The organism is Pseudomonas oryzihabitans, assembly GCF_014522265.1.
Classification (GTDB): Bacteria; Pseudomonadota; Gammaproteobacteria; order Pseudomonadales; family Pseudomonadaceae; genus Chryseomonas; species Chryseomonas aestiva.
Genome location: NZ_CP017024.1, coordinates 3,792,501 through 3,850,171 on the forward strand (window position 1 = coordinate 3,792,501; position 57,671 = coordinate 3,850,171).

The window sequence follows — 57,671 nt, forward strand, 5'->3', positions numbered from 1 at the left end:
TTTCAGTGGCGAGCTTAACCGAATAGGGGAGGCGTAGCGAAAGCGAGTCTTAATAGGGCGTTTAGTCGCTGGGAATAGACCCGAAACCGGGCGATCTATCCATGAGCAGGTTGAAGGTTAGGTAACACTGACTGGAGGACCGAACCCACTTCCGTTGAAAAGGCAGGGGATGACTTGTGGATCGGAGTGAAAGGCTAATCAAGCTCGGAGATAGCTGGTTCTCCTCGAAAGCTATTTAGGTAGCGCCTCATGTATCACTCTGGGGGTAGAGCACTGTTTCGGCTAGGGGGTCATCCCGACTTACCAAACCGATGCAAACTCCGAATACCCAGAAGTGCCGAGCATGGGAGACACACGGCGGGTGCTAACGTCCGTCGTGAAAAGGGAAACAACCCAGACCGTCAGCTAAGGTCCCAAAGTCCTGGTTAAGTGGTAAACGATGTGGGAAGGCTTAGACAGCTAGGAGGTTGGCTTAGAAGCAGCCACCCTTTAAAGAAAGCGTAATAGCTCACTAGTCGAGTCGGCCTGCGCGGAAGATGTAACGGGGCTCAAACCAGGCACCGAAGCTACGGGTATCACCTTTGGTGATGCGGTAGAGGAGCGTTCTGTAAGCCTGTGAAGGTGAGTTGAGAAGCTTGCTGGAGGTATCAGAAGTGCGAATGCTGACATGAGTAACGACAATGCGAGTGAAAAACTCGCACGCCGAAAGACCAAGGGTTCCTGCGCAACGTTAATCGACGCAGGGTGAGTCGGTCCCTAAGGCGAGGCTGAAAGGCGTAGTCGATGGGAAACGGGTTAATATTCCCGTACTTCTAGTTACTGCGATGGGGGGACGGAGAAGGCTAGGCCAGCTTGGCGTTGGTTGTCCAAGTTTAAGGTGGTAGGCTGACTGTTTAGGTAAATCCGGACAGTTAAGGCCGAGAGCTGATGACGATCCTTCTTTTAGAAGGAGAAGTGGTTGATGCCATGCTTCCAGGAAAAGCCTCTAAGCTTCAGGTAACTAGGAACCGTACCCCAAACCGACACAGGTGGTCGGGTAGAGAATACCAAGGCGCTTGAGAGAACTCGGGTGAAGGAACTAGGCAAAATGGCACCGTAACTTCGGGAGAAGGTGCGCCGGTGAGGGTGAAGGGTTTACCCCGTAAGCTCATGCCGGTCGAAGATACCAGGCCGCTGCGACTGTTTATTAAAAACACAGCACTCTGCAAACACGAAAGTGGACGTATAGGGTGTGACGCCTGCCCGGTGCCGGAAGGTTAATTGATGGGGTTAGCGCAAGCGAAGCTCTTGATCGAAGCCCCGGTAAACGGCGGCCGTAACTATAACGGTCCTAAGGTAGCGAAATTCCTTGTCGGGTAAGTTCCGACCTGCACGAATGGCGTAACGATGGCGGCGCTGTCTCCACCCGAGACTCAGTGAAATTGAAATCGCTGTGAAGATGCAGTGTATCCGCGGCTAGACGGAAAGACCCCGTGAACCTTTACTGTAGCTTTGCACTGGACTTTGAGCTTGCTTGTGTAGGATAGGTGGGAGGCTTTGAAGCGTGGACGCCAGTCTGCGTGGAGCCATCCTTGAAATACCACCCTGGCAATCTTGAGGTTCTAACTCTGGTCCGTTATCCGGATCGAGGACAGTGTATGGTGGGCAGTTTGACTGGGGCGGTCTCCTCCTAAAGAGTAACGGAGGAGTACGAAGGTGCGCTCAGACCGGTCGGAAATCGGTCGTAGAGTATAAAGGCAAAAGCGCGCTTGACTGCGAGACAGACACGTCGAGCAGGTACGAAAGTAGGTCTTAGTGATCCGGTGGTTCTGTATGGAAGGGCCATCGCTCAACGGATAAAAGGTACTCCGGGGATAACAGGCTGATACCGCCCAAGAGTTCATATCGACGGCGGTGTTTGGCACCTCGATGTCGGCTCATCACATCCTGGGGCTGAAGCCGGTCCCAAGGGTATGGCTGTTCGCCATTTAAAGTGGTACGCGAGCTGGGTTTAGAACGTCGTGAGACAGTTCGGTCCCTATCTGCCGTGGACGTTTGAGATTTGAGAGGGGCTGCTCCTAGTACGAGAGGACCGGAGTGGACGAACCTCTGGTGTTCCGGTTGTCACGCCAGTGGCATTGCCGGGTAGCTATGTTCGGAAGAGATAACCGCTGAAAGCATCTAAGCGGGAAACTTGCCTCAAGATGAGATCTCACTGGAGCCTTGAGCTTCCTGAAGGGCCGTCGAAGACTACGACGTTGATAGGTCGGGTGTGTAAGCGCTGTGAGGCGTTGAGCTAACCGATACTAATTGCCCGTGAGGCTTGACCATATAACACCCAAACAATCTGACCGCGTGTCAGAGCGTGAGGAAGACGACGCCGAAAACGGCGCGTGGGTTCGCAAGACCCAAGACGAGTTGTCTACTTCGATCACAGACCCAATTGGGCCAGCCAGGCAGCCTCATCGCCTGGTCAGCCAACCGAATTGCTTGACGAACATAGAGCATTGGAACCACCTGATCCCTTCCCGAACTCAGAAGTGAAACGATGCATCGCCGATGGTAGTGTGGGGTTTCCCCATGTGAGAGTAGGTCATCGTCAAGCGCCTAACACCCAGCACCCCCGCTCAGTTCACTCTGGCGGGGGTGTTGTCTTTGGGGCGAGGAAAGTTTGACCGGGCGTCAGGGGCTTGAGGACTGGGAGCAGCTAATTGGCTAGCGGACGCCTGAAAGTTGCGTCGCTGAGGGTGCCCTCACCCTAGCCCTCTCCCCGGGGGAGAGGGGACCAAAGGGCGCGGCGGCGGCGCTGGAGCAGTGCCCTGCTAGGCGAGTGCTGCTTCAAGTCCGCAAGAGCACAACAGCCTGGCTGCGCCGGGCTGTTGTGTTGGAAGCGCGGCACAGAATTATCGTAGGTTGGGTTGAGCTTGCGAAGCCCAGCGCCTTGAGGTCGCCGCAGGCATGACAGGCCTGGAAAAATGGCCATCAGGGCAGGCTCCGGTTATCCGGTTACTTGTGCAGCTGTCGAGCGTGCGCTGCCGATATAGCGAGTTGGCAAAACTACGTTGGCCGAGATCGACTGCAGCAGCCTGCCAGAGAATCCTCATAACCACCGGTAACCTGACCGGGAATGATTCTGATCTAGTACATTTTCCTTAACCTTTTCGGTATACAATGCCCAATGGCCTAAGGCCGGTAGGCAAGGGGTGCGAAGCGTCGTACCCCTTTTTTCTTTGCATGACCAACCAAATTTCTAGCGTGGCCCAGGATCCTATTCCTTGAACGTTAGGATCCGCGGACAGGTGCTCAGGTGACGCAAGCGATGAAAGCGCAAGCGAAGGGGATTCGATTTTGATCAAGGTGCTAGTTGTCGACGACCATGATCTTGTTCGTACCGGCATCGTACGGATGCTCGCGGATGTAGCAGGAATCCAGGTCGTCGGCCAGGCAGACAGTGGCGAAAATGCATTGATGCTGGCCCGTGAACTTGAGCCGGATGTCGTCTTGATGGACGTCCGTATGCCCGGTATTGGTGGGCTGGAAGCTACGCGCAAGCTCTTGCGCACTCGGCCTGACCTGAAGGTGGTTGTCGTCACGGCCTGTGAGGAAGATCCCTTTCCGACACGTCTGCTCCAGGCGGGCGCTGCGGGGTATCTGACTAAGGGGGCTGACATCGAAGAGATGATCACCGCCATCAAGCAGGCTTTTGCCGGTCGGCGGTATATCAGTGCGCAGATTGCTCAGCAGCTCGCCTTGAAGCCCTTCCAGTCCAAGGCCGAAGCATCGCCGTTCGATCAGCTGTCCGAGCGTGAGATTCAGATCGCGCTGATGATCGCGGGCTGCCAGAAAGTCCAGGTCATTTCCGACAAGCTTTGTTTGTCGCCCAAGACCGTCAACACCTATCGCTATCGGATCTTCGAGAAATTATCGATTACCAGCGATGTCGAACTGGCCATGTTGGCCGTTCGCCACGGCATGGTAGATGCAACGAGTTGATATGAGTCAATCTTTCGATGCTGCGGCCTTTTTATCCGGTTGCAGTGGACGTCCGGGTGTCTACCGGATGTTCGATGAGGGCGGCAAGCTCCTCTATGTAGGTAAAGCAAAGAACCTCAAGAACCGCCTTTCGAGTTACTTCAGAAAGACCGGCTTGGCGCCCAAGACGGCTTCCATGGTGTCCAAGATCGCCCAGATCGAGACCACCATCACGGGCAACGAGACCGAAGCGCTCTTGCTGGAACAAAACCTCATCAAGCAGTGGCGTCCGCCCTACAACATCCTGTTGCGGGATGATAAGTCCTACCCCTACGTCTATCTTTCCACCGAGGATAAGTATCCTCGGCTGACCATTCACCGCGGCGAGAAGAGAGGAAAGGGACGCTATTTCGGGCCCTATCCCAGTGCCGGTGCCATCCGCGAAAGTCTCAATCTGCTGCAGAAAGCCTTCCAGGTGCGCCAGTGTGATGACAACTATTTCCGCAATCGCACGCGGCCCTGTCTGCAATACCAGATCAAGAGATGCAAAGGACCCTGCGTTGCGTTGGTGAGTGAGCAGGAATATGGCGAGGACGTTCGCCATTCCGCCATGTTTCTCGAGGGGCGCAGCAATGCCCTGGCCGAAGAGCTGCAAGTCAAGATGGAGAGTGCCTCGGTCAATCTGCAATTCGAGCGTGCTGCCGAGTTGCGCGATCAGGTGGCCTTGGTCAGGCGTGTCCAGGACCAGCAGAGTATCGAGGGAGGCACCGGCGACGTCGATGTCATCGCTGCGCTCGTCAACCCGGGTGGTGCCTGTGTCCACCTGGTCAGTGTCCGCGGTGGTCGGGTGCTGGGCAGCAAGAATTTCTTTCCGGAGGTGGGAATCGAGGAGGATTCCAGTGAGGTGCTGGTCGCCTTCCTGGAGCAGTACTATCTCGCTTACCTGGAACGGGATCTGCCGGATGAGATCATCGTCAATTCCGTCCATGAGGACTTCGCTACGCTGATCGACGCCTTTGCCGAAGTCCATAAGCGGCAATTGGTCATCGCGCATCGCGTCCGCGGGACTCGGGCACGCTGGCAGCAGCTGGCGGTAACCAATGCGGAGCAGGCGTTGAATACACGTCTGGCCAATCGGCAGCACATGGGTGTGCGTTTCGACGCCCTGGTCCAGGCGCTGGATCTGCCCGAACCACCGCAACGGCTGGAATGCTTCGATATCAGTCATTCAAGTGGCGAGGCGACCGTGGCGTCCTGTGTGGTCTTCGGGCCGGAGGGACCGCTCAAATCGGATTATCGTCGTTACAATATCGAAGGCGTAACGGCCGGCGATGACTATGCGGCGATGCATCAGGCGCTGACGCGTCGCTTCAGTCGGTTGAAAGCGGGCGAGGGCAAGTTGCCAGATATCTTGCTGGTGGATGGCGGCAAGGGCCAGCTGGCCATGGCCCGTGAGGTGCTGAGGGAGCTCGCCGTACCGGATCTGGTTTTGCTGGGGGTGGCCAAAGGCGTCACCCGCAAGCCCGGCCTCGAGGTCCTCTATCTGGACGATCCCTCCAACGAATTCACCCTGCCGGCTCATTCGCCCGCGCTGCACCTCATTCAGCAGATCCGCGATGAGGCGCACCGTTTCGCGATTACCGGGCATCGCGCACGTCGCGGCAAGGCGCGCAGGACCTCCTCTCTGGAAGAGGTCGCTGGCATCGGACCCAAGCGCCGGCAGGAGCTCTTGAAGCACTTTGGTGGGCTCCGCGAATTGCAGCGCGCCAGCATCGAGGAAATTGCCAAAGCGCCCAGCATTAGCAAAAAGCTGGCCGAGCAGATTTATGCCGCCTTGCACAGCGAGTAGAATCGCCTCACGTTCACCAATAGCCGCGCCAATGAATATTCCAAATCTGCTTACCGTACTGCGCGTCTTCCTCATTCCCCTGTTCGTCATCCTGTTCTACCTGCCGGTCCACTGGAGCTACTGGACCGCCAGCACCGTCTTCGCGATCGCCTGTGCGACCGACTGGCTGGATGGTTATCTGGCGCGGCGGCTGGGGCAGAGCACGCCCTTTGGTGCCTTTCTGGATCCGGTAGCGGACAAGCTCATCGTCGCCGTGGCCTTGGTGTTGCTGGTACAGGAGCACGCCAACGCCTGGCTGACGCTGCCCGCCGTCATCATCGTCGGGCGCGAGATCGTCGTATCGGCGTTGCGGGAGTGGATGGCCGAGCTGGGTGCCCGTGCCCAGGTCGCGGTCTCCAATCTGGGCAAATGGAAGACTGCGGCGCAGATGTTGGCCCTGGTCATCCTGCTGGCCAATCCGCCGCAGATGACCTTCTGGGTCATCAGCGGCTACGCCTTGCTTATCGTCGCGGCGGCGCTGACGCTGTGGTCCATGTGCACCTATCTGATGGCGGCCTGGCCGCATCTGATGAGCGCCGAGAAAAAGAAATAAGTTTTTGAATCAATGGCTTGACATGAAGGGTGGCTCAGATAGAATGGCGCCCGTCACCAAGCGGGAATAGCTCAGTTGGTAGAGCACGACCTTGCCAAGGTCGGGGTCGCGAGTTCGAGTCTCGTTTCCCGCTCCATGTTTTACATGAGTGTCGCAAGACATTCAGGTTTGAGGCCGGGTGGCAGAGTGGTCATGCAGCGGATTGCAAATCCGTGTACGCCGGTTCGATTCCGACCTCGGCCTCCACTATTGAGAGCCCCGTAGATCCCTGGTCTACGGGGCTTTTCATCATCCAGGGATGTGTGAATACTGGATCAGGTTCTACGAATCCGGTCGTCTGAGGATTCGGTTCTGCCCGAGTGGTGAAACTGGTAGACACAAGGGACTTAAAATCCCTCGACTTAACGGTCGTGCCGGTTCGATTCCGGCCTCGGGCACCATTCAAATGAAAAGGCCACTCCTGTTCGAGTGGCCTTTTTCGTTTAGGAGGGAATCGTCCAGTAGGGTGTTTCATCCGCGTCGCGCTCGATGCGTGAGCGGCTGTCGAGGATGAAGGCTTCGAGCATGGCCGCGTCGAGCAATTCGGTGCGGGCGATGGGGCGATTGAGTACCGACTGACCGCTACGAGAGAAGACCTCGACATCGTAGGCACGTTGATCTCGCGTGGAGATAACGCAGCGCAGGGGTTCGAATCCGCCTTTCAGGGTGTTGAAGGCGCTGGCGAGTTCGACATAGAGGGTCATCCGGAAGAGCTTCCTGTTCAAAGGTGGCACTGTGACAGCATTGGCTGCTACAGGGTTTCACCTTTGCAGAAACGTGCCGTCATATCGCGATGCTAGTCGCAAAATTCCGGCCCTGCTTTCGGAGTTTTATTGCCAGCCTTGCAGCCAGCATTCTGCATCCTGCAACTCGTGCCAGTCCAGCGTCCAGGTACGACGAGTGAGAACGGCTTGTATATCTATCTGCGATATGGGGTCGGTCTCGACTTCCGGGGTATGCACCCGTGTCACGATGAAATGCTTTTGCCGTTCGCGTGGCTGGACGGCCGTCCATTTGCTGAGCAGCAGCTTGCTGGGATTGATCTGGCGTTGCTTCATCCCTGCATGGCCTCCAGCAGCGGTGCGCTGCGATAGCGCTGCAGCAGGGCTTCCAGGTTGCGATCGGGCATGGCGTGAGCCCTGAGCGCCGTGATGGTGCGTTCGACGTACTCCAGGGTGGTGCCGAAATGGCCGCAGGCTTCGGTCAGGACGCGATTGAGGATGTCGTCGGACAGGCTGCCGGCATAGCAGGGGAGATTGCGTTTCAGCACGAAGCCGAGCGCCTGGATCTTGCTGCCGTCTTCCAGGTGGCATTGCAGCCAGCGAGGACGGTAGGAGCCATCCGGCATTTCGCGTTTCCAGAGGGCCAGCAGATGGTCGTCCAGTTGATCATCGGGCAACTGGTAGGCGAAGCCCGAGCAGGAGCCGCCGCGATCCAGGCCCAGTACCAGGCCGGGTTGTTCGGGGTGCCGCGATGCAGCTGGGACCAGAGATAGAGACCGCGGTGATAGCCGTGCACCCGCGCCCGGCGAACGTCGACCGCGGGGCACTCGGGGCGCCAGATCAGCGAGCCATAGGCGAACAGCCACACCGGGCCGGGTTGGCGTTGGGCCAGGGTGGCCTCCAGAGAGGCTACGAGTTCCGGATGGGTGAGCGGGGTGGCGGGCGCCAGCTTGGGGGGATAGGAGTCGTGGATGCTGGAAGAAATCTGTCTGTGCATATATTGCCTGGTCCTCTACCGCTGGAGCTGCCAGGTCTAGGGACCCGGCACTAAGATCCTAACGAAAGTCCGGGAAGAACTCCTAGACCGTTCGTGCCCATCTTTATGACGCCTGGTTAGGTTGCAGCGAGAACCATGCCAACGCCTTGGCAAAAATCACCAGCCGAAAAAAAGCCCGACAGATGTCGGGCTTGGAGTGGAGCGTCAGATCGATCAGGCGCTGGTGCGGATCAGGTGATCGAAGGCGGCCAGGGAGGCCTTGGCGCCTTCGCCCAGGGCGATGATGATCTGCTTGTAGGGTACGGTGGTGACGTCGCCCGCCGCGAACACGCCAGGCAGGGAGGTCTGGCAGCGCGCGTCCACTTCGATCTCGCCACGTGGCGACAGCTCCACGGTGCCCTTGAGCCAGTCGGTGTTGGGTACCAGACCGATCTGCACGAAGACGCCTTCTAGGTCGATATGGTGGAACTCGCTGGAATTGCGGTCCTTGTAGACCAGGCCGTTGACCTTCTGGCCGTCACCCTTGACTTCACTGGTGAGCGCACTGGTGATGACGGTCACGTTGGGCAGGCTGAACAGCTTGCGCTGCAGCACGGCGTCGGCACGCAGCTGGCCGTCGTACTCGATCAGGGTCACCTGGGCGACGATGCCGGCGAGGTCGATGGCTGCCTCGACTCCCGAGTTGCCGCCGCCGACCACGGCGACGCGCTTGCCCTTGAACAGGGGACCGTCGCAGTGCGGGCAGTAGGCTACGCCGCGGTTACGGTATTCCTGCTCACCCGGCACATTCATCTCACGCCAGCGGGCACCGGTGGCAAGGATCAGCGTCTTGGCCTTGAGCGAGCCACCATCGGCGAAGCGTACTTCGTGCAGACCGCTAGCGTCGTGGGCCGGAATCAGCTGCTCGGCGCGCTGCAGGTTCATGATGTCGACTTCGTACTGCTTGACGTGCTCTTCGAGCGCCATGGCCAGCTTCGGGCCTTCGGTCTCCTTGATGGAGATGAAGTTCTCGATGGCGAGGGTGTCCAGCACCTGGCCGCCAAAGCGCTCGGCGGCGACGCCGGTGCGGATGCCCTTGCGCGCGGCATAGACGGCTGCTGCAGCACCAGCGGGGCCGCCACCAATGACCAGGACGTCGAAGGCGTCCTTGGCCTTGAGCTTGTCGGCGGAGCGGGCGGCGGCGCCGGTGTCGAGTTTGGCGACGATCTCTTCCAGGCCCATGCGGCCCTGGCCGAAGGGTTCGCCGTTCAGGTAGACGCTGGGCACGGCCATGATCCGGCGGCGCTCGACTTCGTCCTGGAACAGGGCGCCGTCGACGGCGACGTGCTTGACCCGGGGATTGAGCACGGCCATGAGATTCAGGGCTTGCACCACGTCCGGGCAGTTCTGGCAGGACAGGGAAAAATAGGTTTCGAACTGGTAGTCGCCGTCGAGGGCCTTGACCTGCTCGATGACGTCCTGGCTGGCCTTGGACGGATGACCGCCAACCTGGAGCAGGGCCAGGACCAGGGACGTAAATTCGTGGCCCATGGGCAGACCGGCGAAGCGCAGGTCGATGTTCTGACCGGGGGTCAGCAGGGCGAAGGAGGGACGACGCTCATCGCTGCCGTCGGTGCTGAGGCTGACCTGATCGGACAGGCTGGCGATATCCTGCAGCAGGCTGTGCATTTCACGGGACTTCGCGCCATCGTCGAGGGACGCGACGATCTCGATGGGGCGCGTGACGCGTTCGAGGTAGGTCTTGAGCTGGGCTTTCAGATTTGCGTCCAACATGGCGACGTGGCTTCCGTAAAAAATGGGCAAAAAAAGAGCGCGCGGGCAAGGCGCCCGGGCGCTCGGGCTAGATCAGGCGGGCGTTAGATCTTGCCGACCAGGTCCAGCGAGGGGGTCAGGGTCGCTTCGCCTTCTTTCCACTTGGCCGGGCAGACTTCGCCCGGGTGGTTGGCGACGTACTGGGCGGCGCGGACCTTGCGCAGCAGTTCGCTGGCATCACGGCCGATACCGTTGTCGTGGATTTCGCACAGCTTGATCTGACCTTCCGGGTTGATCAGGAAGGTGCCGCGCAGGGCCAGGCCTTCTTCTTCGATCAGCACTTCGAAGTTGCGTGCCAGGCGAGCGGTGGGATCGCCTACCAGCGGGTACTTGACCTTCTTGATGGCTTCCGAGGTGTCGTGCCAGGCCTTGTGGGCGAAGTGGGTGTCGCAGGACACGCCATAGATCTCTACGCCCAGCTTCTGGAACTCGGGGTACAGGTCAGCAAGGTCTTCCAGCTCGGTGGGGCACACGAAGGTGAAGTCAGCCGGGTAGAACACGATGGCGGACCACTTGCCCTTCAGATCGGCCTCGGTCACCTGGACGAATTTGCCATTGTGGTAGGCAGTCGCGGTGAAAGGCTTCACTTCGGTGTTGATCAGGGACATTGATGACTCCTTGATGGGTTTAAGTCAGGGTTGAAATCGATAGGACGCATACTAATCGCAGTTTGACGATTCACCTCATTGTTAAAGGCGATGCTGGCGATTAGGCGCCTCTATCGGATACTACAGGTTATGAAGGAAATCAGTACCTTAGCCAAACCTCAGGCAGCGCCCAGGGCCTTGATCGTGGCGGGATGCTGACCCCATTCGCTCCAGGAACCGTCATAGAGTCGGCCATCCGGAAAGCCGGCGACACTGAGGGCGAGCAGCAGCACCGTGGCGGTGACCCCACTGCCGCAGCTGGTGATCACCGGATGCAGGCCATCGATACCCAGGGCCTGGAAGCGCTGCCGCAACTCCTGGGGTGGCAACAGGGTGCCGTTGTCGGTCAACAGGCTGTCGTAGGGCAGATTCTGGCTGCCGGGCATATGACCGGAGGCAACGCCCGGGCGCGGCTCGGCGATCTCGCCGGTGAAGCGCTTGGCGCCGCGCGCGTCGAGCACCTGGGTTTGGCCCACGCTGAGCGCGGTCTGCACATCGCCCAGGCCGCAGAGCAGGCGGTTGTTGAAGATGACGGGGTAGGGTGGCTGCGGGCTGGGCAGGTTTTCACCGGCCTCCAGCGGCAGGCCCTGTTCACGCCAGAGCGGCAGGCCGCCATCGAGCACCAGCACCTGGTCATGGCCGAACAGGCGGAACAGCCACCAGGCCCGGGCGGCGGAGAAGAGACCCTTCTGGTCGTAGACGACCAGGGTGGTCTCCGGGGTGACGCCCAGTTCGCCGGCCAGGCGGGCGAAGCGTCCGGCGCTGGGGACCATGTGCGGCAGCGCGGTGTCCGGGTCGGAGAAGTGTTCGATATCGAAGCGCAGGGCGCCGGGGATGTGCTGCTGCCGATAGGTTTCGTCGGCGATCTGGGGTTCATTGGGCAGATAGAGACTGGCATCGAGGATCAGCAGGTCCGGGCGACCAAGTTGCTCGTGCAGCCAGGCGACGGTGACCAGCGGGGAAGCGATCATGGGTGGCGCTCCTTGATGGGCAAAGGGCGACAGCTTAGCGCGCCTGGCGCGACGTGGGCTGTCAGGGACCAGCGGATACTTTATCCTCGGCGACCTGGCAACTGGATAGATGACTTATGAGCGAACTTAACGGGCAATCCACGGGCGGCAACGACTGGCAACTAGGGCGCATCGTCGGTGAACTGCATGAGGCGCGCAGTCAATGGCGCGAGACCCATGGACGTTTTCGCGAATTCAGTGGCCGCGAGCTGCCGTCGCGCAGCGTCATGGCCAGCGTGATCGAATCCCTCAGCGGGGCGCTCTTTCCGCTGCGCCTCGGGCCGGATCAGTTGCGCCAGGAAAGCGAGGACTTCTATGTCGGCTTCGAGCTGGAGCGAGCGCTCAATGCCCTGGTGATCCAGGCGAAGCTGGAGCTGGACTATTTCGCCAAGCAGCGTGGCGAGAACGGCGTCAATCGTGCCGATGAGGCGCGCCGGCTGGTACAGGCCTTTGCCCTGGCGCTGCCGGATCTGCGCCGCCTGCTGGATACCGACGTGATCGCCGCCTACCAGGGCGATCCCGCTGCGCGCAGCGTGGACGAGGTACTGCTGTGCTATCCGGGCATCTACGCCATGATCCATCACCGCATCGCCCATCACTTCTATCGCAGCGGCCTGCCGCTGCTGGCGCGGATGGTCAGCGAGCGGGCGCATTCGGCGACCGGGATCGACATCCACCCGGGCGCCCAGATCGGCGAAGGCTTCTTCATCGATCATGGCACGGGCGTGGTGATCGGCGAGACCTGCATCATCGGCGACCGGGTGCGCATCTATCAGGCTGTGACCCTCGGTGCCAAGCGCTTCCCGGCCGATGCCGAGGGCAATCTCAAGAAGGGCCACCCGCGCCATCCCATCGTCGAGGACGACGTGGTGATCTATGCCGGGGCGACCATCCTCGGGCGCATCACCATCGGCCAGGGTTCGACCATTGGCGGCAACGTCTGGCTGACCCATGGCGTGCCGGCCAACAGCAACGTCAGCCAGGCCAGCCTGCAGGGCTGTGCCGGCCTGGCTCAGGAGTAGTCGGCGGCGCTGTCGCGAACGAACTTGGCCAGGAAGCGCCGGGTTCGTTCTTCACGCTGCTGATTGAACAGCTCGGCTGCCGGGCCCTGTTCGACGATGCGGCCAGCGTCCATGAACAGCACCCGGTGGGCGACGTCACGGGCGAAGGCCATCTCGTGGGTGACGATCACCAGGGTACGACCCTCCTGGGCCAGCCCGCGGATCGTCTCGAGCACCTCGCCGACCCGCTCGGGATCCAGCGCCGAAGTGGGTTCGTCGAAGAGGATGGCCTGGGGACGCATGGCCAGCGCCCGGGCGATGGCGACCCGCTGTTGCTGGCCACCCGACAGCTGCCCGGGATAGGTATCCGCCTTGTCGGCCAGCCCGACCTTGGCCAACAGCTCGCGACCGCGGGCGCTGGCGGTCTCGCGCGCTTCGCCCTGGACGATGATAGGCCCTTCGATCACGTTCTCCAGCGCGGTGCGATGGGGAAACAGATTGAAGTTCTGGAAGACGAAACCCATGCTCTGGCGCAACTGGCGAATGGTGCCCTGCTGGGCCTTGAGCGGCCGGCTGGCATCGATACGCAGCTCACCCAGGCGGATACTGCCGGCGTCCGGCGTCTCCAGCAGATTGAGGCAGCGCAGCAGGGTGGTCTTGCCCGAGCCGCTGGGGCCGATGATGGCGACCACCTCGCCCTGGGCCACCTGGAGGTCGATGGCCTGGAGCACGGTCTGCTGTTGAAAGGACTTGGAGAGTCCCTGCACCTCGATCATGACGGGCCTCGCTCGTTGATGTGACGCCCGTAGTGTCGCTCCAGGCGATTCTGCAGGGTGGACAGCAGGCTGGCCAGCACCCAGTAGAGCAGCGCTGCGGCCAGGTACATACTGAAGATCTCGAAGGTGCGGGCAGTGATCAGCTGGGCCTGGCGGAACAGCTCAGGCACCTGGATGGTGGCCGCCAGCGAGGTGTCCTTGACCAGCGAGATGAAGCTGTTGCCGAGCGGTGGCAGGGCGATCCGCAGCGCCTGGGGCAGGATGGCGCGCCTCACGGTCTGCAGGGGCGTCATGCCGATGCTAGCGGCGGCTTCCCACTGGCCGCGGTCGATGGCGCCGATGGCCGAGCGGATGATCTCCGCCGTGTAGGCCGCCATGTTCAGCGAGAAGCCGATCAGCGCCGCCGGCAGCGGATCGAGCTGGAGACCGAGCTCGGGCAGGCCGTAGTAGATGACGAACAGCTGCACCAGCAGTGGCGTACCCCGGAAAAACGAGATGTACAGCCGCGCCAGGCTACGCAGCGGCAGACTCCGGGAGCGGCGCAGCAGGGCCAGGCCGAAGCCCAGCAGCAGTCCGAAGAACATGCCGCCGAGGCTCAGGACCACTGTCCAGATCGCGCCCTTCAGCAGGAAGGGCAGCGAATCGAGCAGGAGCTGTAGCGTGTCGCTCATTGGGTGACGTCAGCCTTGAACCACTTCTCGGAGATCTTGGCCAGGGTGCCGTCGGCGCGCAGCTTGGCGATGGCCTGGTCGACCGCGGCATGGAATTCCGGATCGCCCTTGCGCTCGGCGATGCCCGATTCCTGGCGGCTGAAAGGCTCACCGGCCAGGGCCAGCTTGTCCTTGGTCTTGGCCAGCAATTCCAGGGCGGCCAGGCGGTCGACGAGGATGGCGTCGATACGGCCGACGCGCAGATCCTGGTACTTGGTCGGATCGTCTTCGTAGGTGCGCACGTCCGCCTTGGGTACATTCTGGCGCAGCCACTGCTCGTAGTTGGTACCCAGGCCGACGCCGACCTTCTTGCCGGCGAGGTCGGCGGCAGTCTTGATGCTGTCCACATCGTCCTTGCGCACCAGGGCCTGGATGCCGGAGACGGTGTAGGGGGTGGAGAAATCGTATTTCTTCTTGCGCTCCTCGCTGATGGTGACCTGGTTGATCACTACGTCCAGGCGACGGGATTCCAGGGCTGCCAGCAGGCCATCCCACTTGCCGGGCTGGATCTTGGCGTCGACGCCCAGTTCCTTGGCCAGCGCCTTGGCGAAGTCCACTTCGAAGCCGGTCAGCTGGCCCTGTTCGTTCTGGAAGCTGAAGGGCGGATAGGTGCCTTCCAGGCCGACGACCAGTTCGCCACGCTGCTTGACGGTCTGCAGGAGATCTTCGGCCTGGGCGGTGGCCTGGTGGGCCAGGCCCAGGGCGAGCAGCAGGGCGGCGCTACGGAACAGACGCTGGGGGAGAGCTTTGCGCATGGAGGAAATCCTTGAGGTTATGAGGGTGCGCCACTATGGGGGTGTCTGTTCTGACATCCCAAGTCCGAAAACTGCTGACGTTATGCCATCGCCCAGGGACTTGGCTAGCCGATCACGCCAACCAGTCGCCATAGGCGAAGGTACCCGGGGCTCCGCCGGTGTGCAGGAATACCAGGGGGCCGGGCGGCAGCGCGCCGGTGGCTACCATGTCCAGCAGGCCGGCCATGGCCTTGCCGGTGTAGACCGGGTCGAGCACAAGACCTTCCAGCCGGCCCAGCCGGCGGATGGCCGCCAGGGTGCCGGGATTGGGTTCGCCATAGCGGGGACCGAAATAGCCATCACGCAGCTGCGGCGGATCCTGAGGCGGGGCGACGCCCAACAGCTCGGCCAGCTGTTGCCGCAGCAGGGCGACCTTGGGCAGCTGTTCGGCCTCGGTGCGGGAGACGGTGACCCCGATCACCGGCAACTCCGGTCGCAGCTGGTGGAGGGCCAGGTCCAGACCGGCCTGGGTGCCGGCACTGCCGGAGGCGAGGATAACGGCAGCGGGTTGCAGCTGCAGTTCGTGCAGCTGAGCGTCGAGTTCCAGGCCGGCACGGACGTAGCCGAGGGCGCCCAGGGCGCTGGAGCCGCCAATGGGAATCACCCAGGGCTTGCGCCCTTGCTGGCGCAGGCGCTCGGTTGCGGCTTCCAGCTGGCTGACCGGATCATCGAGGGCGGCGACGGCCCTGACCTCGGCGCCGAAGAGTTCGAGCAGGAGACGATTGCCGCCGTGCAGATAACCGGGAGCCGTGGTGGCGATGGGATTTTCCAGCAGGGCGACGCAGGCCAGCCCCTGCTGCGCGGCGACGGCTGCAGTCTGACGGACATGATTGGACTGGATGGCGCCGGCGGTCACCAGGGTGTCGGCGCCGGCGGCCAGCGCCGCGGCGACCAGGTACTCCAGCTTGCGCACCTTGTTGCCGCCCAGGGCCAGGCTGGTGGCGTCGTCGCGCTTGCAGTAGACCGGTCGGCCCAGCTCTGCCGACAGTCGCGGCAGGAGCTCCAGCGGGGTCGCCGAGGATTGCAGCGTCAGGCGCGGAAAGCGGGCGAGGGCGGTGGCGAGCATGGCGGAACTCGGGGCAGTGAAGGGGGCTTCACTCTAGGGGCAAGCCGCGCCTGGCAGCAATCCTGCACTCAGGCGAGGTCCGGGCGCCGTGCCCAGGCCTGGGGTACCAGGGAGCGCAGCAGCACGCCGTAGAGCGGCACGAAGAGCAGCAGGCTGACCGTCAGCTTGACCCCGTAGTCGACCAGGGCGATCTCCGGCCAATGACTGGCCATGAAGGGATTGTCGCTGCGCCAGAAGGCGATGGAAAAGAACGCCAGGGTGTCGAGGGCGTTGCCGAACAGGGTCGAGACCGTCGGCGCCAGCCACCAGTGGCGCGAGCGCCGCAGGCGGTCGAACACCTGGATGTCGAGCAACTGGCCAAGCACATAGGCGCAGAAGCTCGCCAGGGAGATGCGCAGGACGAAGACATTGAGGGCGGCCAGCGCCGTCCAGCCCTGGAAGCTGCCGTCCTGGAACAGCACGGAAACCCCATAGGAGACCAACAGCGCCGGCAGCATCACCCGGGCGATAACCTGACGCGCCGCCGCCTTGCCCATCACCCGCACGGTGAGGTCGGTGGCCAGGAAGATGAAGGGGAAGCTGAAGGCACCCCAGGTGGTGTGCCAGCCGAACAGCTGCAGCGGCAACTGCACCAGATAGTTGCTGGCGATGATGATGAGGATGTGGAAAGCGACGAGCGCGGCCACGAGGGCACGCTGCGGGGTGGCAAGCAAGGCAGACATGGGCAGTCCTTTTTTGGTTACCTGGGGTGAGGGAACCCAGGGCGCGGAGGCGGGGCGACATTCTACGGATATACGGGGCACCTGGCGAGGTCGCGCCGGTCGGCGTCGGATCGGCAGCCTCATCGGACCGATGGGCAGACCAGGCAGCCGCCTGTTAACTTGTACGACTTCCGCACCGACAGAGAGCTTCCAGATGCACTTTCGATCGCTGGGTCGTACCGACCTCCAGGTTAGCGCCATTGCGCTGGGCACTATGACCTGGGGTGAGCAGAACACCGAGGCCGAGGCCTTCGAGCAGTTGCGCGCCGCCAAGGCCGCCGGGGTCAACTTCATCGACACGGCGGAGATGTATCCGGTGCCGCCGCGCGCCGAGACCTACACCCGTACCGAGACCATCATCGGCAACTACTTTCGCCAGCATGGCGATCGCGCCGACTGGATACTGGCCAGCAAGGCGGCCGGTCCGGGACGCGACATGGACTATATCCGCAATGGCGGTCTGGCCTTTACCAGGGCCAATCTCACCGCGGCGCTGGACGCCAGCCTGCAGCGTCTGAACACCGACTATCTGGATCTCTATCAGCTGCACTGGCCGGATCGGCGGACCAACTACTTCGGCCAGTTGGGCTACGAGCACAGCGATGCCGACTTCACGCCCCTCGAAGAGACCCTGGAAGCCCTGGATAGCCTGGTGAAGGCAGGCAAGGTCCGCCATGTCGGGCTTTCCAACGAAACGCCCTGGGGCGTGCAGCAATTCCTGCACCTGAGCGAGACCCGTGGCTGGCCGCGGGTGGTCTCGATCCAGAATCCCTACAACCTGCTCAATCGCAGCTTCGAGGTGGGTCTGGCCGAGCAGGCCATCCGCGAGCAGGTAGGCTTGCTGGCCTATTCGCCACTGGCCTTCGGCGTGCTGGCGGGCAAGTACCTGCAGGGCGCACGTCCGGAGGGCGCGCGACTGACGCTGTTCGAACGCTTCCAGCGCTACAGCAATCCGCAGACGCAGCGCGCCGCCCAGGCCTATGTCGAGCTGGCCCGGGAACGCGGTCTGGATCCGGCGCAGATGGCCCTGGCCTTCGTCACCAGTCGGCCTTTCGTGACCAGCAACATCATCGGCGCCACCTCGCTCGCCCAGCTGGAAAGCAACCTGGCGAGCAGCGAGCTGGTGCTGGACCGGGAAACCCTGGCCGCCATCGAAGCCATCCACGTCGACCAGCCCAATCCGGCGCCCTGATCGCGTGGTATCCGGCGCCCGGTACAGCCGTTGTACCGGGCGTTTTCTTGCGCGCGGCGAAAGGCGGCCGTGACCAACAGGGCATGGGCGCAAGGGCTGCTGTCCGCGACGCCTATTAAAACCGTGGCCCCGAAGGCCTAGAGTCAGTCGGACCTTCCACGCCTGCAGGTGTCCGTCATGACGTCGTATGAAATCGTGCTCCTGGGTGACCAGGATGCATCCATCGTTGCCCACCAGGCCATCCCCAGGCCCTGGCGCTGACGGCCATGGCGCTGGGTGTCACGCTGAGTTCCCGCTGGCTGCCGACTGTAGAAGCCGATGGCGCCCTTGCCCACTGCGACGGCCTCTGGTGCGTGCCCGGCAGTCCCTATCGCCATCGTGAAGGGGTGCTGGCGACTCTGCGCACGGCCCGCGAACAGCGGATTCCCTTTCTGGGTACCTGTGGCGGGCTGCAGTACGCGCTCCTGGAGTACGTCCAGTCAGTACTGGGCTGGACGGACGCCGCCCACGGTGAAGACGATCCGTTGGCGACCCGCGCGGTGCTCACGCCCCTGAGCTGCGCCCGCATCGAGGTGCAGAATCAACTCCGGCTGCTGCCGGGTTCGCGCCTGGCGGAGGCGGCCGGCGCCGAACGGGTCGAGGCCACCTATCGCTGTCGCTTCGGGGTAAATCCCGCCTATCTGCCGACCTTGCTCGCTGCCGGCTGGCGCGTCCTCGCCTGGGATGAAGAAGGGCTACCCGCGGCGTTCGAACTGGAAAGCCATCCCTGTTATTTCGGCACCCTCTATCAGCCCGAGCGGGAGGCGCTGGCCGGTCGGGTCCCCTCGGTGGTGCGCGCCTGGCTGGAGGCGGTGGTCGCGACACGGAGCCTACGGGCATGAACCGGCTGGAGCTGCCCGAGGACTGCGTGGTGATCGCCTTCCTCTCGCAGCGCACGGACGAAGATCCCGACTATGAGCGGATGGCCGCGCGCATGGTGGAGTTGGCGCAGGCGCAACCGGGCTTTCTCGGCATGGAGTCGGTACGCGGCGCCGACGGCCGGGGCATCACCCTGTCCTACTGGACCGACCAGGCGGCGGTCGCGGCCTGGGGTGCCCATCCGGAACATCGGCAGGCGCAGCGGCTGGGCCATGAACGCTGGTATCGCTGGCATGACACCCGGGTCATGCGACTGCTGTCGTCGCGGTCCGGGGCCGGTGTCATTCCAGACGGATCGCGCCCAGGGCCGGAGTGACGCGAATCCAGCCGATGCGGCTGTCTTCGCCGATCAGCATGACTTTCTTCCAGGGACGAAAGGGCGCGCTGTCCAGGACCAGGATGCGATTACCCGGCTCGAGCATGACGATCAGCTGGCGGTTGGCGACCAGGCTGCGTTCCGGCATGGCGGGATACTGCATCAGCGGAATCTGGCCACCGCGGATCTGCCAGGTCTCGCCACTGGCCGCGTTGATGAAGGTCGGCAGCCGCGTCAACAGGATGGCCAGCGCGAAGAACCCGATCAGCAGCAGGACGAGCCGCTGCGTCACGGTGCGGACGGCAACGATATCGGGTGACAGCTTGCCAATCGAGGACATGGGAATGGCTCTGGGCGGCGGACGGTAGAGGTTCGATGCTACCGTCGTGCGGCCAATTGACATCATTCACATGAAGGAAAGGTCAACGGCTGCTCATTCGCCAGTGCCAGACTGTGAACGGCCGCAAAAGCGGCCGGCTAGAGGGGCGGCTTCAGGGCGCCAGCTGGCGGGTGACTTCCAGGGCCTTGTCGAAGGACGGGTAGCCACTCTTGGCGACCGCCAGCTCGCCATAGGCGCTCTTGTAGGTCTGCGCCTGGATCGGATCCGCCTCGGGCACCAGGAAGGGGTCGGTGTACATGCGATAGAGCAGGGCATAGGCCAGCGGATAGCGATGATCGGCGGAGGCGTTCAGCAATTCCAGGACATCGTCGGTCTGCGGACCCTGCTTGATGGCGATTACCGCCCGATAGAATTCCACCTCGCCATCGGCGCTGGTGCCGCCATTGCGCAGGAGCAGGGCATCCGCGAGCTTGAGCTGTTCCTCACTGCCACCCAGGACCAGCAGCTTGGCCTGCAACAGGTCGTTCTGGCGCAGCAGGGTGGTCTGTTCCGCGCTCAGTGGCCGCGTTTCCGCTGCCTCGTGGTGACCGCCCAGGGAGCAGCCGGCGAGGGAAACACACAGCAACGGTAGCATCCATTTCTTCATGTCGAGATCTATCCGCGGAGTCGTGACGCTGGTTCCAAACTTTGGACGATAGCAGTTCTTTGCGGCTTTGCGCAGAACCCGAAGGCAATCCTGGAGTCGTATCCGCACGTCCACAGAGCGCCCATGCCTGGCTATTTCCAGCGTCGCGCGCTTCGGGCATTGTATGCGACAAGCGGCTGGATAGACCGCCGTTCGTTTTGCCTTCACGTACAGATCAAAGGACTCCCATGATCACCAAATGTCTGTTTCCGGCAGCCGGCTATGGCACTCGTTTTCTCCCTGCGACCAAGGCCATGCCCAAGGAAATGCTGCCCATTGTGAACAAGCCGCTGGTGCAGTACGCCGTGGAGGAAGCTCTGGAGGCGGGCCTGCATCAGATCGGGATCGTCACCGGTCGTGGCAAGCGCTCGCTGGAAGACCATTTCGACATCAGCTACGAGCTGGAAAGCCAGATCAAGAACACCGACAAGGAAAAGTACCTGGTCGGCATTCGCAAGCTGATCGACAACTGCACCTTCTCCTACACCCGTCAGGTGGAAATGAAGGGCCTGGGCCACGCCATCCTGACCGGCCGCCCGCTGATCGGTGACGAGCCCTTCGCCGTGGTGCTGGCGGACGACCTTTGCCTGAACCTGGACGGCGACAGCGTCCTCAAGCAGATGGTCAAGCTGTACAACCAGTTCCGTTGCTCGATCGTGGCCATCCAGGAAGTCCCGGCCAACGAGACCAACAAGTACGGCGTGATCGCCGGCGAGATGATCCGCGACGACATCTACCGCGTGAACAACATGGTCGAGAAGCCCAAGCCGGAAGATGCCCCTTCCAACCTGGCGATCATCGGCCGCTACATCCTGACCCCGGACATCTTCGACCTGATCGAGCAGACCGAGCCGGGCAAGGGTGGCGAGATCCAGATCACCGACGCCCTGATGAAGCAGGCCCAGGACGGTTGCGTACTGGCCTACAAATTCAAGGGTCAGCGTTTCGACTGCGGCAGCGCGGAAGGCTTCGTCGAAGCCACCAACTTCTGCTTCGAGCATCTGTACAAGGCACTGTAAGACGCCCTGTGCACTGGACCAGGCCACCTGCGGGTGGCCTTGTCGTTTCTGGCGGTTGGCCATCCGCGCCGCTGTCCGGGGTGGCCTTGCGTTATGCTGGCGCCAGCAGCTGCAGAGAGAGAGCTCCATGACGACCTTTGATTTCGACCTCTTCGTGATAGGCGCCGGTTCGGGCGGCGTGCGCGCGGCGCGTTTCGCCGCCGACTTCGGGCCCGGGTGGCAGTCGCGGAAAGCCGCTACCTCGGCGGCACCTGCGTCAACGTGGGCTGCATGCCCAAGAAATACTTCATCTACGGTGCCTCCTTTCGTGACGAATTCCGCCAGGCCCGTGGCTATGGCTGGGACGCCGAGGTCCCGGCCTTCGACTGGAATACCCTGGTCGCCAGCAAGGACCACGAGATCCGCCGGCTGAACGGCATCTACCGGGCCTTGCTGGTCAACAGCGGGGTTACCCTGCTGGAAGCCCATGCCCGCATCCTCGATCCCCATACCGTCGAGGTTGAAGGCCAGCGCTATCGCTGCGAACGCATCCTCATCGCCACGGGTGGCTGGCCGGACGTGCCGGACTTCCCCGGGCGTGAGCACGCCATCACCTCCAACGAGGCCTTCTACCTGCCGGAGCTGCCCAAGCGGGTGGTGGTGGTGGGTGGCGGCTACATCGCCGTGGAATTCGCCTCGATCTTCCAGGGCCTGGGCGCCCGCACCACGCTGCTGTATCGCCGCGAGCTGTTCCTGCGCGGCTTCGACCAGGGCGTGCGCGAGCACCTGCGCGACGAGATGCTCAAACGTGGCCATGACCTGCAGTTCAATGCCGACGTGGCGCGGATCGACAAGGCCGCCGATGGCAGCCTGCAGGTGACGCTCAAGGATGATCGGGTGCTGGAAGCCGATTGCGTGTTCTATGCCACCGGCCGCCGACCGATGCTGGATGACCTGGGGCTGGAAAACACCGGGGTCGCCCTGGATGCGCGGGGCTTCATCGAGGTCGGCGAGACCTTCCAGACCACCGAGCCGTCGATCTACGCCATCGGCGACGTCATCGGCCGGGTGCAACTGACCCCGGTGGCCCTGGCCGAGGGCATGACCCTGGCGCGGCACCTGTTCAATCCGGACAGCTATCGCCCGTTGAACTACGACCTGATCGCCAGTGCGGTCTTCAGCCTGCCCAACCTGGCCAGCATCGGCCTGAGCGAGGAAGAGGCCCGCGAACGTGGCCATCGGCTGAAGATCTTCCAGAGCAGCTTCCGGCCGACCAAGCTCAGCCTGACCGATGTCCAGGAGCGCACCCTGATGAAGCTGGTGGTGGATGCCGACAGCGATCAGGTACTGGGCTGCCACATGGTGGGACCGGATGCCGGCGAGCAGATCCAGTGCCTGGCCATTGCCCTCAAGGCCGGGGCGACCAAGGCTTGCTTCGACGACACCCTGGGCATCCATCCCACGGCTGCGGAAGAGTGGGTCACCATGCGCAAACCGGTTCGCGAGGACGAGGCGCGCTGATCGGGCGCCTCGCCACTGCGGGCATCACTTGGGTAGCGGCGCTACCACGGGTGTGACAGGCACTACCGCCTCACGCTTGGCGTAGCGCTGGGCCAGTACCGCGCAGACCATCAGCTGGATCTGGTGGAACAGCATGATGGGCAGCAGCACCGGCCCCATGGTGCTGCCGGCGAACAGCACCTTGGCCATGGGCACCCCCGTGGCCAGGCTCTTCTTGGAGCCGCAGAAGACCACGGTGATCTCGTCTTCCTTGCTCATGCCCAGCAGCCGCGCGCTGTAGCGCGTGGCCAGCAGCACCAGGGTCAGCAGGGTGGCGCAGATGAACACCAGGCCCACCAGCGACAGGATCGGTGTCTCGCGCCACAGGCCTTCGATCACCGCGGCGCTGAAGGCGGTGTAGACCACCAGCAGGATGGACCCCTGGTCGACGAACTTGAGCTTGCCCTTGTGGCGATCGACCCAGTGGCCGATCACCGGGCGCAGCAGCTGGCCGGCAACAAAGGGCAGCAGCAGCTGGACGCATATCTTGACGATGGCGTCGAGGGTGCTCTGGCCGTCCGAGCCGCCATGGGCGTCGAGCAGCAGCCGTACCAGGAGCGGGGTGAGGAAGATGCCGAGCAGGCTGGACAGCGACGCACTGCAGACCGCCGCCGAGACATTGCCGCGAGCCATGGAGACGAAGGCGATGGACGACTGCACGGTGGCGGGCAGGGCGCACATGAACAGCACGCCAAGATAGAGCTCCGGTGTCACCAGGGGCGCCAGCAGCGGCTGCAGCGCCCAGCCAAGCAACGGAAAGCTGACGAAGGTGAAGGCGAACACCAGCAGGTGCAGCCGCCAGTGGGTGATGCCGGCCACCAGCGCCTGGCGCGACAGCTTGGCGCCATGCAGGAAGAACAGCAGGCCGATGGCGATGTTGGTCACCACGTTGGCGACCTGGGCAGCGAGGCCCCGGCAGGGCAGCACGCTGGCCAGGATTACCGTGGCAACCAGCAGCAGGGTGAAGTTGTCGGGCATCAGGCGGGGACGAGCCATGGTCTCTCTCGGGTTGTCTGTGGATGGCCTCAAGGCTATCGTCTCCTGACCTAACCGACTAACGCGAAAAGCCCCAATGATGTCGTCAAACGGACAGTCTGCGGTCGAACGTCCCGTTCCCGCGCTCGCCCACCTGCCCCGGCGGCTCTATGCCCGCGTCGAGTCCCTGGCGCAACCGGCCTGGACACCCTGGCACCGACATCCCTGGGGGCAACTGTCCTATGCCATCCGGGGGTGCTCACGGTGACCACCGCTGAGGGCAGCTACGTCGCGCCGCCGCAGCGGGCGGTGTGGATCGCCGCCGATGTGGAGCACCAGGTGCGTTCCTCGCCGCAGGCGGAGATGCGCAGTCTCTATGTGAGCGCCGAGGCAGCGCCCTATGTCGGCGAGCGCTGTCGCGTGGTGGCGGTCAGCCCCTTGATCCGCGAGCTGATCAAGATCTTCAGTGGCTTCGCCCGGGAATATGACGAGGATGGCGCCGAGGGCAGGCTGGTGTCGGTGATGCTCGATCAGCTGCAGGCGGCGCCCGAGGTGGGGTTGTCGCTGCCGGCGCCCCAGGATGGCCGGCTGCGGCTGCTGTGCGAGGCCCTGGCGGCCAATCCGTCGGACGACCGTACCCTGGCGCAATGGTCGGGGGTGCTGGGGGCGTCGGAAAAGACCCTGAGTCGCGCCTTCCTGCGGGATACCGAGCTGACCTTCAGGACCTGGCGCCAGCGGTTGCGGCTGATCAGCGCCCTTGAACGCCTGGAGCAGGGCGCCGCGGTGACCGAGGTGGCGCTGGATTGCGGCTACAACTCGCCATCGGCCTTCATCGCGGCCTTTCGCCGCCAGTTCGGCGTGACGCCCGGGGCCTTCGCCCTGGGCGTCTAACCGTCAGGCGGTGGCGCCGAGCAGGCTCAGGTAGTCACCGAAGCCGCCGCGAGCCCGGCAGTCCAGCCGTGAGCTGGTGCGCACCCGCACGCTGTTGCTCCAGGCGATACGCGCGCCCTGGGTCTTGAGCGCGGTGACCAGGGTGACGTCCTCGTCCACGGTCATGGAGGGAAAGCCCCCGGCGCGCAGGTAGGCCGCCGCCGAGATGCCAAAGTTGGCGCCGTGGATGTGCTGATGGCCTTCACGATCGTGATAGGCCGCCTCATAGCGCGCTCTCAGACCGGGGGAATGCGGGGCCCAGTCGTCCACCTCGACCACACCGCAGACGGCATCGGCGCCGTAGGCGAGTTGGGCGGCAAACCAGTCCGGCGCCACCTCGGAGTCGGCATCGGTGCAGGCCAGCCAGCGCGCGCCCCGCTGGATCAGGTGGGCCGCGCCGGTCGCCCGGGTCAGGCCGACGTTGCAGGCCCAGACCTCCAGTGCGGTTACCGGCAGGCGACGAACGATGTCGGCGGTGCCGTCGGTGCAGCTGTCCAGCACGATGACGATCTCGACGGTCTCACCCAGCAAGGCCGGATGCCGCGCGGCGCGCAGCACCGATTGCAGACAGCGTTCGACGTGTTGCTCTTCGTTATGAGCGGGTATCACGGCACCTATCATAGAAGCTGCTCCCGGCGGGCGACGGAGGTGGGATCGGAAGACCAGAGGGTGAGGACGAAATCGGCTTCTTCGAGCTGGCTCAGGCGATGCAGGCCGGGCAGGGCGGCCATGCGTGCGTGGACCTGGTCGCCGGTCAGGGCGCAGCCGTCGATGGGGTGGCGCCAGTGGCAGCCGAGCAGCACCCCGCCGGGCAACAGGGCGCTGTGGGCGCGATCCAGCAGGGCATCCAGGCCGCGCTCACCGAGGTAGTAGCCGATCTCGCTGATGACGATGAGATCGAAGGCGCCCGCGGGCCAGGCGTCCGGCAAAAGCGCGTGCCGTACCTCGACGTGGGGCTGGTCGGCCAGGCGCTCGCTGGCAGTGGCGACCGCCGAGGCATTGCCGTCGCTGACCAGCAGCCGTTCGCAGCGTTCGGCCAGGCGCCGGGACAGTTCACCGGTGGAGCAGCCTGGCTCATAGCCGTGCGTGTAGCGGCGATGCGGCAGCACGGCCAGGGTCAGATCGCGCTTGCGCGCCTCGTACCAGCGATGGCGGTAGTCCCAGGGGTCTTCGCTGTTGGCGTAGAGCGAGTCGAAATAGCTCATGGAGACAGTCACGTCAGATAGACCTCCCAGGCACGGGTAAGACGGGCAACCACCGCAGGCGGCAGGATCGGCCCCTGTCCCGTGCTGGCGTCCTCGGTCAGCTGACTGCCAAAGGCGCTGACCGCACGCTTCTTCAGCGCGAGGACATCTTCTTCCAGATCCAGGCGCCGCGCCCGGTCCCAGGGCACGCGCGGATCACCGGGGGCGGCCCAGTGCCAGGTCCAGACCGGCACCTCGATGCAGCGAGCCCCGCGCAAACGGCAGGCTTCCACCGCCGCACGCCCGGTCGCCTCGTGATCGGGATGGCCATCCAGCCGCCAGGTGGCGAAGACCACGTCCTCGGGAGTGATGAACTCCAGCAGGCGCTGTTGCAGGGCGTCTTCCTGCTCGCTGACCTGACCGTCCGGGATCGCCAGGCGCGTCACGGTGGCGCGTTCCAGGCGCAGCCGGCGCAGGGCTTCGCGGGTTTCCAGCGGGCGGGTATTGCGCAGGCGGCTGGCGGGCCAGAGGGTGGACTGCGGATGGCTGCCATCGCCATCGGTGACCGCCACCAGCGCCAACCGGCGACCCAGTTCGCCCAGCAGGCAGAGCAGGCCGCCGCAACCGAGGATTTCGTCGTCCGGGTGAGGGGCGACCACCACGGCGCGATGTCCCGGCGGAACCAGTTGCGCGGCTTCGATGGCCGGCATCTCGCCAAAGCCTGCCCACTGCAGCCACGCCTCGGGCGGGGTGCCGAGTCCTTGAATCTGACGATCGCCTACAGTTGCCAAGGGGCACCCTCCAGCAGATTGAGGTCACCCAGTACCGCCAGATCACGTTCGGCGTGACTCTGGCGCAGGTAGACGGGAAGGTCCGCCATGTGGCGGGCGCAATAGGCGTCACGACATAGCGGCGCGGCGCCGAAGGCGCGGCCGGTATGGCGGATGACGATTTCGGCGCACTGCTCGACCAGGGCCCGCAACTGGCAGACGGGATAGCGGGCGTCCGCCTCGGGATTGAGGTCAATCCAGTGGGCGGCCTGGCGCAAGGCCGTGACGGCGCCGAGCAGGGCGGCGTCCACGTGGCCCAGGTGCGCGAGGGCATGGGGTTCGCGATGACGCTTGCAATGGGCGCGCAGGGTGTCGGCCAGGGCGGTGGCGGAGCCATACCAGCAGGCGGCGATGCCGCCGCCGCCATGCCAGAAGCCGGGACGGTGCAGGTACCGACCGGGAGCCCCGACCAGCACGCCGGCGGCGCCATCGAAGAGCACATCGACGCTACCCGTGTGCTGCATGCCGATGGCGCGCCAGCCGTCCTGGGTGACCTCGACGCCGGGTTGCTTCATTTCCACCGCCACCAGCATCGGATGGTCGTCCATCCAGGCGGTGACCAGGGCATGGCTGACCAGGGCGGCGCCGGAGCACCAGGACTTGCGGCCGTGCAGGGTGACCATGCCGTCGGCGCTGTAGCGCACCAGCAGGCGGGCGTCCGGCGGCTCGGCAGCCCAGACGCCCCAGAGGCTTTCAGGCGGTACGTAGCCATCCAGTTCGCTCAGGATGGCCAGGGCATCGGTATGGCCCTCGTACAGCTTGACCAGGCCCAGATCATGATGGGCTACCTGGGCCAAAGCGCGCCAACGATCCAGGGTCTGACCCTGGCCGGGCAAGGGCAGGCGGTCGAGGCCGCGCTGATTGAGAATCTGGAGTCGGTGTTGCAGCAGTGCGGGAGTGACCTCGTCATAGGCCCACTCGTCCAGGGTGTCCTGAAGGCTATCCAGATCGATCGACATCGGCTCCATCCCGTGGCTGGCGACGGCGCTGTCCACGACAGCGCTCGTTAGTGCAGACCACGGGGAGCGATAAGGGGTTTCGCTTGGGCCCTATGCTGGCCGACGGCAGGCGTGTCGCTAGGCCACGCCCAGTCGTTTGCGCCGCGCGGCCGTGAGGCTCTGGCGCACCCCGGCATACCCGGCCCAGGGATCGTCCTTGAGCCCTTCGAGGCGTTGCAGGAGCGAATCGAAGCGCCATTGGTCGCTGCCCTGCAGGTCGGTCAGCTCGTCGCGCGCCACGGGCACCGAAACGCCGAGGTGGGGACGGGCGCGCAGGGAAAAGGCGCTCACCGTGGTGGCGCCATGGCGATTGCGCAGGTAGTCGACGAAGATCTTCCCCTGGCGATTCCGGGCGCCCATCTTGGCAGCGAAGAGCTTGGGCAGGGTGTTGGCCAGGTGCTGGGCGGCCGCCTGGGCGAAGGCCTTGACGGTGTCCCAATCCTGGCGCCGATCCAGGGGCACCACCAAGTGCAGACCGCGGCCGCCGCTGGTCTTGACGAACGCCTGGAGGTCCAGCTCGTCGAGCAGGGTCAGCACCAGCTCCGTCGCTTCCACCATGCGCGACCAGGGCAGGGCGGGATCGGGGTCGAGATCGAGGATGAAGCGGTCGGGGCGATCGATGCGGGCGGCGGTGGCATTCCAGGTATGGAGTTCCACCGTACCCATCTGGGCCGCGCCGATGAGAGCCTCGCGACTGTCGATGACCATCAGCGGTGCATGACCCGGATCCAGCTCGGGCGCCAGTTCGCGGATATGGGGGATCGCCAGGGTCTGTTTGTGCTTCTGGAAAATCTGCTCGCCGGCGATACCCTCGGGCGTACGGACCAGGGCCACGGGCCGCTCGGCCAGGTGCGGCAGGATCCAGTCGGCAACGGCGGCGTAATAGCCGGCCACGTCGAGTTTGCGCGCGCCGCTGGCCTCGTCAATGACGCGCTCGGGGTGGCTGATGCGCACCCCGGCGACGGTAGCCTCCTGCTGTCCGGCACCGGGTTTGCGCCGGGGCGGGGCGTCGGGACCTTCGGCTTCCCGTGCCGGCGCGGCCTGTTCGAGGCCGATGCCCTCGGCGGGCTTGTCGTCACGCAGGCCATGGAAGACGCCCTGACGGACGATGCGATCCTGGGTCAGCTCGGCGTAGGCAATCTCGCACAGCTGCTCGGGCCGCAACCAGGTCACCTCGCGGTAGGCGGCGCCCCTCGGCGGATCCACCACCGGCGGCTGATCGACGATCAGCGGCTGGAATCTGCCGTGCAACTGCTTGAGCAGGGCGGCGGTAAAGCCGGTGCCGACCTTGCCGGCATAGTGCAGCCGGCCCTGGTCATCGTGCAGCGCCACCAGCAGCGCGCCCAGGTGCTGGCGGCCGCCCTTGGGCGGGGTGTAGCCGACGATGACGAATTCCTGGCGATGGGCGCACTTGAGCTTGATCCAGTCCTTGTTGCGCCGGGAGCGATAGGCACTGCCCAGGCGCTTGCCGATCACCCCTTCGAGGCCCAGTTCGCAGGCGCTGGCCAGGATGCGATCGGCCGGTACCTCGAAGGCGGCGGAAAAGCGCAGCAGGTCGCTGTCGTTACCTTGCTCCAGCAGCTTGCCGAGCAGCTCGCGGCGCTGCTCGACCGGTACCTCGCGCAGATCCGCGCCATTGAGATAGGGCAGGTCGAACAGGTAATAGGCGATGCGGGTCGCCTTGCCGGTCTCGAAGGCATTCTGCAGCGCCTGAAAGCTGGAGATGCCCTGGGCATCGTTGACCACGATCTCGCCGTCCAGCCAGGCGTTTTCCAGGCCAAGGGCCGCCAGGGCCCTGGCCTGCTCGGGCAGACGTTCGGTCCAGTCGTTGCCGCTGCGGGTGAAGAGGCGCACCTCACCACCCTCGATATGGGCGAGCAGCCGATAGCCGTCGTATTTCACCTCGTACAGCCAGTCGCCGGCCGGCGGGCTGTCGACCAGGGTTGCCAGTTGCGCCTCCAGGGTGTCGGGCAGCTTGGCCTTGCGTGCCTTGGCCTGGCGCGCCGGCGCCTTGGCTGCCTTCGGTTGGCTGGCGGTTTTGCCCTTGGACTTGGCCTTGGGCTGCGCCAGCCGCGGCAGGGTCTTGTCGCTCAGCACGCTGTCGGGTTCGGCCGCGGTCACCTCGTAGTCGGCACTGTCGCGGGCTTCAGCGTCGCGTTCCTTGATCAGCAACCACTGCGGCTTGTCGCCATGGCCCTGCAGCCGGGTGCGTACCAGGGTCCAGTGGCCGCGGAGCTTTTCGCCGCGGAGTTCGAACTTGAGCTTGCCAGCGGCATAGGCTTCGGCCGCATCGCCCTCCGCCTGCCACTCGCCGCGGTCCCAGACGATGACATCGCCCGCGCCGTACTGGCCTTCGGGAATGCTGCCTTCGAAGCTGCCGTAGGCGAGCGGATGATCTTCCACCTGTACCGCCAGACGTTTTTCACCGGGATCCAGGCTGGGACCCTTGGGCACCGCCCAGCTCTTCAGGGTGCCGTCCAGCTCCAGACGGAAGTCATAGTGCAGGCGACGGGCATCGTGCTTCTGGATGACGAAACCCAGGGCACCCCTGGCCTTGCGCCGGCGCGGACTGTCCTCGTCCCGCGGCTCGGCGGTGATGTCGAAGTTGCGCTTGCGGTTGTATTCGCTGGACGGGCTGGCCATGGCGGCGGTCCTCACTTGGCCTTGCGGGTACGGCTGGCGGCAGGGCTACGGCGGCTGGTCGAACGACCGGTACCCTTGGGCTTGGGCGCCTCCTTGGCCTTGTCCTGCTTGCCGCCCAGGCTGCGGCGCAGCAATTCGGTGAGGTCGATGACGTCGGCACCGCTGTCCTCGGTTTCGGACTCCTCGGCGACGGCTTCCAGCTTGCCGTCCTTGAGCTTGCGTTCGACCAGGGCCATGACGTTGTCCTTGAAGGTGTCGTGGTACTGCTGCGGATCCCATTGCTCGGTCATCTCGTCCACCAGCCGCTGGGCCATGTCCACTTCCTTCTTGGTGACCTTGGCGTCCAGCCCTTCGAGCCCGACGTCTTCCGCGGAGCGGACCTCGTCGGCCCAGCGCAGGGTGTTGAGCACCAGCGCATCGCCCAGCGGCATGATCACCGCCAGGTGCTGCTTGGAATGCATCACCAGGTTGGCCACGCCCACCTTGCCGGCGGCGCTCAGGGTGTCGCGGAGCAGGGCATAGACCTTTTCGCCGTTCTTGTCCGGCGCCAGGTAGTAGGGCTTCTCGAAGTGCAGGATGGAGATCTCCCGCGCCTCGACGAAGGTGAGGATGTCGATGGTGCGAGTGGCCTCGGGCAGCGCGTTGTGGATCTCGTCCTCGCTGAGCACCACGTACTTGCCCTTGCCATGTTCGACGCCCTTGACGATGTGTTCGCTGGGCACCTCCTTGCCGGTGGTCTTGTTGATCCGCTTGTAGCCCACCGGATCGAGACTGCGTTCGTCCAGCCAGTCGAAGTCGATGCCCGATTGCCGGGTCGCCGAGACGACCGAAACGGGGATGTGCACCAGGCCGAAGCTGACGGCGCCTTTCCAGATCGAGCGGGGCATGGGCGTTCTCCTCTTGGGTGTCCCCTATGGATAGGCCGGCGATCCATCGGGTTCCGCCCTGGGGAACCCCGCTCCGCTGTTGGGTTCTACCCCCGGAACGACGTTTTTGCCGTCGCAGGTGCAGGGTAGAGAGGAGCAGGGCGTGGACAGTGTCGATCAGGAAGTTTTGCGCAAGACCCTGGCCTGGCGACGGGAGGGACAGGGCGTCAGCCTGTTCACCGTGGTCCAGACCTGGGGCAGTTCGCCCCGGCCGCCGGGCGCCATGCTGGCCCTGCGCGACGATGGCCAGGTCTGTGGCTCCGTGTCCGGTGGCTGCATCGAGGACGATCTGATCGCCCGACTGCACGCCGGCCAGTTCGCCGGGAAGCGCCCGGAGATCATCACCTACGGCGTCTCCGGCGACGAAGCCGCGCGTTTCGGGCTGCCCTGTGGCGGTACCCTGCGTCTGGTCCAGGAGCAGGTCGGTGACTGGCGCTGGGTCGAGCAGTTGCTGCAATGCTGCGACGGCCACGAACTGGCCTTGCGTGAGCTGGACCTGGCGACCGGCGTGGTGCGGATCTCCAGCACCACCCACGATGCGCCGGTCACCCTGGACGAGCAGCGGCTGCGCCTGGTCCATGGACCGCGTTGGCGCCTGCTGCTGATCGGTGCCGGTCAGCTGTCGCTCTATGTCGCCGACATGGCGGCCATGCTCGATTTCGAGGTGCTGGTCTGCGATCCCCGCGAGGAATTCCGTCAGGGCTGGGAGACGCGCCAGGCGCGTTTCATCTCCGGCATGCCGGACGATGCCGTGCTGTCGATCCGCCCGGACGAACGCACCGCGGTGGTAGCCCTGACCCACGATCCGCGCCTGGATGACCTCGCCCTGCTGACGGCGCTGCAGTCCGACGCCTTCTACGTCGGCGCCCTGGGCTCACTGCGCAACAATGACCGGCGGCGGGAGCGGCTGCTGCAGCTGGACCTGCCGGTCGCAGCGATCAATCGCCTGCATGGCCCCATCGGCCTGCATATCGGCAGTCACACCCCACCGGAAATCGCCCTGTCGCTGCTGGCAGAGGTGGTCGCCGTCAAGAACGGCATCGCTCTGACCCAGAAGAAGCGCGCCCTGGTGGCGGTGGAGCAGGTCGCCTAGGGATGGCCCCGGTTCAGGTGCTGATCCTCGCGGCGGGTGCCGGGAGTCGCTTCCGCGCCGCCGGCGGTGGCGACAAGCTGCAGGCCGCCTTGCCCGGACCGGCCGAGCTGACGGTGTTGCAGGCGACCTTTCGACTGTGGCGAGGCCTGGGTCTACCGTGCCTGGCAGTGGTTTCGGACAGCGCTCCCTGGCGCGCCGAGCTGGCGCAACAGGAAGGCCTGGCAGTGCTGAGCCTGCCCACCACCGGCATGGGCGACAGCCTGGCCGCCGCGGTGCGCACGACGTCCGGTGCGTCCGGTTGGCTGGTAACCCTGGGCGATATGCCCTTCGTACAGCCCGCGACGGCCCAGCAGTTGCTGGACCTCCATCATCCCGCGCGCATCGTCATCCCGACCTGCCAGGGCAGGCGTGGCCATCCCGTGCTCTTTGGTCGGAATTTTGCCGCTGCGCTGGGCGAACTCGAGGGGGACGAGGGAGCGAAACGGCTCCTGCGCGAGGGTTCCGTGCTAGAGCGGGAGGTCGCGGACGCCGGTATCCACCACGACATCGATACGCCCGCCGATCTGGAAAATACCGGGCAGGTAGCCCCAGAACTTCCCCAATTCGCCGCTCTTCCAAGGGAGGAGCACCGCTTTTGGGGACACGCACTCATGAACACCATCGAGTCCATGCTGGACTATCTCAAGACCCGCGAATTGCAACTCACCACGGCCGAATCCTGCACGGCCGGCAAGGTCGTGGGGCTGCTGTCGGAGATACCCGGCAGCGGCGGCTGCATCGAATCGGGTTACGTCGTCTATTCCCCCGAAGCCAAGCGGCGTCTCCTGGGCGTCAGGCCGGAGACCATCGAGCGTCATAACCTCACCAGCGAGGAAGTGGCGCGGGAGATGGCCGCCGGTGCGCTGCGTGACAGTCCGGCTCAGGTGGCCATCGCCAATACCGGGCTGGCCGGGCCCGGCGGAGCGGACGGCATTCCCCAGGGAACCGTCTGCTTCGCCTGGGGCTACCGGGTTGGCGATGACATCGTGCTTTATTCCGAAACCCGGCACTTCCCCGGCGATCGCGAGGCCGTGCAACTGGCGGCGGCCCGTCATAGCCTCGGCGCGGTGGTGCCCTATCATCAACGTCTCGAACGCGAATCAGAGGAGAACGCCCGATGACCGAAGCCCTTCAGCGCGACATCATCCAGGCCCTGCAGGTACCCGAATATTTCGATCCGGCCGCGGAAGCGGAGCGTCGTATCCAGTTCCTCAAGGACTATCTGCTCGGCAGCCGCCAGGAGAGCTATGTGCTGGGCATCAGTGGCGGCGTGGATTCCTCCACCGCGGGTCGACTCGCCCAACTGGCGGTGGAACGGGCGCGCGAGGAAAGTGGCAATGCCCGCCTGAGATTCATCGCCATGCGGCTGCCCTATGGCGTGCAGCGCGATGAGGCGGATGCCCAGCGCGCCCTGCAATTCATCCAGCCCGACGAGACCCATACCGTCAATATCAAGCCCGCCAGCGACGCGATGCTCGCCTCGGTGCGCGAAGCCCGGGTGGCCTTCGATGACGAACTCCATGAAGACTTTACCCTGGGCAACATCAAGGCGCGCCAGCGCATGATCGCCCAGTACGCCGTAGCCGGCGCACGTCGGGGCCTGGTGATAGGCACCGATCATGCGGCGGAAGCGCTGATGGGCTTCTATACCAAGTTCGGCGATGGCGCCTGTGACCTGACTCCTCTGCACGGGCTCAACAAGCGGCGGGTTAGGGCGGTGGCCGAGTGGCTAGGCGCACCGAACGAATTGGTGCACAAGGTGCCGACCGCCGATCTGGAATCCCTGTCGCCTGGCAAGGCCGATGAAGATGCCTTCGGCATCACCTATGCCGAGATCGACGATTTCCTGGAAGGCAAGGCAGTAAGCCCGGCGACCCTGGAGATCATTCTCAATACCTACCGGCGTAGCGCCCACAAGCGCGATCTGCCCTATACGCCTTTCCATTGAAATCATAGGGTTGCGAGTACTTATTTAGGTGATTTCCCGAATAGTAGCCCTAGTACGATTGCCATCCCGGTGTGTGCTGCGCTGCTATTCGACTAACTCCAGGGCGTTCGGTGTTGGGTTAGATATCGATTCATATATTTGACCTAAGCGGATGATATTTCAGGATTTTTACTGATTTTCTGCGCCTGCCGGTCATTGAGATTTGGCTGAACTTTTGCGCGCCGTCGGTGCTCAGACTCTTTCAGACACACCCGCGTGAGTGCTTCCGGTTGCAGTAGAGTCGCGGCTGTCTGGAGCGGCGTCCTCATGGACGTCGCTGCGGGTTACCGACTCCCTTCAGGGGTTCGGCCAGCCGGGCCTCTTTGGCGGTAAGCCAAGCAGTAGCGGGTTCATGACCAAGGTCGCAGCGCTAGCGCGTTGCGGCCTTTCACGCGTCCCAAGATGGAGTCAGGCTCGATGTCGAACACCGATCTCCCCGGTTCTTTTTCCACCCTTTCCCTTGATCCCGCTACCGCTGCCCAGACCCCGCGCATCGCCATAGAGGCGGTCACGCCGGCCGTGGACAATGGCCAGTTTCCCGCCAAGGGCATCGCCGGGCGGGTGGTCGAAGTGACCGCCAAGATCTTCGCCGATGGCCACGACAAGCTGGCTGCCAGTGTGCTCTGGCGTCAGGAGGGCGAAGAGAACTGGCAACAGACCCCGCTGACGCTCGAGACCAATGACCTCTGGCGTGGACGCTTCACGCCGCCAGCCGTGGGCCGCTATGAATTCGTGGTCCAGGCCTGGTGGGATGTCTGGGGCACCTACCGCTACGAGATCGAGAAGAAGTACGCCGCGGGCGTCGGGCTGAACTTGGAATTGCAGGAAGGCCGTCTCCACGTCGAGCAGGCGCTGTCCCGCGCCGAAGGCGAGCAGCGCGGCCCGCTCGAGGCTCTGCTGCAGCGCCTGGACCAGGCCGGTAGCGAAGGTGACAAGGTCGCCGTGCTGCTGGCGGGCGAGGCGAGCCAGGCCATGACCCCGGTGGACGCCTATGCCCACCTGACCCACAGCATCGAATATCCGCTGGACATTGAGCGCCTGCGCGCCGAATTCGCCAGCTGGTACGAACTCTTTCCCCGTTCCATCACCGATGATCCCCATCGCCATGGCACCTTCCGCAACGTGATCGGCGAATTGCCGCGCGTGCGCGACATGGGCTTCGATGTGCTGTACTTCCCGCCGATCCACCCGATCGGCCTGGCCCATCGAAAGGGCAAGAACAACACCCTGGGTGCCGGCGCCGATCAGCCGGGCAGCCCCTATGCCATCGGCAGCCCGGACGGCGGTCACGATGCCGTGCATCCCGAGCTGGGTACCCTGGACGACTTCCGCGCCCTGGTTGCGGCGGCCGCCGACCACGGCCTGGAGATCGCCCTGGACTTCGCCATCCAGTGCTCGCCCGACCATCCGTGGCTCAAGGAGCATCCGGGCTGGTTCTCCTGGCGTCCGGACGGGTCCATGCGCTACGCGGAGAATCCGCCGAAGAAGTACCAGGACATCGTCAACGTCGACTTCTATGCCCAGGACGCCGTGCCGGATCTGTGGCTGGCGTTGCGTGATGTGGTCTGGCACTGGGTGGAGCAGGGCGTGAAGATCTTCCGCGTCGACAACCCCCACACCAAGCCGCTGCCCTTCTGGGAGTGGCTGATCGCCGATATCCGCGGCCGCGACGCCGACGTCATGTTCCTCGCCGAGGCCTTCACCAAGCCGGCGATGATGGCGCGCCTGGGCAAGGTGGGCTACAGCCAGAGCTACACCTACTTCACCTGGCGTAACACCAAGGCCGAGCTGACCGAGTATTTCACCGAGCTCAACGAAGCGCCCCTGCGCGACTGCTACCGGCCGAATTTCTTCGTCAACACGCCGGACATCAACCCGGCCTTCCTGCAGACCAGTGGCCGCCCCGGTTTCCTGATCCGCGCGGCACTGGCCACCATGGGCTCCGGCCTCTGGGGCATGTACGCAGGCTTCGAGCTCTGCGAGGGCGCGCCGCTCACGCCGGGCAAGGAGGAGTACCTGGATTCGGAGAAATACGAGCTGCGGCCGCGCGACTTCTATGCGCCGGGCAACATCATGGGCGAGATCGCCCAGCTCAACCGTATCCGCCGGCAGAACCCCGCGCTGCAAACCCATCTGGGGCTGAAGGTCTACACCTGCTGGAACGATCAGATCCTCTACTTCGGCAAGCGCACCGACGATCTGGGCAACTTCATCCTGGTGGCGATCAACCTGGATCCCTTCAATGCCCAGGAGGGCCATTTCGAATTGCCGCTGTGGGAGCTGGGCCTCGACGATCACGCCACCACCTACGGCGAAGACCTGATGACCGGACACCGCTGGGCCTGGCACGGCAAGACTCAATGGACACGGCTGGAGCCGTCGATGCCCTTCGGCATCTGGCGCATCCAGGCGGGCCACTAGCGATACCTCGGGCGGAGCACGTCAGGCCGCTCGGGGACAGCTCCCCGAGTGTCTGGCGGCTTCCGTCATCATCGCCGGACGGCCTCGACGACCGGTGCACGCATACGCTTCAGACGCCCTGTTAAGGACCTGACGACATGGCAAAACCCAATAAAGCTCGCTCCCGCAAACCCGCCGCCTTCATCGACGATCCGCTCTGGTACAAGGATGCGATCATCTACCAGGTGCACGTGAAGTCGTTCTTCGACTCCAACAACGATGGCATCGGCGACTTCCCCGGCCTGATCGACAAGCTGGACTACATCGCCAGCCTGGGCGTCAACACCATCTGGCTGCTGCCGTTCTACCCCTCGCCGCGGCGCGACGACGGCTACGACATCGCCGAGTACCGCGGGATCCATCCCGACTACGGCACCATGGCCGATGCCAAGCGTTTCATCGCCGAGGCCCATGCCCGTGGCCTGCGGGTGATCACCGAGCTGGTCATCAACCACACCTCCGACCAGCACCCCTGGTTCCAGCGCGCCCGGCGCGCCAAGAAGGGCTCGGCGGCGCGCAACTTCTACGTCTGGTCCGACGACGACCAGAAGTACGATGGCACCCGCATCATCTTCCTCGACACCGAGAAGTCCAACTGGACCTGGGACCCGGTCGCCGGCCAGTACTTCTGGCACCGCTTCTATTCCCACCAGCCGGACCTCAACTTCGACAATCCCCAGGTCATGAAGGCTGTCATCTCGATCATGAGGTACTGGCTGGATCTGGGTGTCGACGGCCTGCGCCTGGACGCCATTCCCTATCTGGTGGAGCGCGACGGTACCAACAACGAGAACCTTCCCGAGACCCACGTGGTGCTCAAGGAGATTCGCGCCGAGATCGACGCCAACTATCCCGACCGCATGCTGCTGGCCGAGGCCAACCAGTGGCCGGAAGACACCCAGCTGTATTTCGGCGATGGCGACGAATGCCACATGGCCTTCCACTTTCCGCTGATGCCGCGCATGTACATGGCCATCGCCCAGGAAGACCGCTTCCCCATCACCGATATCCTGCGCCAGACGCCGGAGATCCCGGCCAACTGCCAGTGGTCGATCTTCCTGCGCAACCATGATGAACTGACCCTGGAGATGGTGACCGACCGCGAGCGGGACTATCTCTGGAACTACTACGCCTCGGATCGCCGTGCGCGCATCAACCTCGGCATCCGTCGCCGCCTGGCGCCCCTGCTGGAACGCGATCGCCGGCGTATCGAGCTGCTCAACAGCCTGCTGCTGTCGATGCCCGGTACCCCGACGATGTATTACGGCGACGAAATCGGCATGGGTGACAACATCCACCTGGGCGATCGCGATGGCGTGCGGACGCCGATGCAGTGGTCGGTCGACCGCAACGGCGGCTTCTCCCGGGCCGACCCGGCCAGCCTGGTGCTGCCCTCGATCATGGACCCGCTCTACGGCTACCAGGCGATCAACGTCGAGGCCCAGTCGCGCGATCCCCATTCGCTGCTCAACTGGACGCGGCGCATGCTGGCCGTGCGCAAGCAGCAGAAGGCCTTCGGTCGCGGCACCCTGAAGATGCTGTCGCCTACCAACAGACGCATCCTGGCCTACCTGCGCGACTTCACCAATGCCCAGGGCGAGCACGAGACCATCCTCTGCGTGGCCAACGTCTCCCGCGCTGCCCAGGCGGTAGAACTGGACCTGTCCAGCTTCGCCGGCCAGGTACCGGTGGAAATGATCGGTGGCAGCGCCTTCCCGCCCATCGGCCAGCTGCCCTACATGCTGACCCTGCCGCCCTATGGCTTCTACTGGTTCTACCTGGCCGGCAACGAGCAGATGCCCGCCTGGCACACCGAGCCGCCGGCACCGATGCCCGACTACCAGACGGTGGTCATCAAGCGCAATCTGCAGGAACTGCTGGACGGCGAGCCGCGCCGCATCTTCGAAGAGGTGCTGCCGGTCTATCTGCCCAAGCGTCGCTGGTTCGGTTCCAAGGACGAGGCGATCACTGGTGTGCGGCTGGACTATGCCGTGCAGATCAACACGCCCAAACTGCCGGTGATGTTCAGCGAGGTGGTGGTGACCAATGCCAAGGGTGAAGAACGCTATGCCTTGCCCCTGGGCTTCCTTGCCGAGGAGGACCAGCATTGCAGCCCGCTGGCCACCCAGCTGGCGCTTTCCCGCATCCGTCACGTGCGGCGAGTGGGCCTGGTGACCGACGCCTTCGCCCTCACCAGCTTCGTGCACGGCGTCTTCGATGCCTTCCGCAAGGGTGCCAGGCTGGCGTCCCCTGCCGGGGACCTGAGTTTCGAGGTCTACGACCAGGCTGAGGACTTCGCACTGGATCCGGACATCGAGATCAAGCACCTGGGCGTCGAGCAGTCCAACAGTTCGCTGATCGTCGGCGACCACCTGATGCTCAAACTGATCCGCAAGGTGGCGCCGGGTATCCACCCGGAAGTGGAGATGGGACGCTACCTGGCCCAGGCCGGGTTCGCCAACATCGCCGCGACCCATGCCGTCGCCCAGCGCATCGCGGCGGACGGCACGCCGCACGTGCTGATGCTGGTCCAGCAGCACATCCACAACCAGGGTGATGCCTGGACCTGGAGCCTCGACGGTCTGGATCGCGTCACCCGTGACCTGCTCAGCGGCGGCATCTCCGACGTGGAGAACGAATTCACCGCCATGGGCGATCTGACGGCCTTCGCCGGCGTGCTGGGCAAGCGTCTGGGCGAGATGCATCTCGTGCTGGCGCAGCCCACCGAGGATGCGGCCTTCGCTCCCGAAACCGTGGACGCCCAGGCGGCCAAGGACCTGGCGCATCGCGTTCGCCTCCAGGTGGACAACGCCCTGGATACCCTGCAGGGCATGGGCGATCAGCTCGACGCCACTGGCAAGTCCCTGCTGCAGGGCCTGGTCGGCAAGCGCGAAGCCCTGGCCAAGCGCATCGAGGCCCTGGCGGCCGATGTCGAGGGCGGTCTGCGTATCCGCGTCCACGGCGATCTGCACCTGGGTCAGGTGCTGGTGGCCCAGGACGACGCCATCCTCATCGACTTCGAAGGCGAGCCGGCACGGTCGTTGGAAGAACGTCGCGGCAAGTACGGTCCGCACAAGGACGTCGCCGGGGTACTGCGCTCCTTCGACTACGCGGCGGCCATGGTCACCCAGTCGAGCAACGCCGGCGCGGACACCTCGGAAGAGCACCTGCAACTGCGTGCCAAGGCAGCAGAGACCTACCGCAATGCTTCCTACGCGGCCTTCCTGGAAGGCTATCGCGCTGCGGCGGCCGACATCGGCCACCAGTGGAGCGAGCGGGGCGAGCAGGCGGCGCTGGATCTCTACAGCCTGGAGAAGGCGGTCTATGAGATAGGCTACGAGGCTGCCAACCGACCCACCTGGATCAACATCCCGCTACGGGGCGTTGCCGCCATCGTCGAGACCCTTTTGTCCGGAGCCCGCGCATGACCGATCACAACACCGTTCCTGTCGCTCCGCTGGACGACGCCCGGCTCTCGGCTGCCGAGGCCGAGTCCCTGGCCCGTGGCGAGCACGGCAATCCCTTCGCCGTGCTCGGTCCCCATCCCGATGGCGAGGGCCTGATCGTCCGCGCCTTCCTGCCCAATGCCCTGGGCGCAGAGCTGGTCGATCGCGTCAGCGGTCGGTCGCTGGCCCAGATGCAACCCGGGCGGGTGCCCGGGCTGTTCGTCGCGCGGCTCGACTACGCCGCGCCCTACAAGCTGGTCATCCGCTGGCCCAGCGGCGTGCAGGAGACAGAGGATCCCTATTCCTTCGGGCTGCTGCTGGGAGAAACCGATCTCTACCTGTTCAACGAAGGCCGCCACCGCAATCTCGGCGAGACCTTTGGCGCCCAGCGCTGCCAGGTCGACGGCGTGGAGGGCGTGCGCTTCGCGGTCTGGGCGCCCAATGCCCGGCGCGTCTCGGTGGTCGGCGACTTCAACAGCTGGGACGGGCGCCGTCTGCCCATGCGCCTGCGCGCCAACAGCGGTGTCTGGGAGCTCTTCGTGCCGCGTCTGCCGGTGGGCACGGCCTACAAGTACGAGATTCTCGGCCAGCACGGCGTGTTGCCGCTCAAGGCCGATCCCATCGCCCTGGCCGCGGAATTGCCACCGCGCACCGCCTCGGTGGTGGCCGACAACAAGCCCTTCACCTGGCACGACCAGGACTGGATGGCTCGCCGTCGCGAGCTGCAGGGTGTGGAAGCGCCCATCTCGGTCTACGAACTGCACGCCGGGTCCTGGCGCCGTGAAGGCGGTGACGAGGGGCGCCAGTACAACTGGCGCGAACTGGCCGAGCGCCTGATTCCCTACATCCGCGAGATGGGCTTCACCCATATCGAACTGTTGCCGATCATGGAGCATCCCTTCAGCGGCTCCTGGGGCTACCAGCCCCTGGGCCAGTTCGCGCCTACCTCGCGCTTCGGCACCCCGGCGGATTTCGCCGCCTTCGTCGACGCCTGCCACCAGGCCGACATCGGCGTCATTCTCGACTGGGTACCGGCGCATTTCCCGACCGACGAACACGGCCTGGCCCGCTTCGATGGCACCGCGCTGTACGAATACGAGCACCCCTACGAGGGCTTCCACCAGGATTGGAACACCTACATCTACAACCTGGGGCGCCATGAGGTGCACGGCTTCATGCTGGCGTCGGCCATGCACTGGCTCAAGCACTTCCATATCGATGGTCTGCGCGTGGATGCCGTGGCCTCCATGCTCTACCGCGACTACTCGCGCAAGCACGGCGAGTGGATCCCCAACATCCATGGTGGTCGCGAGAACCTGGAAACCATCGCCTTCCTGCGTCATCTCAACGAGGTGGTCCACGAGGAAGCGCCGGGTGCCCTGGTGATCGCCGAGGAATCCACCTCCTGGCCGGGCGTCAGTGCGCCGGTCAGCGAAGGCGGCCTGGGTTTCGACTTCAAGTGGAACATGGGCTGGATGAACGACACCCTGCACTATGTGGAAGAGGACCCGGTCTATCGCCAGTACCATCACCACCAGATGACCTTCGGCCTGGTGTATGCCTGGTCAGAGCGTTTCATGCTGCCCATCTCCCACGACGAGGTGGTGCACGGCAAGGGCTCGATGATCGAGAAGATGCCGGGCGACGTCTGGCAGAAATTTGCCAATCTGCGCACCTACCTGAGCTTCATGTGGACCCATCCGGGCAAGAAGCTGCTGTTCATGGGCTGCGAATTCGGCCAATGGCGCGAGTGGAGTCATGATCGCGAGCTGGACTGGTTCCTGCTGGAGCACGGTACCCACCGGGGCGTGCAGCAGCTGCTGGCCGATCTCAATCAGCTCTATCGTCACGAACCGGCCCTGCACGAGCGCGATCACCTGCCCGAAGGCTTCGACTGGGTGGTCGGCGACGACAATGGCAACAGCGTCTTCGCCTGGCTGCGCAAGGACGCCCAGCAGCGACCGCTGCTGGTAGTCGCCAACTTCACTCCGGTACCGCGTCACGACTACCGGGTGGGCGTGCCGTCGCTGGGCCATTGGCAGGAGATCTTCAACAGCGATGCCGAGCGCTACGGTGGTTCCAACCTGGGCAACGGCGGCGGGATAACGGCCGAGGAGATCGGCGCCCATGGCCAGCCGGCCTCGCTGAATCTGCAAGTGCCGCCGCTGGGTCTGCTGGTGTTCAAGCCGCAGGGCTGATCCGGGAGCGCCCCATCAGGGGCGCGTTCCGCTGACAGGCATCCCCGTTCTGGGCGATGCTTGTCAGGCATCTGGCAACCGAGAACACCATGATCGATCTCGCCGAATGGAATCTGACGGTTCCCGTACCCATGCCCGTGGCTCAGGTACAGACCGCCGAACTCAACAGCAGCGGCTTTCGCAGCCCCTATCTCGCGCGTGGCGAGGGGGGATCGCTGGTGTTTTGGGTTCCGGTGACCGGTACGCCGCAACCCTTCAACACCTATCCCGCCACGGAGCTGCGTGAGACGCGCCCGGACGGCAGTGCCTATGCGTGGAAATACCGCGAAGGGGATGCCCTGCTGCAGGCTGAAGCCGTGGTGCAACAGGTGCCTTCACGCCCCGAGGTCATCATCAGCCAGATCGAGGACCAGACCGCCGTGCCGGAAGCACCCCAGGCGCTGTTGCAACTCATCTATCGCGTGGAGAGCCCTGCGACCGGCAAGGGACAGACCCCCCAGGGCCAGTTGATCGCCCGGTTGCGGGAAAGCCCCAGTGACAGCCCCAAGGAGGTCATCCTGCTGGAGCGCCTGCCCCTCAACAGCCGCTTCAGCTATGATATCAAGCTGGCCCGCAGTGGCGTGCTCACCGTCCGCGCCCATGGCGCCGGGTCGCGCAACGGTGACCTGGGTCTGCAACTGGACAGCGCCTGGAGCAGCCATCACCTGTATTTCAAGGCCGGTGCCCGCTTGCGCGATGGCGAGGGGCCCGCCACCGAAGGCGGACGGGTCCTTTTCTACCGGCTGATCTCCATGCACCAGCCCAACAACCGGTAAGACTGGCTCAGGTCGCGTGCTTTTCCTGCTGCTTGCGCTCTTCGCGTCGGTCATTGCTGACCTTGAGCTTCTTGGCCCGGCTTTCCAGGGCGAAGTAGAGCACGGCCGCGATCAGCAGCGGCAGGATGAAATACAGCGTCCGGTAGCCGAGCAGCGCAGCGATGATCTTGCCCTGGGAGAGGCCGTCATTGGCCAGCAGGGCGATGAACACCGTCTCCAGCACTCCGACCCCAGCCGGGATATGCACGATGACCATGGCGATGCTGGAGAGCAACAACACGCCTAGCACATGCAGATAGTCCACCTGGCGGCCGAGGAACAGGTAGACGATGGCCGCCATGGCCATCCAGTTGATCGAGGAGACCAGCAACTGCAGGCAGGCCATGCGCAGCGAGGGCAGGGCGAGGCGCTGCTTGCGTACCGTCCATTCGCGCTGCTTGGCGAAGGCACAGACGCCCAGGTAGAAGACGATGAAGGCCAGCAGGCCGAAGCCGATCAGCCGCAGGGTGGTATCGCCGACGAACCAGTTGGGCGGCATGTCCACCACGCCGCTGACGAAGATGCCACCGGCCAGCAGGATATAGCCGAGCCAGTTGGTGGCGATGCTCAGGGAAAAGATGCGGGTGATGGTGCCGCTGGAAAGGCCCAGGCGGGAATAGAGGCGGTATCTCATGCCGATGCCGCCGACCCAGGTGCTCAGGGTCAGGGTGAAGGCGTAGCAGATGAAGGAGACGAGGAACACCTGGCGCTTGACCAGCTTGTGCCCGCAATAGGCCCGCCCGATCAGGTCATAGCAGCCATACATGATGTAGGACAGCACCACCAGGCCGCCGGCCATGGCTAGCGTCGTCCACTTGTAGCCGGTGAAGACCTTCCAGACCTCGCCCCAGTCCACCTTGCGGGCATAGATCACCAGCAGCACCACCACCGCGATCAGGAAGACCCAGGTGAGGATCTTCTTCGCCAGCACCCAGCGACCATTCTGCGGCTTGTCGGCAGCCTGCTGGTCGTCCTCGTCGTTGGTATGATCCAGGGCGTCGCTGTGGCTGCTCATCGTTGGGGATACCTTGAAATCGAGGAATCGACCCGATCCTGGGTTTCGAGTTCGGGCTGCACCGGCGGACTCACCAGTTCGATCTTGGGGTATGACCGGGCAGCCAGCCGACCCAGGCGGGGAAGTGGCGCAGGAAGTGAAAGACCAGCATCGTCTTGGCCAGGTGCCAGTAGGTGCGCTTGGGTACCTTGCTGCTGTCGACGTGCTCGCAGTGATTCTGGATCAGGGTTTCCAGGCGACCGCGCAATTCACGGTTGAAGACGTGGTCATGGAAGATCAGGTTGCATTCGAGATTGAGCGAGAGACTCAAGGGGTCGAGATTGCTCGAACCCACGGTGGACCAGTGCTCGTCCATGGTCGCCACCTTGCCGTGCAGGGGGCGCAGGCAATATTCGTAGATCTCCACCCCGGCCTTGACCAGATAGTTGTAAAGCATCTGCGCGCCGACCTTAACGATGGCCATGTCCGGTTCGCCCTGCACGATCAGCACCACGCGGACGCCCCGCTGCGCCGCATTGCGCATTTCCCTGAGCAGCCGATAGCCGGGGAAGAAGTAGGCGTTGGCAATCACCACCTCGCGCTTGGCGTTGCGCAGCATCTCCAGGTAGTGCTTTTCGATGTCGGCGCGATGCTCGTCGTTGTCGCGGAACACCAGCAGCGCCTGGGCATTGCCGGGATTGCGGTTGTCGGCCGGCTTTTGCGAGCGCTTGCCCCACCAGCGGTGGGTTTCCTCCGGGGAGTTGATGGCGTCGCGCGCGAAGCGGTGGATGTCATCGACGATGGGGCCTTCGACCTCGACGGCGTAGTCCTGCTTGGCTTCGGGTCCGAAGTCGCCCAGGTGCTCGGCGGAGTAGTTGATGCCGCCGATGAACCCTAGGCGGGCGTCCACCACCACGATCTTGCGATGCAGGCGGCGGAAGAGATTGGTCCTCATGCCCATGACCAGGGGGCGCGGATCGTAATAGCGGAACCGTACGCCGGCATGCACCATTTCATCAATGAAGTCGCGTGGCAGATCGGGCGAGCCGTAGGCGTCCACGGTGATGTCCACCTGAACACCACGCTTGGCCGCCGCGACCAGCTCTTTCTGCAAGGCTTTGCCGACCTTGTCGTGAAAGAGGATGAAGGTCTCGATGATGACCTCGCGCTCGGCCGCGCGGATCGCCTCGAAGACCCGTGGAAAGAAGTCCTCGCCGTTTTCCAGCAAGGCGATGCGGTTTCCGTCCCGCCATTCGAAATTCATAGGTGGAAGTCCGCAGCCAGGGGCGCATGGTCGGACAGGTGCGACCATGGCTGATTGCCCAGCACCTGTGGGCGCCCGACGCTGACGTTGCGCGTGTAGATGCGATCCAGGCAGAGCAGGGGTCGCTTCGCCGGGAAGGTCTTGGGCAGGCGCCCTGCGGTCTTCATGAACACCTCTTCGAGTCCCGCGCCCTGGCCAAGGATGTCATTGGCCTTCTGACGCCAGTCGTTGAAGTCCCCTGCCACCACGACGGGGGCATCGCTGGGCAGGGAATTGATGTGTTCGCAGATCAGCTGCATCTGCATCTGGCGATGTTTCTCGCGCAGGCCCAGATGCACGCAGATGACGTGCAGATCCACGGCCTGATCCGGGATACGCAGGACGCAATGCAGCATCCCGCGCTTTTCCGGACCGGCGATGGAAATGTCGAAGTTGTCGTAACTGACGATGGGAAACTTCGACAGCACCGCATTACCGTGATGGCCGTCCGGGTAGACCGCATTTCGCCCGTAGGCGAAGTCGGTCCACATCGAATCGGCCAGGAACTCGTACTGCGGCGCCGCCGGCCAGTTCTCGAAGCGCAACGGGTGCTTTTCGTGGGTACCCAATACCTCCTGCAAGAAGACAATGTCCGCTGACACCGTCCGCACCGCCTCGCGCAATTCCGGCAAGATGAACTTGCGGTTGAAGGACGTGAAGCCCTTGTGCGTGTTGATGGTCAGGACCTTGAACGAAAAACCCTGTTGCGCGTTCGTCATGCCTGGCGCTTCCTCCGCTTGGTCTGGGTCAGCTCGAACAGCAATACCGAGCGTCCGGTGACCTGATAGGTGTCTCCGAAATTGAAGACGTCGCCGGCATCCAGGTCAGGCTGATTGGTATCCAGCTGCAGGGACCAATGCTCGCCCATGGGGACTTCCGGCAGGGTGAAATCCACCACGTCATAATGAGCATTGACCAGAATCAGCAGCGAGGTATCCGCGCCCTTGCGACGAATGCCGGTCGGCTGGGCACGGCCATCGAGCAGGATGCCCATGCACTTGTTGCTGCCGTCCTGCCATTGCTCGTCGCCCATCTCGGTGCCGCCGGGCTGTAGCCAGGTGACATCCTTGACGCCCAGTTCTTCGTTGTAGGCACCGGTGAAGAAGCGGCTACGACGCAGCAGCGGATAGCGGCGACGCAGGTCGATCAGGTTGCGCACGTATTCCTGCAGTTCGGCGCTCTTCTCGCTGATCTCCCAGTTGACCCAGCCGATCTCGCTGTCCTGGCAGTAGCCGTTGTTGTTGCCGCCCTGGGTACGCGCGAACTCGTCCCCGGCCAGCAGCATGGGCGTGCCTTGGGAGAGGAAGAGGGTCGCCAGCAGGTTGCGCATCTGCCGATAGCGCAGTTCGATGATCTCCGGATCGTCGGTCTCACCCTCGACACCGCAGTTCCACGACAGGTTATGGGAGTGGCCGTCGTTGTTGCCTTCGCCATTGGCCTCGTTGTGCTTGTCGTTGTACGACACGGTATCGGCCAGGGTGAAGCCATCGTGGGCGGTCACGAAGTTCACGGACGAGTAGGGCTTGCGACCGCGACGGTTGAACTTGTCGCCGGAGCCCAGCAGGATCTTCGCGAAATCGCCGATCTTGTCTTCGTCACCCTTCCAGAAGGCACGCGCGGTGTCGCGGAAGGTATCGTTCCACTCCATCCAGCCGGGTGGGAAGTTGCCGACCTGATAGCCGCCGGGGCCGCAGTCCCAGGGCTCGGCGATGAGCTTGGTCTCGGCCAGGATGGGATCCTGACGGCAGGCATGCAGGAAACCGCCGCCTTCGTCGAAGCCGTCCGGCTCGCGGCCCAGGATGGTGGCCAGATCGAAGCGGAAGCCGTCCACGCCCATCTCGGTCGCCCAGTAGCGCAGCGAGTCGGTGACCATCTGCAGCACGCAGGGGTGGCTCATGTTCAGGGTGTTGCCGGTACCGGTATCGTTGATGTAGTAACGCGCATCATCGGGCATCAGGCGGTAGTAGTTGGCGTTGTCGATGCCCTTCAGCGAGAGGGTCGGGCCCATCTCGTTGCCTTCGGCGGTGTGGTTGTAGACCACGTCGAGGATGACCTCGAGGCCGGCATTGTGCATGCGCGCGACCATCACCTTGAATTCGCCGATGGACTGGCTGGCCATGTAGCGCGAGTGCGGGGCGAAGAAGGCCAGGGTGTTGTAGCCCCAGAAGTTTCTCAGGCCCTTTTCCAGCAGGTGGTTGTCATCGAGGAAGTAGTGGATCGGCATCAGCTCGACGGAGGTCACGCCGAGCGACTTAATGTAATCGATGACTTCGCTTTCCTGCAGGCCGGAGAAGGTGCCTCGAGCGTTCTCGGGCACTGCCGGGTGCTGCATGGTGTAGCCGCGGACATGGGTCTCGTAGAACACGGTGCGGTCACGCGGGACACGCGGATGGGTGGTGTTGCCCCAGGTGAAGGCCGGGTCGATCACCCGGCAGCGCGGCATGAAGGGGGCGCTGTCGCGCTCGTCGAAAGACAGGTCGCCATCGGCATGGCCGATGGTGTAGCCGAACAGGGCATCGTTCCACTCCAGCTCACCGACGATCTGCTTGGCGTAGGGATCGATCAGCAGCTTGTTGTGGTTGAAGCGATGGCCATTCTGCGGCTCATAGGGGCCGTGTACGCGGTAACCGTAGAGGGTGCCGGGACGGGCATCGGGCAGGTAGCCGTGCCAGATCTCGTTGGTGAATTCCGGCAGCTCGATGCGTTCGATTTCTTCCTTGCCTTCGTCGTCGAAGAGACAGAGTTCTATCTTGGTGGCGTTGGCGGAAAAGATGGCGAAGTTCACGCCGGAGCCGTCCCAGGTAGCGCCCAGGGGATAGGGCAGGCCTTCACGAACACGAGACTTGGACTTGCTGATGAACGCGGTCGCTTCGGTTAAGGGCTTGTTGGAATCGGTTGATGTCATTTCGACGCTCTCGGGATAGCTAGGAAGGAAGTAGCTCTGACTCGGCTCTCAATACCTGCCGGTGGCTGAATCGATACAGATCCGGCTACCTGTATATGAAAGGCCCGACGCAGCGCAGTTCCGGGCCCTGATGGCGAACCGACAAAGCGTTGTTTTTTCAGGAAAAATCAGGAGAACAGCGGTAACGCGAACACCGCAGCGAGGCGGCAGGGGAAGGCCTGGCCGAACGGCCAGGCCGGAACATCACATCACTCGGTGGCGGCAGGCTTGGCCGTGGCCGCCTTGGCACGGGAAGCGCGCGGCTTCTTGGGCGTGGCCGGTGCCACACCTACGCCGGTGGCCTCGACGTTGGCGTCAGCCTTGGCGTTACTGGCCGGGGCCTTGCTCGCACCGGTCTTGCCTGCACTGGGCTTGACCGCCTGCTTGACCTTGCTGGCAACCTTCTTGGCGGCCGACTCGACCTTCTCGGTCACGGACTCACCGGCAGCTGCGTCTTCGGTAGCGGCCTTCTCGCTGCCACTCTTGGTCTTGCCGGTGGTGCCGGCCTTGCTAGTAACAGGCTTTTCCGCGCTGGCTGCAGCCTTGGTCGCCCGGGGCTTCTTGGCCGCGGTCTTCTTGGCCACGCCCTCCTGTTCGGCTTCGTACAGTCGGGTCGCCATCTCCCAGTGGCGATCATGTTCGTGAGCCGGCCGTCCTTCGGACTCCCAGATCTGATAGGCGAGCTGCTGGATGCGTTCGTCTTTTTGGGTCATTGCGGTGCGGCTCCTTGAGTGATGTCTTGTGTGCTGAGCAATCCAAGCGGAAAACGTGCCAGAACCTCGCCGACAGAAAGCTCTTTCTTCTGGTCATGGACAGATGCCGGGGCAAAAGTTTCCCCAAAACGGTACATGGACAAGGTTTCGGGAAGTTTTATCCGGGTGTCCTGCCAAGCCTCCGCGGAAAATTGCAGTTTTCCGTTGTTCTCCAGCAGTTCGGAGGCATGCACCGGCACGATGACGATCACTGCCTGTTGTTCCCAGGTACGGGCAAAGGCCAGCACCTGATCGGCGTGGGCACCCACTACGCTCAGGGGCAGATAGTCACCTTCGGTGAACAGTTGCGGCCGCTGCTTGCGCAGTTGCAATACGGCAGCCAGTACCTGCTGCTTGATCTCGCCGTTCTGCCAGGCATCCAGAGCAGCATCGACCGAGGCGTGCCTGGTCAGCGCCTGCTGCCGCGGGGCGTAGTCCACGGCGCGACGGTTGTCGGGCTCCACCAGGCTGAAGTCCCAGAATTCACCACCCTGGTAGAGGTCGGGCACGCCGGGCGCGGTATTGCGCAGTAGCATCTGCACCAGGCCGTTCAGGGCACCTGCTGGCGCCAGTTCCTGTATCGCAGTGACGATCTCGCTGCGCAGGCCGCGGTACTGATCGTCGGTGAGCAGACCTTCCAGAAAGGCCTTGCAGGCCGCTTCGTAGTCCCCGTTCGGAGCCCACCAGTCGGACTCCAGCTTCTCCTCGCGCAGGGCCTTTTCCTGCCACTGCAGCAGACGCTCCAGATAGGCCTCCAGACCCTGCCGGTCATCGGCCTGCAGATGCAGTGGCCAGCTGGCGAGCAGGGTCTGGTAGAGCATGAGTTCATCGCCCGGCGTCGGCGCCGGGGCGTCGTTCCACTGGCCGCGCAGCGGGGCGGCCTGCTGCATCCAGCGGGTGGCCTGGGCGATGTAGGCATCCGGACGTTCCGAGACCACCGCCAGGCGAGCGCGGGTGTCCTCGCCACGCTTGTGGTCGTGGGTCGCGGTGGTGAGCATGTTGCGCGGGAAGTGTTCAGCGCGCCAACCGCTGGCCTGGTGGAAGGCACTGACCGGCTGGGCGAAATGCTGCGGATCGAAACCCACGTCATTGCGCGACAGCAGCGGTGCGGAGCGATAGCAGGCGGTGTCTTCCACGGCCTTGGCAGCAATGGGCGAAGTGAGCTGCTGGAACTTGGTGATCGCCCGGCGCTGTTCGCGACGTGCCACGCTGCCCACGGGCTTGTGCCGCGGGGCATCACCACCCAGCCAGGCGCGCAGTTGCTCCAGTAGCGGCTGTTCTGCTTCGCTGACATGGGGGCGGGCGGCCTCCAGCGCGGTATCGAACCACTGGGCATCGGCACCGACGAAACCCGCCGCGCCGGCATAGGTGCGATAGACCTTGAACTGCACGATCAGCTCCAGCAGCACCCGGCGGATGGCGCCCTGACTGGTGTCGCGGGTACGCCAGTCCTGTTGGGCGAGCAGGTGCAGGGTGTGCACGGCGGATTCGAATTCGCTGGACAGCGCGCCGGTGAGAACCAGACGCCGTGCTTCCCGTACCTCTTCGAGGAAGTCCTCGGTACGACCGGTCCGCTCGGCCCAGAACCGGCGGAGCGGTGCTTCGCCGCTGGCCGCATGCTGCACCGCCGAGACCTCGTTCATGAACTCGTAGCCGGTCGTGCCATCGATGCCCCAGCCTTCGCGCAACTGCTCGCCGTCCGCCAGGATCTTCTCGATATAGATGGGGAAGCCATCTTCCGGCGCGCCACCGGTGCGGCTGGCGCAAAGGTCGTCCACCCGACGGCGCAGCTTGCGGCAATAGGCACGGGGATTGGCCAGGCCGTCGATGTGATCCAGGCGCAGGCCGTCGAGCAGGCCTTCGCTGATCAGGCGGAAGATCAGCGAATGGGTCTCCTCGAACACCTCGTGGCGCTCCATGCGCAGGCCGCCGAGTTCGGTGATGTCGAAGAAGCGCCGCCAGTTGATGTCGTCCGATGCGGTGCGCCAGCTGGCCAGGCGATAATGCTGACTCTCCAGCAGGGCATGCAGGCGTTCCTGGTTGGCCGGCTGGCTGCCATCGAAGGCGGCGACCGCCTTCTCGATGGCCGCTGCCACAGCGGGATCCCTGGCGGCATCCGCCAGCTGGCGCTGGGCGCCGCGGGCTTCGTCCAGATCCTTGGCACGTGCCGAGAAGGCATCCGCGAAGAGGCTCAGTTGGGGCAGGTCGCTCTCGCGCAGGATCTGGCCATAGGTGCCTGGGTTGATGGGGAAGTGGTGGGCGTAGTACTCCACGCGGAAGGCGCCTTGCTCGGCGTCGAACACCAGCTTGAGGTCGCCGGCCTGCAGCACGTTGCCATAGGCGTCACCGAGGAAGGGCAGCAGCACCTGGCCCTGCAGATCCGGGTCCGGGCCGTACCAGTTGATGTCGTAGAAGCCGGCATAGCGGCTCTGACGACCCCATTCGAGAATATCCAGCCACCAGGCATTTTCCGAACCGCCCACGTTGGTGTGGTTGGGCACGAAGTCGGCGATCAGCCCCATGCCGTGCTCACGCAGGCGGGCGACCAGGCGCCGCAGCGCGTCTTCGCCGCCCAGCTCCGGGTTGACCCGGGTCGGATCCACCACGTCGTAGCCGTGCACGGAGCCGGCGCGAGCGGTGGTGATGGGCGAGGCGTAGACGTGGCTGATACCCAGCTTGGCGTAGTAGTCCACCAGGGGCAGGGCATCGTCGAAGGTGAAGTCCTTGTGGAACTGCAGGCGTACGGTAGCGCGCAAGCGACTCATCGAGTGTTCTCCGGATTATTACGCGCAGTGCTCAGCACGCTCAGGCGTCGTTTAGGGGTAGCAGCGTTCAGCAGGCGCTCGGCCGGGTCGTCCCAGCGGCGCAGCCAATTGGGGTGTTCGTTGGTGGTGCCGGGCAGGTTGGCCTGCTCCAGCTGGCCCAGGGCGTCTTCCACCGGCAGGATGATCAGCGGTGCCGGGGTGCGGCCGATGAAGGCGATGGCGGCATCGACCGCCTGTTCGACATTGCTTTCCCGGGGGTCGTCCAATTCCAGCACCTTGGCCAGGTATTGGCGATCCTCGGCCCGCTCGTCGAGCCGGTCCTGGCGCGAGGTGCCATCGGGCAGCAGCCCCAGCTCCTCCTGGCAGTCGGCATCGCGGCCCTGCCACCAACCGGTAAGGGTCGGCAGGTCATGGGTGGTGGGCATGCCCATGGCTGTGTCCGACCATTGCGCAGCGGGCTTGAAGGCCTTGCCATCTCGCTCGAACAGCAGCACCTGCATGCCCATGATGGCGCGCTCGGCCAGGCGTTCGCGGAAGCCTTCGGGCACCGTCCCCAGGTCTTCACCCATGACCACGCAGCGATGACGCCAGGATTCCAGGGCGACCAGTCGCAGCAGGTCGTCGATGGGGTAGGAGAGATAGGCGCCGTCGGCCGGCGAAGCGCCCTCGGGCACCAGCCAGAGGCGTTGCAGGCCCATTACGTGGTCGATGCGCACACCGCCGGCATGGGCGAAGTTGGCCCTGAGCATCTCGATGAAGGCGCGGAAGCCATGCTTGACCATGCCGGTGGGCGAGAAGGCGGAAATGCCCCAGCCCTGGCCTTTCTGGTTGAGCAGGTCCGGTGGGCAACCCACGGTGACCGAGGCCAGCAACTCTTCCTGCCGACTCCAGGCCTGGCTGCCACCACCATCCGCGCCCACGGCGATATCGGCGATCAGGCCGATCTTCATGCCCGCGTCGCGGCACTGTGCCTGGGCCGCGGACAGTCCTTCGCTGGCCAGCCATTGGGTGAAGGCGTAGAACTCCACGTCCTGGGCATGGCGTTCGGCGAATTCGGCCACGGCCGGGTTCCTGGGGTCGCGATACTGCTGCGGCCAATGCTGCCAGCTCGGCGAGGCAGCGCCCTGGGTGAAGGAGGCATGCAGGGCTTCGAAGCGACAATGGTTTTCCAGCGCCTCGCCACCGTCGCGGCGGAAGGCCTCGAAACGTTCCCGCAGCTCGCCGCCGGCGGTGCGGAAATCCAGGTGCAGGGTGCGCAACAGGCGCAGGCGCAGCTTGGCCAGCGCCGGCCAGTCGATCAGCTCCAGCTGCTCCAAGCGCTCGGCTTCCGCCTGCAGACCGGCGCGCTGCATGGCCTGGCGTACGGACTCGGCACCCAGGACCAGCTCCGGCGCGGCATAGAGCACATTGAAGAACACCCGACTCGATGGCGAGTAGGGGCTGTAGCGGCTGCCATCGGCGCTGAACATGGCGTGCAAGGGGCTGATGGCCAGGGCGTCGGCGCCTTTGTCGCCGGCGGCCTTGGCGAAGTGCACCAGGCCCTGGAGATCGCCGGCGCCGCTGCCCCCTTCGCGTCTGAGGCTGTAGAGCTGCACGGCCAGACCCCAGAGACGGGCCTGTTCATTGCCGGTGGCGTCGGCGATGGTGAAGCAGCGTTCCGGCGCGACGGCCAGGGTCAGGGCTTCGCCATCGACCTCGGCCTGGTGATAACCGGCGGCGCTGATCGGCGCCAGCTGTCCGCGGTCGTCGACCTGGCCGTCCAGACGCTCGCCGCCTTCCAGCTGTACCTGGTAGCGGACACCGCGCCTGAACTGGTCCGGCGCACCGACCGGTTTATCGACCACTGCGGTGATGAGCGGCGGCAAGTGGTGCTTGTCACCCACCTCGGCCAGCTTGCGCAGGCTGGCGTCGATATCGGCGTCACTGTCCGCCGGCAATTCGATGGCCTTGAGCAGATTGCGCAGCGCCTCCGGGCTTACGCGTTGGCGCTGGCCGTCGTAGGCGGTCCATTCGATGGCGATGCCGGCGGCCTCGGCCAGTTGTTCCAGACGATCGCCACTCATGCCTTTTTCTCCAGCCAGACCAGTGCCGAATGCGCGGTCAGCGTGCCGTCCTGACGGGCAGGCGTTGCTGCAGCGTCGCTGCTGTGCAGCAACTCGCCCTGAGGCGCCTCGTCCAGCTGTACGGCCTTGTCGCTCAGATTGAGTTCGATGGTCAGGCGGCTGCCGTCGGCGAGGCTCCAGCGCGCGCGCACGGCGCGGTCGGCCAGGGCTTCGGCGCCTGCGGGACGCGCCCCTTCCAGACGCGGGAAGAGTTCGCGGTGGCGGATCTCCAGCAGCTCGCGGTACCGCCCCAGCCAGGCAGCGTGATCGGGCTGATCGGCTTCGCCGAAATTGGGCTTGGAGTCCTCGAAGGTCTTGGGCGCGTTCGGATCGGGGATCTGCTGGCGATGCTCTTCACTGGTGAAGAAATCGAAGTCCTTGAACTCGTTACGGCGACCATCGCGGACCAGTTCGGCCAGCTCATCGTTGTGACTGGTGAAGAACAGGAAGGGCTGACGGCTGCCCCATTCCTCGCCAATGAACAGCAGCGGAATCATCGGACTGAGCAGCAAGAGCGCCGTGGCGGCCTTCAGCGCCGGCTCCGGTGCCAGACGGGTCAGGCGTTCACCGAAGGCGCGGTTGCCGACCTGGTCGTGGTTCTGCAGGAAGATGACGAAGGCCGAGGCCGGCAGGTCCTTGCTGGGTTCACCGCGGGCCTTGCCGTGGCGGGTCTGCTCGCCCTGGTAAATGAAGCCTTCGCCCAGGCAGCGCACCAGCTTGGCCGTGGCGTCCTCGGTGAAGTCCTGGTAGTAGCCTTCGTTCTCGTCGGTCAGCATGGGATGGATGACGTTGTGCCAGTCGTCCGCCCACTGCGCGTCGTAGTGCTTGCCGCCCAGCAGGGTGGCGGTGTTGTCTTCGTTCTCCAGCATCAGGTGGATGTGGCGACCCGGCTCGACGGTGCTGCGGATCTCCTCGGCCATCTCTTCGAGGAAGCCCTTGTCGTTGATGGCATGGACCGCATCGAATCTCAGGCCATCGAAGCGGTACTCCATCAGCCACATCAAGGCGTTGTCGATGAAGTAGCGGCGCACGGCGTCCTGACGGAAATCGATGGCGGCGCCCCAGGGTGTATGGATGTCTTCGCGAAAGAAGCGCTCGGCGTAGGCGTGCAGGTAGTTGCCGTCCGGCCCGAAGTGGTTGTAGACCACGTCCAGGTAGACCATGACGCCATGGCCGTGGGCGGTGTCGATCAGCGACTTGAGATCGTCCGGGGTACCGTAGGAGGCTTCCACCGCATAGGGCAGGACGCCGTCATAGCCCCAGTTGCGATCACCGGGAAATTCCGACAGCGGCATCAGTTCGATGGCGGTGACGCCCAGCGCGGCCAGGCGGGGTACCAGCTTCTCGACACCGGAAAAGCCACCCAGGGTGCCGACATGCACTTCGTAGATGACGCTTTCGTGCCAGGGGCGACCCTGCCACTCGACGCTTTGCCAGTGATAGGTGGTAGGGTCGATGACGATGCTTGGCTCGTGCACGTCGCCGGCCTGGGCGCGGGACGCAGGATCCGGGACCAGCAGATCCTCGATCTGATAGCGATAACGGGTACCGGCGCCGCACTGGGCCTCGACCGCGAACCAGCCGTCTTGCTCGGCCTCCATGGCAAGGGTCATGCCGCCTTCCAAGACCACCGAAACGGCATCGGCGCTGGGTGCCCAGAAGTGGAAGAGGGTGCGGTCCTTGCCCACCAGGGTGGCACCGGCACGGGTTTGCCAGGCATAGCCCCGGTCACCGCGGCTGCGTCGCGCGAAATATCAGTCATGGATAGAGAACTCCCGAAGCCGGACGGCAGAAAAGACACTGCGGCCCAGTTGGCCGCAGTTGCTGTTATGACCGGTGAGAGTTGCTCAAAGTTGGGCGGGGATAGCGCTTTTCGTCGGCCTTTTGGCGAAGGAAAAGCGCTTGGTAGCCACGTCGGGCATCAGGCGCCGACGTGACGCTCCTGATGCGCGGTGGCCTGGAGCAGATCGAGGTAAAGCGAGGCGTACGGCTTGGCGCATTCGGACCAGAAGAACGGGCCCTGCATGGCCCGGTGCCGCATGGCCAGCAGCAGGTCCTGACGTTCGAACACACCCAGGGCGCGATCGATGGCGCTGATGTAGTTCTCAAGCGACAGCGGGGCGAACAGGAAGCCGGTGGTGCCGTCCTCGATACTGTCGGCCAGACCGCCGGTGCGGGTGGCGATCGGCAGGGAGGCGAAGCGCTGGGCGTACATCTGGCTCAGGCCGCAAGGCTCGAAGCGCGAGGGCATCAGCAGGAAGTCGCTGCCGGCATACATGCGTCGGGCTTCCGTCTCGCAGAAGCCGATGTGGGCACTGACGCGGCCAGGGTAGCGCAGGGCCAGGGCCCGCACCTGACGCTCGATGTGCGGCTCGCCGCAACCTATTATCATCAGCTGGCCGCCACGGGCGACGATGTGATCGGCGGCCTGGATGGTCAGATCGATGCCTTTCTGCTGGACCAGCCGCGAGACCACGGCGAACAGCGGGCCATTGGACGGCTCGAGACCGAATTCCTCGCGGATGCGAGCCGCGTTGACCGCCTTGCCGTCCCAGTCGGATTCGTGGAACTGCTGGCACAGATGCGGATCGCTGCAGGCGCTCCAGCCATCGTCGATGCCATTGAGCAGACCGGTCAGCTTGCCTTCCCGCGCCTTGACCTGCAGCAGCCCTTCCAGGCCGCAGCCGAATTCGGGCGTGGTGATCTCGTGGGCATAGGTGTGGCTGACCGTGGTGATGTGGTCGGCATAGACCAGGCCCGCCTTGAGAAAGGAAACCTTGCCCCAGAACTCGAGGCCTTCCATCTGGAAGGCATGGGGGGGATATCCAGGTCGGCCATGACCGAGGCGGGAAACAGGCCCTGGTAGGCCAGGTTGTGGATGGTGGTAAGGCAAGGGGTGCTGGCACCCTTCCAACGCAGGTAGCCAGCAGCGAGGCCGGTCTGCCAGTCGTTGAGGTGCAGCAGGTCCGGCACCCAGCGAATCGAGGCGTCGCCCAGGGCGAAGTCGGCCGCGGCGCTGGCCAGACGACCGAAACGGATGTGGTTGTCGGCCCAGTCGGCGCCGTTCAGGTCGCCGTAGGGATTGCCCGAGCGCTCGTACAGCTCGGGACAGATCAATACATAGACGACCAGCCCGTCGTCCAGATTGACGCGACCGATGTCACAGGCGGGCATGGCGGCACGGGCGGCGATGCGGCCGACCATCTGCACACGGTCCTTGATCGCGGCCATCACCTGACGGTAGCCGGGGATCAGCACCCGGACGTCATGGGAGGCGGCGAGGGCGCGCGGCAGGGCGCCCGAAACCTCGCCCAGGCCACCGGCCTTGACGAAGTCGGAAATTTCCGGGGTCACGAAGAGGATACGTTTGCGGCTTTCGACGACGGAGCTCAGCGTCAGCTGAGGCTCATCCGTGCGCTTGCGAGGAGAGCTGGATCTGGTGGAAAGAGTGGCAGTTTCAACGGGCTCCAGAGCCCCAAATTTCCCCACGACGGCATTTGCCATGGTGCGCT

The 57,671-nt window shown here is 64.2% G+C and carries 41 protein-coding genes, 3 tRNA genes, 2 rRNA genes and 6 pseudogenes (1 of these 52 only partly in view); 23 read left to right on the forward strand and 29 right to left on the reverse strand.

Features of this window, described 5'->3' with window-relative positions; translation table 11 throughout:
- From BGI51_RS17620 to BGI51_RS17655, 8 genes are all read left to right on the forward strand, one after another.
- A 23S ribosomal RNA gene (locus BGI51_RS17620) occupies positions 1 to 2,310 on the forward strand; it begins 582 nt to the left of the window's first position.
- 158 nt (positions 2,311 to 2,468) lie between these two features.
- Positions 2,469 to 2,584: ribosomal RNA gene (gene rrf / locus BGI51_RS17625) — 5S ribosomal RNA — on the forward strand.
- A 743-nt stretch (positions 2,585 to 3,327) separates the two neighbouring features.
- A complete protein-coding gene (gacA, locus tag BGI51_RS17630; RefSeq protein WP_133861893.1) occupies positions 3,328 to 3,972 on the forward strand; it encodes a response regulator transcription factor GacA in 645 nt (214 codons plus the stop codon).
- Between the two features lies 1 nt (position 3,973).
- Positions 3,974 to 5,800 carry an excinuclease ABC subunit UvrC gene (gene uvrC / locus BGI51_RS17635; RefSeq protein WP_133861892.1) on the forward strand — a complete coding sequence of 609 codons (1,827 nt, stop codon included), beginning with the start codon at positions 3,974 to 3,976 and terminating at the stop codon, positions 5,798 to 5,800.
- A gap of 31 nt (positions 5,801 to 5,831) precedes the next feature.
- Positions 5,832 to 6,392 (forward strand): CDP-diacylglycerol--glycerol-3-phosphate 3-phosphatidyltransferase, encoded by a 561-nt coding sequence (gene pgsA / locus BGI51_RS17640; RefSeq protein ID WP_133861891.1) that lies wholly within the window; start codon positions 5,832 to 5,834, stop codon positions 6,390 to 6,392.
- A 60-nt stretch (positions 6,393 to 6,452) separates the two neighbouring features.
- Positions 6,453 to 6,528, forward strand: a tRNA-Gly gene (locus tag BGI51_RS17645).
- A 36-nt stretch (positions 6,529 to 6,564) separates the two neighbouring features.
- Positions 6,565 to 6,638, forward strand: a tRNA-Cys gene (locus BGI51_RS17650).
- A gap of 107 nt (positions 6,639 to 6,745) precedes the next feature.
- Positions 6,746 to 6,832: transfer RNA gene (locus BGI51_RS17655), tRNA-Leu, on the forward strand.
- Between the two features lie 42 nt (positions 6,833 to 6,874).
- Here the strand turns inward: BGI51_RS17655 and BGI51_RS17660 are convergent.
- From BGI51_RS17660 to sseA, 6 genes and pseudogenes are all read right to left on the reverse strand, one after another.
- Entirely contained in the window at positions 6,875 to 7,135 is a 261-nt protein-coding gene (locus tag BGI51_RS17660) for a hypothetical protein (RefSeq protein ID WP_007161858.1), read from the reverse strand.
- A gap of 126 nt (positions 7,136 to 7,261) precedes the next feature.
- A complete protein-coding gene (locus tag BGI51_RS17665; protein WP_133861831.1) occupies positions 7,262 to 7,489 on the reverse strand; it encodes a TIGR02450 family Trp-rich protein in 228 nt (75 codons plus the stop codon).
- A pseudogene (locus BGI51_RS17670) lies at positions 7,486 to 8,150 on the reverse strand (gamma-glutamylcyclotransferase). The gene BGI51_RS17665 and the pseudogene BGI51_RS17670 overlap by 4 nt, the downstream one beginning before the upstream one ends.
- A gap of 213 nt (positions 8,151 to 8,363) precedes the next feature.
- The gene (gene ahpF, locus BGI51_RS17675) at positions 8,364 to 9,923 is read right to left on the reverse strand and encodes an alkyl hydroperoxide reductase subunit F (protein ID WP_187979167.1); all 1,560 of its coding nucleotides are present in this window, start codon (positions 9,921 to 9,923) and stop codon (positions 8,364 to 8,366) included.
- An 83-nt stretch (positions 9,924 to 10,006) separates the two neighbouring features.
- The gene (gene ahpC / locus BGI51_RS17680) at positions 10,007 to 10,570 is read right to left on the reverse strand and encodes an alkyl hydroperoxide reductase subunit C (protein WP_187979168.1); all 564 of its coding nucleotides are present in this window, start codon (positions 10,568 to 10,570) and stop codon (positions 10,007 to 10,009) included.
- 158 nt (positions 10,571 to 10,728) lie between these two features.
- Entirely contained in the window at positions 10,729 to 11,580 is an 852-nt protein-coding gene (gene sseA / locus BGI51_RS17685) for a 3-mercaptopyruvate sulfurtransferase (RefSeq protein WP_187979169.1), read from the reverse strand.
- A gap of 116 nt (positions 11,581 to 11,696) precedes the next feature.
- Between sseA and epsC the strand changes: the two genes are divergently transcribed.
- Positions 11,697 to 12,641 (forward strand): serine O-acetyltransferase EpsC, encoded by a 945-nt coding sequence (gene epsC, locus BGI51_RS17690; protein WP_007161852.1) that lies wholly within the window; start codon positions 11,697 to 11,699, stop codon positions 12,639 to 12,641.
- Here the strand turns inward: epsC and tcyN are convergent.
- The 5 genes from tcyN to BGI51_RS17715 form a co-directional block, all read right to left on the reverse strand.
- Positions 12,632 to 13,396: an L-cystine ABC transporter ATP-binding protein TcyN gene (gene tcyN / locus BGI51_RS17695; RefSeq protein WP_187979170.1), complete on the reverse strand. Its 765-nt coding sequence runs from the start codon at positions 13,394 to 13,396 to the stop codon at positions 12,632 to 12,634. The genes epsC and tcyN overlap by 10 nt on opposite strands.
- Complete coding sequence (tcyL, locus tag BGI51_RS17700) at positions 13,393 to 14,067, reverse strand: cystine ABC transporter permease (protein ID WP_187979171.1); 675 nt, start codon at positions 14,065 to 14,067, stop codon at positions 13,393 to 13,395. The genes tcyN and tcyL overlap by 4 nt, the downstream gene beginning before the upstream one ends.
- A complete protein-coding gene (tcyJ, locus tag BGI51_RS17705) occupies positions 14,064 to 14,861 on the reverse strand; it encodes a cystine ABC transporter substrate-binding protein (protein ID WP_187979172.1) in 798 nt (265 codons plus the stop codon). The genes tcyL and tcyJ overlap by 4 nt, the downstream gene beginning before the upstream one ends.
- Before the next feature lie 112 nt (positions 14,862 to 14,973).
- Entirely contained in the window at positions 14,974 to 15,966 is a 993-nt protein-coding gene (locus BGI51_RS17710; RefSeq protein WP_187979173.1) for a D-cysteine desulfhydrase, read from the reverse strand.
- Positions 15,967 to 16,034: 68 nt separating this feature from the next.
- On the reverse strand, positions 16,035 to 16,688 hold the full coding sequence (locus BGI51_RS17715) for a 7-cyano-7-deazaguanine/7-aminomethyl-7-deazaguanine transporter (protein WP_187979174.1): 654 nt from the start codon (positions 16,686 to 16,688) through the stop codon (positions 16,035 to 16,037).
- Between the two features lie 193 nt (positions 16,689 to 16,881).
- Here BGI51_RS17715 and BGI51_RS17720 point away from each other — a divergent pair, with 193 nt between their 5' ends.
- The 3 genes and pseudogenes from BGI51_RS17720 (at position 16,882) to BGI51_RS17730 (ending at position 19,153) form a co-directional block, all read left to right on the forward strand.
- Positions 16,882 to 17,919, forward strand: a complete 1,038-nt coding sequence (locus BGI51_RS17720; protein WP_187979175.1) for an NADP(H)-dependent aldo-keto reductase — start codon at positions 16,882 to 16,884, stop codon at positions 17,917 to 17,919.
- Between the two features lie 177 nt (positions 17,920 to 18,096).
- Positions 18,097 to 18,800, forward strand: a pseudogene (locus tag BGI51_RS17725) (CTP synthase C-terminal region-related (seleno)protein).
- Positions 18,797 to 19,153: an antibiotic biosynthesis monooxygenase family protein gene (locus BGI51_RS17730; RefSeq protein WP_187979176.1), complete on the forward strand. Its 357-nt coding sequence runs from the start codon at positions 18,797 to 18,799 to the stop codon at positions 19,151 to 19,153. The pseudogene BGI51_RS17725 and the gene BGI51_RS17730 overlap by 4 nt, the downstream one beginning before the upstream one ends.
- Here BGI51_RS17730 and BGI51_RS17735 read toward each other — a convergent pair.
- Both BGI51_RS17735 and BGI51_RS17740 read right to left on the reverse strand, forming a co-directional pair.
- Positions 19,119 to 19,493, reverse strand: a complete 375-nt coding sequence (locus tag BGI51_RS17735) for a hypothetical protein (RefSeq protein WP_187979177.1) — start codon at positions 19,491 to 19,493, stop codon at positions 19,119 to 19,121. The two genes, BGI51_RS17730 and BGI51_RS17735, sit on opposite strands and share 35 nt — an antisense overlap.
- Before the next feature lie 151 nt (positions 19,494 to 19,644).
- Positions 19,645 to 20,139, reverse strand: coding sequence for a hypothetical protein (locus BGI51_RS17740; protein WP_133861818.1), 495 nt, complete (start codon positions 20,137 to 20,139; stop codon positions 19,645 to 19,647).
- 227 nt (positions 20,140 to 20,366) lie between these two features.
- Here BGI51_RS17740 and galU point away from each other — a divergent pair, with 227 nt between their 5' ends.
- Positions 20,367 to 21,197 carry a UTP--glucose-1-phosphate uridylyltransferase GalU gene (gene galU, locus BGI51_RS17745; protein WP_133861817.1) on the forward strand — a complete coding sequence of 277 codons (831 nt, stop codon included), beginning with the start codon at positions 20,367 to 20,369 and terminating at the stop codon, positions 21,195 to 21,197.
- Positions 21,198 to 21,324: 127 nt separating this feature from the next.
- Positions 21,325 to 22,697, forward strand: a pseudogene (gorA, locus tag BGI51_RS17750) (glutathione-disulfide reductase).
- 24 nt (positions 22,698 to 22,721) lie between these two features.
- Here gorA and BGI51_RS17755 read toward each other — a convergent pair.
- The gene (locus tag BGI51_RS17755; protein ID WP_187979178.1) at positions 22,722 to 23,732 is read right to left on the reverse strand and encodes a bile acid:sodium symporter family protein; all 1,011 of its coding nucleotides are present in this window, start codon (positions 23,730 to 23,732) and stop codon (positions 22,722 to 22,724) included.
- Between the two features lie 79 nt (positions 23,733 to 23,811).
- On the opposite strand from BGI51_RS17755, the pseudogene BGI51_RS17760 reads away from it, so the two are divergent.
- A pseudogene (locus tag BGI51_RS17760) lies at positions 23,812 to 24,602 on the forward strand (AraC family transcriptional regulator).
- Positions 24,603 to 24,605: 3 nt separating this feature from the next.
- Here BGI51_RS17760 and BGI51_RS17765 read toward each other — a convergent pair.
- The 6 genes from BGI51_RS17765 to BGI51_RS17790 form a co-directional block, all read right to left on the reverse strand.
- Complete coding sequence (locus BGI51_RS17765; RefSeq protein WP_133861813.1) at positions 24,606 to 25,262, reverse strand: glycosyltransferase; 657 nt, start codon at positions 25,260 to 25,262, stop codon at positions 24,606 to 24,608.
- Positions 25,259 to 25,846, reverse strand: a complete 588-nt coding sequence (locus BGI51_RS17770; protein ID WP_405046424.1) for a class I SAM-dependent methyltransferase — start codon at positions 25,844 to 25,846, stop codon at positions 25,259 to 25,261. The genes BGI51_RS17765 and BGI51_RS17770 overlap by 4 nt, the downstream gene beginning before the upstream one ends.
- Positions 25,847 to 25,854: 8 nt before the next feature.
- Positions 25,855 to 26,616, reverse strand: coding sequence for a PIG-L deacetylase family protein (locus BGI51_RS17775; RefSeq protein WP_252977114.1), 762 nt, complete (start codon positions 26,614 to 26,616; stop codon positions 25,855 to 25,857).
- Positions 26,604 to 27,614 (reverse strand): acyl-CoA dehydrogenase, encoded by a 1,011-nt coding sequence (locus BGI51_RS17780; protein WP_405046470.1) that lies wholly within the window; start codon positions 27,612 to 27,614, stop codon positions 26,604 to 26,606. Before BGI51_RS17780 ends, BGI51_RS17775 begins: the two co-directional genes overlap by 13 nt.
- 117 nt (positions 27,615 to 27,731) lie before the next feature.
- Entirely contained in the window at positions 27,732 to 30,296 is a 2,565-nt protein-coding gene (ligD, locus tag BGI51_RS17785) for a DNA ligase D (RefSeq protein WP_187979180.1), read from the reverse strand.
- An 11-nt stretch (positions 30,297 to 30,307) separates the two neighbouring features.
- A complete protein-coding gene (locus BGI51_RS17790; protein ID WP_187979181.1) occupies positions 30,308 to 31,183 on the reverse strand; it encodes a Ku protein in 876 nt (291 codons plus the stop codon).
- A 142-nt stretch (positions 31,184 to 31,325) separates the two neighbouring features.
- On the opposite strand from BGI51_RS17790, the gene BGI51_RS17795 reads away from it, so the two are divergent.
- The 8 genes and pseudogenes from BGI51_RS17795 (at position 31,326) to BGI51_RS17825 (ending at position 43,260) form a co-directional block, all read left to right on the forward strand.
- Entirely contained in the window at positions 31,326 to 32,315 is a 990-nt protein-coding gene (locus BGI51_RS17795) for an XdhC family protein (protein WP_187979182.1), read from the forward strand.
- A 2-nt stretch (positions 32,316 to 32,317) separates the two neighbouring features.
- Positions 32,318 to 32,800 (forward strand): annotated as a pseudogene (locus BGI51_RS23585) (nucleotidyltransferase family protein); the annotation flags it as partial.
- Between the two features lie 165 nt (positions 32,801 to 32,965).
- A complete protein-coding gene (locus BGI51_RS23590) occupies positions 32,966 to 33,475 on the forward strand; it encodes a CinA family protein (RefSeq protein WP_252977308.1) in 510 nt (169 codons plus the stop codon).
- A complete protein-coding gene (gene nadE, locus BGI51_RS17805; protein WP_187979184.1) occupies positions 33,472 to 34,302 on the forward strand; it encodes an ammonia-dependent NAD(+) synthetase in 831 nt (276 codons plus the stop codon). The genes BGI51_RS23590 and nadE overlap by 4 nt, the downstream gene beginning before the upstream one ends.
- Before the next feature lie 456 nt (positions 34,303 to 34,758).
- Entirely contained in the window at positions 34,759 to 36,762 is a 2,004-nt protein-coding gene (locus tag BGI51_RS17810; protein ID WP_187979185.1) for an alpha-1,4-glucan--maltose-1-phosphate maltosyltransferase, read from the forward strand.
- Between the two features lie 137 nt (positions 36,763 to 36,899).
- Entirely contained in the window at positions 36,900 to 40,229 is a 3,330-nt protein-coding gene (treS, locus tag BGI51_RS17815; RefSeq protein WP_133861804.1) for a maltose alpha-D-glucosyltransferase, read from the forward strand.
- On the forward strand, positions 40,226 to 42,445 hold the full coding sequence (gene glgB, locus BGI51_RS17820; RefSeq protein ID WP_187979186.1) for a 1,4-alpha-glucan branching protein GlgB: 2,220 nt from the start codon (positions 40,226 to 40,228) through the stop codon (positions 42,443 to 42,445). Before treS ends, glgB begins: the two co-directional genes overlap by 4 nt.
- A gap of 89 nt (positions 42,446 to 42,534) precedes the next feature.
- Complete coding sequence (locus BGI51_RS17825) at positions 42,535 to 43,260, forward strand: polysaccharide lyase family 7 protein (protein ID WP_187979187.1); 726 nt, start codon at positions 42,535 to 42,537, stop codon at positions 43,258 to 43,260.
- Between the two features lie 7 nt (positions 43,261 to 43,267).
- Here the strand turns inward: BGI51_RS17825 and BGI51_RS17830 are convergent, their stop codons facing one another.
- The 9 genes and pseudogenes from BGI51_RS17830 to glgA all read right to left on the reverse strand — a co-directional run bounded on the left by BGI51_RS17830 (position 43,268) and on the right by glgA (position 57,663).
- Positions 43,268 to 44,314, reverse strand: coding sequence for a lysylphosphatidylglycerol synthase transmembrane domain-containing protein (locus BGI51_RS17830; RefSeq protein WP_252977115.1), 1,047 nt, complete (start codon positions 44,312 to 44,314; stop codon positions 43,268 to 43,270).
- A 70-nt stretch (positions 44,315 to 44,384) separates the two neighbouring features.
- Positions 44,385 to 45,557 (reverse strand): cardiolipin synthase ClsB, encoded by a 1,173-nt coding sequence (clsB, locus tag BGI51_RS17835; protein WP_356593119.1) that lies wholly within the window; start codon positions 45,555 to 45,557, stop codon positions 44,385 to 44,387.
- The gene (locus tag BGI51_RS17840; RefSeq protein ID WP_133861799.1) at positions 45,554 to 46,315 is read right to left on the reverse strand and encodes an endonuclease/exonuclease/phosphatase family protein; all 762 of its coding nucleotides are present in this window, start codon (positions 46,313 to 46,315) and stop codon (positions 45,554 to 45,556) included. The genes clsB and BGI51_RS17840 overlap by 4 nt, the downstream gene beginning before the upstream one ends.
- On the reverse strand, positions 46,312 to 48,501 hold the full coding sequence (glgX, locus tag BGI51_RS17845) for a glycogen debranching protein GlgX (RefSeq protein WP_252977116.1): 2,190 nt from the start codon (positions 48,499 to 48,501) through the stop codon (positions 46,312 to 46,314). Before glgX ends, BGI51_RS17840 begins: the two co-directional genes overlap by 4 nt.
- Before the next feature lie 248 nt (positions 48,502 to 48,749).
- The gene (locus BGI51_RS23595) at positions 48,750 to 49,253 is read right to left on the reverse strand and encodes a DUF2934 domain-containing protein (RefSeq protein ID WP_252977117.1); all 504 of its coding nucleotides are present in this window, start codon (positions 49,251 to 49,253) and stop codon (positions 48,750 to 48,752) included.
- Entirely contained in the window at positions 49,250 to 52,057 is a 2,808-nt protein-coding gene (treY, locus tag BGI51_RS17860) for a malto-oligosyltrehalose synthase (RefSeq protein WP_187979189.1), read from the reverse strand. Before treY ends, BGI51_RS23595 begins: the two co-directional genes overlap by 4 nt.
- A complete protein-coding gene (malQ, locus tag BGI51_RS17865; protein ID WP_187979190.1) occupies positions 52,054 to 54,120 on the reverse strand; it encodes a 4-alpha-glucanotransferase in 2,067 nt (688 codons plus the stop codon). Before malQ ends, treY begins: the two co-directional genes overlap by 4 nt.
- Positions 54,117 to 55,847 (reverse strand): malto-oligosyltrehalose trehalohydrolase, encoded by a 1,731-nt coding sequence (gene treZ, locus BGI51_RS17870; RefSeq protein WP_252977118.1) that lies wholly within the window; start codon positions 55,845 to 55,847, stop codon positions 54,117 to 54,119. Before treZ ends, malQ begins: the two co-directional genes overlap by 4 nt.
- Before the next feature lie 233 nt (positions 55,848 to 56,080).
- Positions 56,081 to 57,663, reverse strand: a pseudogene (gene glgA / locus BGI51_RS17875) (glycogen synthase GlgA).
- Between the last annotated feature and the right edge of the window lie 8 nt (positions 57,664 to 57,671).

Bases quoted from the DNA above. Each gene is read 5' to 3' on its own strand.
- uvrC (WP_133861892.1), top strand. From the start codon at position 3,974: ATGAGTCAATCTTTCGATGCTGCGGCCTTTTTATCCGGTTGCAGTGGA.
- pgsA (WP_133861891.1), top strand. From the start codon at position 5,832: ATGAATATTCCAAATCTGCTTACCGTACTGCGCGTCTTCCTCATTCCC.
- BGI51_RS17660 (WP_007161858.1), bottom strand. From the start codon at position 7,135: ATGACCCTCTATGTCGAACTCGCCAGCGCCTTCAACACCCTGAAAGGC.
- BGI51_RS17665 (WP_133861831.1), bottom strand. From the start codon at position 7,489: ATGAAGCAACGCCAGATCAATCCCAGCAAGCTGCTGCTCAGCAAATGG.
- ahpF (WP_187979167.1), bottom strand. From the start codon at position 9,923: ATGTTGGACGCAAATCTGAAAGCCCAGCTCAAGACCTACCTCGAACGC.
- ahpC (WP_187979168.1), bottom strand. From the start codon at position 10,570: ATGTCCCTGATCAACACCGAAGTGAAGCCTTTCACCGCGACTGCCTAC.
- sseA (WP_187979169.1), bottom strand. From the start codon at position 11,580: ATGATCGCTTCCCCGCTGGTCACCGTCGCCTGGCTGCACGAGCAACTT.
- epsC (WP_007161852.1), top strand. From the start codon at position 11,697: ATGAGCGAACTTAACGGGCAATCCACGGGCGGCAACGACTGGCAACTA.
- tcyN (WP_187979170.1), bottom strand. From the start codon at position 13,396: ATGATCGAGGTGCAGGGACTCTCCAAGTCCTTTCAACAGCAGACCGTG.
- tcyL (WP_187979171.1), bottom strand. From the start codon at position 14,067: ATGAGCGACACGCTACAGCTCCTGCTCGATTCGCTGCCCTTCCTGCTG.
- tcyJ (WP_187979172.1), bottom strand. From the start codon at position 14,861: ATGCGCAAAGCTCTCCCCCAGCGTCTGTTCCGTAGCGCCGCCCTGCTG.
- BGI51_RS17710 (WP_187979173.1), bottom strand. From the start codon at position 15,966: ATGCTCGCCACCGCCCTCGCCCGCTTTCCGCGCCTGACGCTGCAATCC.
- BGI51_RS17715 (WP_187979174.1), bottom strand. From the start codon at position 16,688: ATGTCTGCCTTGCTTGCCACCCCGCAGCGTGCCCTCGTGGCCGCGCTC.
- BGI51_RS17720 (WP_187979175.1), top strand. From the start codon at position 16,882: ATGCACTTTCGATCGCTGGGTCGTACCGACCTCCAGGTTAGCGCCATT.
- BGI51_RS17730 (WP_187979176.1), top strand. From the start codon at position 18,797: ATGAACCGGCTGGAGCTGCCCGAGGACTGCGTGGTGATCGCCTTCCTC.
- BGI51_RS17735 (WP_187979177.1), bottom strand. From the start codon at position 19,493: ATGTCCTCGATTGGCAAGCTGTCACCCGATATCGTTGCCGTCCGCACC.
- BGI51_RS17740 (WP_133861818.1), bottom strand. From the start codon at position 20,139: ATGAAGAAATGGATGCTACCGTTGCTGTGTGTTTCCCTCGCCGGCTGC.
- galU (WP_133861817.1), top strand. From the start codon at position 20,367: ATGATCACCAAATGTCTGTTTCCGGCAGCCGGCTATGGCACTCGTTTT.
- BGI51_RS17755 (WP_187979178.1), bottom strand. From the start codon at position 23,732: ATGGCTCGTCCCCGCCTGATGCCCGACAACTTCACCCTGCTGCTGGTT.
- BGI51_RS17765 (WP_133861813.1), bottom strand. From the start codon at position 25,262: ATGATAGGTGCCGTGATACCCGCTCATAACGAAGAGCAACACGTCGAA.
- BGI51_RS17770 (WP_405046424.1), bottom strand. From the start codon at position 25,846: ATGAGCTATTTCGACTCGCTCTACGCCAACAGCGAAGACCCCTGGGAC.
- BGI51_RS17780 (WP_405046470.1), bottom strand. From the start codon at position 27,614: ATGTCGATCGATCTGGATAGCCTTCAGGACACCCTGGACGAGTGGGCC.
- ligD (WP_187979180.1), bottom strand. From the start codon at position 30,296: ATGGCCAGCCCGTCCAGCGAATACAACCGCAAGCGCAACTTCGACATC.
- BGI51_RS17790 (WP_187979181.1), bottom strand. From the start codon at position 31,183: ATGCCCCGCTCGATCTGGAAAGGCGCCGTCAGCTTCGGCCTGGTGCAC.
- BGI51_RS23590 (WP_252977308.1), top strand. From the start codon at position 32,966: ATGAACACCATCGAGTCCATGCTGGACTATCTCAAGACCCGCGAATTG.
- nadE (WP_187979184.1), top strand. From the start codon at position 33,472: ATGACCGAAGCCCTTCAGCGCGACATCATCCAGGCCCTGCAGGTACCC.
- BGI51_RS17810 (WP_187979185.1), top strand. From the start codon at position 34,759: ATGTCGAACACCGATCTCCCCGGTTCTTTTTCCACCCTTTCCCTTGAT.
- treS (WP_133861804.1), top strand. From the start codon at position 36,900: ATGGCAAAACCCAATAAAGCTCGCTCCCGCAAACCCGCCGCCTTCATC.
- glgB (WP_187979186.1), top strand. From the start codon at position 40,226: ATGACCGATCACAACACCGTTCCTGTCGCTCCGCTGGACGACGCCCGG.
- BGI51_RS17825 (WP_187979187.1), top strand. From the start codon at position 42,535: ATGATCGATCTCGCCGAATGGAATCTGACGGTTCCCGTACCCATGCCC.
- BGI51_RS17830 (WP_252977115.1), bottom strand. From the start codon at position 44,314: ATGAGCAGCCACAGCGACGCCCTGGATCATACCAACGACGAGGACGAC.
- clsB (WP_356593119.1), bottom strand. From the start codon at position 45,557: ATGAATTTCGAATGGCGGGACGGAAACCGCATCGCCTTGCTGGAAAAC.
- BGI51_RS17840 (WP_133861799.1), bottom strand. From the start codon at position 46,315: ATGACGAACGCGCAACAGGGTTTTTCGTTCAAGGTCCTGACCATCAAC.
- glgX (WP_252977116.1), bottom strand. From the start codon at position 48,501: ATGACATCAACCGATTCCAACAAGCCCTTAACCGAAGCGACCGCGTTC.
- BGI51_RS23595 (WP_252977117.1), bottom strand. From the start codon at position 49,253: ATGACCCAAAAAGACGAACGCATCCAGCAGCTCGCCTATCAGATCTGG.
- treY (WP_187979189.1), bottom strand. From the start codon at position 52,057: ATGAGTCGCTTGCGCGCTACCGTACGCCTGCAGTTCCACAAGGACTTC.
- malQ (WP_187979190.1), bottom strand. From the start codon at position 54,120: ATGAGTGGCGATCGTCTGGAACAACTGGCCGAGGCCGCCGGCATCGCC.